Source organism: Paenarthrobacter sp. CAP02 (assembly GCF_040137855.1).
In the GTDB taxonomy this organism is placed as follows: Bacteria; Actinomycetota; Actinomycetes; order Actinomycetales; family Micrococcaceae; genus Arthrobacter.
In genome coordinates this window covers 395,050-438,680 of sequence record NZ_JBEEII010000004.1, presented here as the reverse complement: position 1 = coordinate 438,680, position 43,631 = coordinate 395,050, and the positions used below count along the sequence as shown (strand labels likewise).

Annotated in this window: 39 protein-coding genes and 1 riboswitch (1 of these 40 running past the window's edge); of the genes, 9 read left to right on the top strand and 30 right to left on the bottom strand. The window is 63.5% G+C overall.

What is annotated here, in order from left to right; all coding sequences use genetic code 11:
- The first annotated feature begins 354 nt into the window (after nt 1–354).
- The 5 genes from ABHM97_RS09945 (at nt 355) to ABHM97_RS09925 (ending at nt 5,404) form a co-directional block, all read left to right on the top strand.
- On the top strand, nt 355–1,599 hold the full coding sequence (locus ABHM97_RS09945) for a PucR family transcriptional regulator (RefSeq protein ID WP_211713534.1): 1,245 nt from the start codon (nt 355–357) through the stop codon (nt 1,597–1,599).
- An 88-nt stretch (nt 1,600–1,687) separates the two neighbouring features.
- Nucleotides 1,688–2,617 carry an ACP S-malonyltransferase gene (locus ABHM97_RS09940; RefSeq protein ID WP_235522077.1) on the top strand — a complete coding sequence of 310 codons (930 nt, stop codon included), beginning with the start codon at nt 1,688–1,690 and terminating at the stop codon, nt 2,615–2,617.
- Nucleotides 2,614–3,675, top strand: coding sequence for a beta-ketoacyl-ACP synthase III (locus tag ABHM97_RS09935; protein WP_349470530.1), 1,062 nt, complete (start codon nt 2,614–2,616; stop codon nt 3,673–3,675). Before ABHM97_RS09940 ends, ABHM97_RS09935 begins: the two co-directional genes overlap by 4 nt.
- 116 nt (nt 3,676–3,791) lie before the next feature.
- On the top strand, nt 3,792–4,037 hold the full coding sequence (locus ABHM97_RS09930) for an acyl carrier protein (protein WP_175320862.1): 246 nt from the start codon (nt 3,792–3,794) through the stop codon (nt 4,035–4,037).
- Nucleotides 4,038–4,168: 131 nt separating this feature from the next.
- The gene (locus tag ABHM97_RS09925) at nt 4,169–5,404 is read left to right on the top strand and encodes a beta-ketoacyl-[acyl-carrier-protein] synthase family protein (RefSeq protein WP_235522075.1); all 1,236 of its coding nucleotides are present in this window, start codon (nt 4,169–4,171) and stop codon (nt 5,402–5,404) included.
- Between the two features lie 93 nt (nt 5,405–5,497).
- Here ABHM97_RS09925 and ABHM97_RS09920 read toward each other — a convergent pair whose 3' ends face one another.
- The 17 genes from ABHM97_RS09920 to ABHM97_RS09840 all read right to left on the bottom strand — a co-directional run bounded on the left by ABHM97_RS09920 (nt 5,498) and on the right by ABHM97_RS09840 (nt 18,786).
- On the bottom strand, nt 5,498–6,001 hold the full coding sequence (locus tag ABHM97_RS09920) for a DUF3145 domain-containing protein (protein WP_018776197.1): 504 nt from the start codon (nt 5,999–6,001) through the stop codon (nt 5,498–5,500).
- 236 nt (nt 6,002–6,237) lie between these two features.
- Nucleotides 6,238–7,173, bottom strand: coding sequence for a tyrosine recombinase XerC (locus tag ABHM97_RS09915; RefSeq protein ID WP_502921277.1), 936 nt, complete (start codon nt 7,171–7,173; stop codon nt 6,238–6,240).
- A 54-nt stretch (nt 7,174–7,227) separates the two neighbouring features.
- A complete protein-coding gene (gene dprA, locus ABHM97_RS09910; RefSeq protein ID WP_502921276.1) occupies nt 7,228–8,457 on the bottom strand; it encodes a DNA-processing protein DprA in 1,230 nt (409 codons plus the stop codon).
- Nucleotides 8,454–9,995, bottom strand: a complete 1,542-nt coding sequence (locus tag ABHM97_RS09905) for a YifB family Mg chelatase-like AAA ATPase (protein WP_349470527.1) — start codon at nt 9,993–9,995, stop codon at nt 8,454–8,456. The genes dprA and ABHM97_RS09905 overlap by 4 nt, the downstream gene beginning before the upstream one ends.
- Nucleotides 9,996–10,361: a YraN family protein gene (locus ABHM97_RS09900; RefSeq protein WP_349470526.1), complete on the bottom strand. Its 366-nt coding sequence runs from the start codon at nt 10,359–10,361 to the stop codon at nt 9,996–9,998.
- Nucleotides 10,362–10,462: 101 nt separating this feature from the next.
- Nucleotides 10,463–10,798: a DUF2469 domain-containing protein gene (locus tag ABHM97_RS09895; RefSeq protein WP_235522071.1), complete on the bottom strand. Its 336-nt coding sequence runs from the start codon at nt 10,796–10,798 to the stop codon at nt 10,463–10,465.
- 79 nt (nt 10,799–10,877) lie between these two features.
- The gene (gene rnhB, locus ABHM97_RS09890; RefSeq protein WP_349470525.1) at nt 10,878–11,639 is read right to left on the bottom strand and encodes a ribonuclease HII; all 762 of its coding nucleotides are present in this window, start codon (nt 11,637–11,639) and stop codon (nt 10,878–10,880) included.
- Entirely contained in the window at nt 11,639–12,445 is an 807-nt protein-coding gene (gene lepB, locus ABHM97_RS09885; RefSeq protein ID WP_349470524.1) for a signal peptidase I, read from the bottom strand. The genes rnhB and lepB (ABHM97_RS09885) overlap by 1 nt, the downstream gene beginning before the upstream one ends.
- The gene (gene lepB, locus ABHM97_RS09880; protein WP_349470523.1) at nt 12,446–13,123 is read right to left on the bottom strand and encodes a signal peptidase I; all 678 of its coding nucleotides are present in this window, start codon (nt 13,121–13,123) and stop codon (nt 12,446–12,448) included. It abuts the gene before it with no gap.
- A 79-nt stretch (nt 13,124–13,202) separates the two neighbouring features.
- Nucleotides 13,203–13,556 (bottom strand): 50S ribosomal protein L19, encoded by a 354-nt coding sequence (gene rplS, locus ABHM97_RS09875; protein ID WP_014922079.1) that lies wholly within the window; start codon nt 13,554–13,556, stop codon nt 13,203–13,205.
- Nucleotides 13,557–13,822: 266 nt separating this feature from the next.
- A complete protein-coding gene (trmD, locus tag ABHM97_RS09870; RefSeq protein ID WP_235522067.1) occupies nt 13,823–14,623 on the bottom strand; it encodes a tRNA (guanosine(37)-N1)-methyltransferase TrmD in 801 nt (266 codons plus the stop codon).
- Nucleotides 14,624–15,178, bottom strand: coding sequence for a ribosome maturation factor RimM (gene rimM / locus ABHM97_RS09865; protein ID WP_235522114.1), 555 nt, complete (start codon nt 15,176–15,178; stop codon nt 14,624–14,626).
- 130 nt (nt 15,179–15,308) lie between these two features.
- Nucleotides 15,309–15,551 (bottom strand): RNA-binding protein, encoded by a 243-nt coding sequence (locus ABHM97_RS09860; protein ID WP_235522066.1) that lies wholly within the window; start codon nt 15,549–15,551, stop codon nt 15,309–15,311.
- Nucleotide 15,552: 1 nt separating this feature from the next.
- Nucleotides 15,553–15,975 (bottom strand): 30S ribosomal protein S16, encoded by a 423-nt coding sequence (rpsP, locus tag ABHM97_RS09855; protein WP_024817151.1) that lies wholly within the window; start codon nt 15,973–15,975, stop codon nt 15,553–15,555.
- A gap of 231 nt (nt 15,976–16,206) precedes the next feature.
- The gene (locus ABHM97_RS09850) at nt 16,207–16,644 is read right to left on the bottom strand and encodes a hypothetical protein (protein ID WP_349470522.1); all 438 of its coding nucleotides are present in this window, start codon (nt 16,642–16,644) and stop codon (nt 16,207–16,209) included.
- Nucleotides 16,645–16,750: 106 nt separating this feature from the next.
- The gene (locus ABHM97_RS09845; protein WP_257369051.1) at nt 16,751–17,623 is read right to left on the bottom strand and encodes a VOC family protein; all 873 of its coding nucleotides are present in this window, start codon (nt 17,621–17,623) and stop codon (nt 16,751–16,753) included.
- A gap of 80 nt (nt 17,624–17,703) precedes the next feature.
- Nucleotides 17,704–18,786, bottom strand: coding sequence for an amidohydrolase family protein (locus ABHM97_RS09840; protein ID WP_235522063.1), 1,083 nt, complete (start codon nt 18,784–18,786; stop codon nt 17,704–17,706).
- 84 nt (nt 18,787–18,870) lie between these two features.
- Nucleotides 18,871–18,978, top strand: a riboswitch (TPP riboswitch).
- On the opposite strand from ABHM97_RS09840, the gene thiC reads away from it, so the two are divergent.
- Nucleotides 18,974–20,821 carry a phosphomethylpyrimidine synthase ThiC gene (thiC, locus tag ABHM97_RS09835; protein ID WP_502921275.1) on the top strand — a complete coding sequence of 616 codons (1,848 nt, stop codon included), beginning with the start codon at nt 18,974–18,976 and terminating at the stop codon, nt 20,819–20,821. It overlaps the preceding riboswitch by 5 nt.
- Here the strand turns inward: thiC and ABHM97_RS09830 are convergent.
- On the bottom strand, nt 20,804–21,526 hold the full coding sequence (locus tag ABHM97_RS09830; protein WP_349470521.1) for an alpha/beta fold hydrolase: 723 nt from the start codon (nt 21,524–21,526) through the stop codon (nt 20,804–20,806). The genes thiC and ABHM97_RS09830 overlap by 18 nt on opposite strands.
- Nucleotides 21,527–21,585: 59 nt before the next feature.
- The gene (gene ffh / locus ABHM97_RS09825) at nt 21,586–23,163 is read right to left on the bottom strand and encodes a signal recognition particle protein (protein WP_235522061.1); all 1,578 of its coding nucleotides are present in this window, start codon (nt 23,161–23,163) and stop codon (nt 21,586–21,588) included.
- Nucleotides 23,164–23,328: 165 nt separating this feature from the next.
- Between ffh and ABHM97_RS09820 the strand changes: the two genes are divergently transcribed.
- Nucleotides 23,329–24,729, top strand: coding sequence for a glucose-6-phosphate dehydrogenase (locus ABHM97_RS09820; RefSeq protein WP_349470520.1), 1,401 nt, complete (start codon nt 23,329–23,331; stop codon nt 24,727–24,729).
- 97 nt (nt 24,730–24,826) lie between these two features.
- Here the strand turns inward: ABHM97_RS09820 and ABHM97_RS09815 are convergent, their stop codons facing one another.
- Entirely contained in the window at nt 24,827–25,165 is a 339-nt protein-coding gene (locus ABHM97_RS09815) for a P-II family nitrogen regulator (protein ID WP_017199639.1), read from the bottom strand.
- The gene (locus ABHM97_RS09810; RefSeq protein WP_235521501.1) at nt 25,162–26,484 is read right to left on the bottom strand and encodes an ammonium transporter; all 1,323 of its coding nucleotides are present in this window, start codon (nt 26,482–26,484) and stop codon (nt 25,162–25,164) included. The genes ABHM97_RS09815 and ABHM97_RS09810 overlap by 4 nt, the downstream gene beginning before the upstream one ends.
- Nucleotides 26,485–26,709: 225 nt before the next feature.
- On the opposite strand from ABHM97_RS09810, the gene ABHM97_RS09805 reads away from it, so the two are divergent.
- Nucleotides 26,710–27,930, top strand: a complete 1,221-nt coding sequence (locus tag ABHM97_RS09805; protein WP_349470519.1) for an MFS transporter — start codon at nt 26,710–26,712, stop codon at nt 27,928–27,930.
- A gap of 65 nt (nt 27,931–27,995) precedes the next feature.
- On the opposite strand, the gene ftsY is transcribed toward ABHM97_RS09805, so the two are convergent.
- Nucleotides 27,996–29,201 (bottom strand): signal recognition particle-docking protein FtsY, encoded by a 1,206-nt coding sequence (gene ftsY / locus ABHM97_RS09800; RefSeq protein WP_235521503.1) that lies wholly within the window; start codon nt 29,199–29,201, stop codon nt 27,996–27,998.
- Nucleotides 29,202–29,221: 20 nt separating this feature from the next.
- Entirely contained in the window at nt 29,222–32,800 is a 3,579-nt protein-coding gene (gene smc / locus ABHM97_RS09795) for a chromosome segregation protein SMC (protein ID WP_349470517.1), read from the bottom strand.
- Nucleotides 32,801–33,150: 350 nt separating this feature from the next.
- Between smc and ABHM97_RS09790 the strand changes: the two genes are divergently transcribed.
- A complete protein-coding gene (locus tag ABHM97_RS09790) occupies nt 33,151–38,046 on the top strand; it encodes a DUF4082 domain-containing protein (protein ID WP_349470516.1) in 4,896 nt (1,631 codons plus the stop codon).
- A gap of 36 nt (nt 38,047–38,082) precedes the next feature.
- Here the strand turns inward: ABHM97_RS09790 and ABHM97_RS09785 are convergent, their stop codons facing one another.
- The 7 genes from ABHM97_RS09785 to ABHM97_RS09755 all read right to left on the bottom strand — a co-directional run.
- Nucleotides 38,083–39,111, bottom strand: a complete 1,029-nt coding sequence (locus ABHM97_RS09785; protein WP_349470515.1) for a TolB family protein — start codon at nt 39,109–39,111, stop codon at nt 38,083–38,085.
- Nucleotides 39,108–40,400: an MFS transporter gene (locus tag ABHM97_RS09780; protein WP_349470513.1), complete on the bottom strand. Its 1,293-nt coding sequence runs from the start codon at nt 40,398–40,400 to the stop codon at nt 39,108–39,110. The genes ABHM97_RS09785 and ABHM97_RS09780 overlap by 4 nt, the downstream gene beginning before the upstream one ends.
- A gap of 8 nt (nt 40,401–40,408) precedes the next feature.
- Nucleotides 40,409–41,116 carry a hypothetical protein gene (locus ABHM97_RS09775; RefSeq protein ID WP_349470512.1) on the bottom strand — a complete coding sequence of 236 codons (708 nt, stop codon included), beginning with the start codon at nt 41,114–41,116 and terminating at the stop codon, nt 40,409–40,411.
- A gap of 102 nt (nt 41,117–41,218) precedes the next feature.
- Nucleotides 41,219–42,190 carry a bifunctional DNA-formamidopyrimidine glycosylase/DNA-(apurinic or apyrimidinic site) lyase gene (mutM, locus tag ABHM97_RS09770; protein WP_349470511.1) on the bottom strand — a complete coding sequence of 324 codons (972 nt, stop codon included), beginning with the start codon at nt 42,188–42,190 and terminating at the stop codon, nt 41,219–41,221.
- 3 nt (nt 42,191–42,193) lie between these two features.
- The gene (gene rnc, locus ABHM97_RS09765) at nt 42,194–42,904 is read right to left on the bottom strand and encodes a ribonuclease III (RefSeq protein WP_349470510.1); all 711 of its coding nucleotides are present in this window, start codon (nt 42,902–42,904) and stop codon (nt 42,194–42,196) included.
- A gap of 23 nt (nt 42,905–42,927) precedes the next feature.
- The gene (gene rpmF, locus ABHM97_RS09760; protein WP_011775139.1) at nt 42,928–43,131 is read right to left on the bottom strand and encodes a 50S ribosomal protein L32; all 204 of its coding nucleotides are present in this window, start codon (nt 43,129–43,131) and stop codon (nt 42,928–42,930) included.
- 33 nt (nt 43,132–43,164) lie between these two features.
- On the bottom strand, nt 43,165–43,631 hold the 3' portion of the coding sequence (locus ABHM97_RS09755) for a YceD family protein (protein ID WP_235521511.1). 61 nt of this gene lie beyond the right edge of the window; only the last 467 of its 528 coding nucleotides appear in the window; the start codon falls outside the window, past its right edge; it ends in the stop codon at nt 43,165–43,167.

The window sequence follows — 43,631 nt, the reverse complement described above, 5'->3', positions numbered from 1 at the left end:
CCGCACGCCGCTACTTCAAAAACGACACCCACTCCATCGTCGCCAAAACCCTGCAACTCCTCGCCGCCAAGGGCGAAGTTGCCGAGGACGCACTGGAGAAGGCCATCGAGAAGTATCGGCTCCTGGATGTCAACGCCGGCACCACCGGCGGAGCAGGCGGCGACGCCTAAATAGTTGCCGGGTACGTCCCGTAACAACAGCAGTGGCGCGACGGCGGCTTCCACCGAAAGGTGGGGGCCGCCGTCGGGCTTTAACCGGGCAGCCAGCGTGCCCGGCAGGACGTGACGGGCAGCAACGTCAGTTGTAGCCTTCTCACAAATGGAGCTTGCCCGGGATGGGCCGTATGCTCGTTCCATGGCAGAGCCCGTCAAAACAACTTCCAAGCGCAAGGCAGCAACCCCGGCATTGTCGCCCGAAAAGGCCGAAACCCTGCGGCAGCTGCGCGCCAACGTTGGGCAACTGTCCACCAGCACCATGCGAAAGCTTGAGAAGTCACTGCCCTGGTACAGCCGCCTGAGCTCGGACGAGCGTTCGGCGCTGGGGTTGGTGGCCCAGAATGGCATCGCCGCATTCGTGACGTGGTACGAGCGTCCGAGCTCGCCGTCGTGGATCCTCACCGATGTCTTTGGTAATGCCCCCACCGAACTGACGCGCTCCATCAGCCTGCAGAAGGCGCTGCAGCTGATCCGCATCGTCGTCGAAGTTGTCGAAGACCAGGTGCCCGTGATCGCTCCGGAGTCGGACCAGCCATCGCTGCGCGAAGCGGTCCTGCGATACTCGCGGGAGGTCGCGTTTGCGGCAGCGGACGTTTATGCACGTGCAGCTGAATCGCGGGGTTCCTGGGACACACGCCTTGAGGCGTTGATTGTGGATGCCATTCTTCGAGGCGAAAACACTGATGCTTTGCGGTCCCGGATCGCTGCCCTGGGCTGGAAAGCCCAGGAGCGGTTCACCGTCATGGTGGGCAATTCGCCGTCGGAACCCAGCGCCAGTTACGTCAGCGAACTGCGCCGGACCGCCGGACGTTTCGCCGAGGACGCACTGGTGGGAATCCAAGGCGATCGGTTGATCCTCATTCTGGGCGGGGTACAGGACCGGGACACGGCCTACGTCAAGCTCAGCGAATTGTTTGCCCCCGGCGCCGTCGTGTACGGACCCGAAGCCGGTTCGCTGGTCGAGGCGAGCAGTTCGGCACAAGCGGCTTTCGCGGGCCTCACGGCCGCCCGCGCCTGGCCCTCGGCTCCGCGCCCGGTGGCGGCCGATGACCTGCTCCCCGAACGTGTGGTCTCGGGCGATGACGCAGCCCGCAGATCGCTAATCAAAAATATCTACCGGCCCCTTCTCGCAGCCTCCAACGGCCTGGTGGAAACCCTTGGAACCTACCTTGAGCTGGGTCATTCCCTGGAGGCCACGGCCCGGGAACTGTTCGTGCATGCCAACACTGTGCGCTACCGTTTGAAGCGTGTCTGCGACGTCACAGGCTGGGATCCGCTCCTGCCCAGGGAGGCGTTTGTGCTGCAAACGGCCCTGGTTGTGGGCCGGCTTTCGGCCCAACCCAAAGCCGCCCCGGAACGTCACGCGTCGCGTTCACAGAACTGAACCGTTGTAGACTTCCTACAAACTGACCCAGTGAGCTTGGTGTACCAAAACACCAGTGGATCACGTGGCAATTTGGAAAGCTGGATACGTGCTTGCAATCGTCTGCCCTGGACAGGGCTCCCAGACCCCCGGATTTTTGGCCCCCTGGCTGGAACTCCCCTCCGTCGAAGGCCAGTTGGCCTCCCTGAGCGAGATCGCAGGCATTGACCTCAAGGCCCACGGCACCACGTCTGACGAAGAAACCATCAAGGACACCGCAGTAGCGCAGCCGCTGATTGTTGCAGCCGGCCTGATAGCTGCAAGTTCGCTCTTCGACGTCGAGCTCAGCAGCCTCCCGGTCATCCTGGCCGGCCACTCCGTCGGTGAGATCACGGCTTCCGCACTTGCCGGCGTCCTGACGGACGCCGAAGCCATGACTTTCGTCCGTGAACGCGCCAACAGCATGGCAGCGGCAGCCGCTGTGACTCCCACCGGCATGAGCGCCGTGGTGGGAGGCGACCCCGCCGAGGTCCTGGCAGCCATTGAAGCTTCCGGCGCCACTCCGGCCAACGTCAACGGCGCAGGCCAGACAGTCGCGGCCGGCACTTTCGACCAGCTGAAGGCTCTCGCAGACAACCCGCCCGCCAAGGCCCGGGTGATTCCCCTGAAGGTCGCCGGCGCATTCCACACCTCGCACATGGCCCCTGCGGTGAGCGCTTTGGAAGCCCTCAAGCCGTCGTTGTCGCCTCAGAGCCCGTCCGTCCCGTTGCTGTCGAACTACGATGGCCAGGAAGTTACCGATGGCAAGGCGGCCGTCGAGAGCCTCATTGCACAGGTCTCCCGGCCCGTTCGCTGGGACAAGTGCATGGAAACAATGGTCGAGCGCGGAGTCACGGGCGTCATCGAGCTTGCACCCGCCGGGACCCTTGCCGGCCTCGCCAAGCGCGGCATGCCCGGCGTGAAGACCGTTGCAGTAAAAACCCCGGATGACCTGTCCGCGGCTCTTGCACTTTTCGCTGAATTGGAAGGACAGGCATGAGCACCCCGGTACTGAACAAGACAGCGGTCAATGAGAACGCCCGCATCCTGGGCATCGGCGCCTACCGCCCCGACGTCATAGTCACAAACGAGGACGTTTGCCAGTGGATCGACTCTTCCGACGAGTGGATCCGCCAGCGCACCGGCATCATCACCCGTCACCGCGCCGCCGCGGATGTCAGCGTGATCGACATGGCCGAAGGTGCTGCGCGCGAAGCAATCCAGCAGGCCGGAATCGAACCGTCCCAGTTGGGCGCAGTCATTGTCTCGACCGTGACACACCCTTACGCCACGCCGTCGGCCGCCGCCGCCCTCACCGAACGTTTGGGCGCGACGCCGGCACCCGCCTTCGACATCTCGGCCGCCTGTGCCGGGTACTGCTACGGCGTGGCCCAGGCTGATGCCCTGGTGCGCTCCGGCGCAGCGCAGTACGTCCTGGTGGTCGGCGCCGAGAAACTCTCGGATGTCATCGACAACCACGAGCGCACCATCTCCTTCCTGCTCGGCGACGGCGCAGGTGCCGTGGTGGTGGGCCCGTCCGACACTCCCGGCATTGGCCCGTCCGTCTGGGGTTCCGATGGAAGCAAATGGGACGCCATCGGCATGACGCACTCGCTGGAAGACGTCAAGAAACTTGGTGAGTCCGCACGGCACTCCGACGAAATCGACGACCCCGCCATTCTTTCGGCCACCCAGGATGTCTGGCCCACACTGCGCCAAGATGGCCAGACCGTGTTCCGTTGGGCCGTGTGGGAGATGGCAAAGGTAGCCCAGCAAGCCCTGGACGCTGCAGGTATCGAGGCCGCAGACCTCGCGGCATTCGTTCCCCACCAAGCGAACATGCGCATCATCGACGAGATGGTCAAGAAGCTGAAGCTCCCCGAGTCCGTTGTCATCGGCCGCGACATCGCCCAGGCCGGCAACACATCAGCCGCTTCCATCCCGCTGGCCACACACCGCCTGCTCAAGGAAAACCCGGAGCTGAGCGGCGGCCTTGCCCTGCAAATCGGCTTCGGAGCGGGCCTGGTCTTCGGGGCGCAGGTAGTAGTCCTGCCGTAGAACCTGGAGTCCCGGTGGCCTCCAGCCAACTGAATACGACTTACAAACCCAAACCGTAACCGCGGTTTGCCCCCCTTTCCGGCAGTAGCCGGTACAAACAAGAAAAGGAGCCAACAATGGCTAGCAACGAAGAGATCCTGGCCGGCCTGGCTGAAATCGTCAACGAAGAAACCGGCCTTGCCCCCGAAGCCGTGGAACTGGACAAGTCCTTCACCGAGGACCTGGACATCGACTCCATCTCCATGATGACCATCGTTGTCAACGCTGAAGAGAAGTTCGGCGTTCGCATCCCCGACGAAGAGGTAAAGAACCTCAAGACCGTCGGCGACGCCGTCAGCTTCATCGCAAACGCACAGGCTTAGTCCTGACAACGCTGTGCCGGGCCGGGATTCCATCCTTGCGCCCGGCACAGCCGCAATAACGCCCAGAGTTTTTCTTGCCTCCCCCCGTGCATCCATCGGGAGGGCAGGCTGATCCGACAGAGAGTGATCGCATGGCACGCAAAGTAGTCATAACCGGTCTGGGGGCCACCACTCCCATCGGCGGCGACGTACCCACAATGTGGCAGAACGCGCTGAAAGGGGTCTCCGGCGCCCGTACGCTCGAAGATGAGTGGGTGGCCAAGTACGACCTCCCCGTCCACTTTGCTGCCCGGTGCTCGACGCCGGCCCTGGACGTCCTGAGCCGGGTGGAAGCCAAGCGCATGGACCCGTCCACGCAGTTTGGTGTCATTGCCGCCCGTGAGGCTTGGGCGGATTCCGGTATCGGCGAGATCGACCACGACCGCTTGGCAGTGGCCTTCGCTACTGGCATCGGCGGCGTCTGGACGCTCCTGGACGCTTGGGACACCCTCCGTGACAAGGGTCCCCGCCGGGTTCTTCCGATGACCGTCCCCATGTTGATGCCCAACGGCGTAGCCGCTGCCGTCAGCCTGGACCTCGGCGCCCGCGCTGGAGCACACACGCCTGTTTCGGCCTGCGCGTCCGGCACGGAAGCCCTCCACCTTGGCCTGGACCTGATCCGGTCCGGCAAGGCTGACGTGGTGGTCTGCGGTGGCGCTGAAGCAGCCATCCACCCGATGCCTTTGGCGGCGTTCTCCTCCATGCAGGCGCTCTCCCGCCGGAATGACGAGCCGGAGCGCGCATCGCGCCCCTACGACATCGACCGTGACGGCTTCGTCATGGGCGAAGGTGCCGGCGCTTTGGTCCTCGAGGCCGAGGAGCACGCCATCGCCCGCGGAGCACGGATCTACGCAGAGCTTGCCGGAACGTCGGTGACCGCGGACGCCTACCACATCACGGCACCGGACCCCGAGGGCCTCGGCGCTACAAGGGCCCTCAAGGCTGCCATGTTCGACGGCCGCATCCAGGCTGAAGACGTTGTCCACGTCAACGCCCATGCCACGTCGACACCGGTGGGCGACAAGCCTGAGTACACCGCACTCCGGGCCGCCCTTGGTACCCACGTGGACAATGTGGCGGTCTCTGCCACCAAATCCCAAATGGGTCACCTGCTGGGAGCTTCCGGAGCCGTTGAAGCCGTCCTGACGGTTTTGGCTGTCTACGAACGCAAGACACCGGTGACCATCAACCTCGAGAACCAGGACCCGGAGATCCCCCTCGATGTCGTGACCTCCGTTCGCGACCTGCCCGCGGGCGATATCGTCGCTCTGAGCAACTCCTTCGGCTTCGGCGGACACAACGCTGTCATCGCTGTCCGAAACGTCTAGAAGCACCGTCCAGGCCCCGGCCTGAAGACATGAAGAGGGCCCCACCATCCGGTGGGGCCCTCTTCATTGCTATGGGGTGGTGTTTGTCTTGAGTCAGCCGACCTGGTGCAACCAACGCACGGGTGCGCCTTCGGCTGCGTGCCGGAACGGCTCGAGTTCCTCGTCCCACGCTTCACCGAGCGCGAGGGACAGTTCATGGTAAACGGCTGAGGGGTCCCCCGCACCGGACTCGTAGGCATAGCGAATGCGATCTTCAGTGACCATGATGTTCCCGTGCACGTCTGTGACGGCATGGAAAATACCGAGCTCGGGTGTATGGGACCAACGGGCCCCGTCGACGCCCTGGCTCGGCTCTTCGGTAACCTCGTAGCGCAGATGGGCCCACCCTCTCAGGGCAGACGCCAACTGCGCCCCCGTGCCCGGCGCACCGGTCCACGACAGCTCAGCCCGGAACATCCCAGGCGCAGCAGGCTGAGGGGTCCACTCAAGATCGGTCCGCTTGTCCACGACCGATCCGATGGCCCACTCAACGTGCGGGCAAAGTGCCGTCGGGGCCGAGTGCACAAACAAGACACCGCGGGTTGTTGCAACAGACATTCCATCCTCCATAGCTGTAGGTACGTCTTCCCCAACGACCTCTGCCTGGATGTTTGTTGTTGCTGCCGGTGCCATGAAGTTCATGCATGCCCTGACAGGCTATTCATTTATGTGAAGTGCTACTGACGATATTGGCACAGATATAACCCTCAAGTGTGCATCGAAGGTTTCCCCGTGGTGCTTTCATTTTGCCGTACGCTGCCGGTTTCCGCCAGTGCGGGGTTTACTTCCGCGCGTCACGCACGTGGGTGCGCTTGCTGGTAGCTCTTCCGCAGCCGATCCACGGAAACGTGCGTGTAGATCTGTGTCGTCGCGAGGCTGCTGTGGCCAAGGATTTCCTGCACAGCCCTGAGGTCCGCACCCCCGTCGAGCAGGTGGGTGGCGGCACTGTGCCGCAGCGCGTGGGGGCCGGTGGCCGAAGTATCACCCAGATCCTGCAACACTTTGTTCACCACTGCGCGGATTTGTCGTGGATCCACCCTGCCGCCCCGTGCCCCAAGGAACAATGCGGGTCCGCTCAAGGCAGTCACGACGGCTGGCCGCCCTCGCCTCAACCAGTCGTCGACAGCGATCGCCGCCGGGACACCGAATGGCACCGTGCGTTCCTTGTTACCTTTGCCCAGCACCCGGAGTGTCCGTCGGTCAGGATCCAGGTCATCGATGTCCAAGCCCGCGAGTTCAGCTACGCGGACCCCGGTGGCATACAGCAGTTCCACCATGGCACGGTTCCGCACGGCCATTGGACCGCCCTCCTCGGCTGCCGTTGTCAGGTCATCCACCATCCTGGTCACCTGCTGTTGGTGGAGGACGCCCGGAAGGGACTTGTCCCGTTTGGGGGCCTGCAACCTGACGGCAGGATCAACGCCAATCAGCTCTTCCCGCAACGCCCACGAGGTGAACGATCGTGCGGTGGCTGCTCTGCGGGCCAATGTGGCCCTGGCCATGCCTGCTTCGCTCTGGGCACCGAGCCAGCGTCGAAGGGAACCGAGCTCCAAATCTTTGAGCTCTCCGACACCTTCCTGAACAGCAAAACCGAGAAGGCTCTCGACATCGGCAATGTAGGCACGAACGGTGTGCGAAGACCTGGCGCGCTCCCCCGCCAGATAGCGCCGGAATCCTTCAACTGCGCTTTGCAGCGGTACTGGTAATGATTGCCCATCCACGCTTCCCACTGTGCCAGTAGCGGGTATCAACAGGCAGCATCAACATACCCTTCCTCGGCCCGTCTAGGCATTCTTGGCTCTCTTCCACGTTCCACGGTCCGAAGTGGCGAGCCCCAGCACATTCAACCGCGCCAGCCCTGCACGGACTGCGTCCGGGCTGAGTCCGGCCACCACCGTCAGTTTCTCTACCGAACTGGCGGATCTTAGCGGGAGGGCGTCCAGGAGAATGAGGTCCTCCAGGCACAATCCGTCGTGTACCGCGGGAGGAGATTCATTCTCTCCACCGTCCACGTCCCCCATTGCGCCTGCCAGCTCGGCGATCTCGCCGGCATCGGTCACGCATACTGCTCCGCCGTCCCTGAGGAGGCGGTGGCAGCCGGCGGAATTGGCACTGTGCACCGACCCTGGGACGGCTGCCACAGCCCTGCCCAACGTCTCAGCGTGGTGGGCTGTGTTGAGTGCCCCCGAACGCCAGCGCGCTTCCACCACCACGGTGACCGAAGCGATTGCCGCAATGAGCCGGTTCCTTTGCAGGAACCTGTAGCGAGTGGGAGCCGATCCGGGCGGTACCTCCGCGATCACAGCTCCCTGCGTCGACACGGCCCTGAGCAATTCTTCATTGCCCGACGGGTAGAAACGATCAACCCCGCCTGCCATGACCGCAATGGTGGGCATGTCGGCACTCCCACCGCTCAAGGCCCCACGGTGCGCTTGGGCGTCAATCCCGTAAGCGCCACCTGAGACCACCGTGTATCCGCGTTGCGCAAGGGTGTAGGCGAAGTCTCCGGTCACTGATGCGCCATAGCTGGTGCTGTCCCTTGAACCAACGAGTGCCACGGCTTGTCGGGAAGTGGGAAACGGCTGCTCGTTGCCCCTCCACCACAGGCAAAGTGGCTCCTGCAGACCGAGGTCGGCCAGCTGCACCGGCCACAGCTCATCTCCTGGAACAATGACTCTCCCACCCAAGCGCCGCATTGTCTCCATGTCGCGCTCAGGGGCAAGGTCGGCGACGCGCGGTGCCCAACGCCGGAGGCTGGCGGCGAGGCCTGGCCACGTGGCAGGGCCTCCCTCGTCCATGAGGAGCTCGGAGATTTCCTGTTCCAGCGTGGGGCCGGTACCCAGTTCCCCCGTTGCCACTCCCACGGCATCGATGGCTCCGACAGCCCGCACCAGGGCCAGGCCCACAGAGTCTTGCGGCTCCATGAGCCGCGCCAGCGCCGCCCGGGCTATGCGTTCCTTTTCCTGACTGGTTGTTGGCACGTGGCTTGGTCCTTTCGTGTAATTGCGTCTCATGCTGCGGATGCAGCCTGGCGGAGTCCGAGGCCCTGTCCGATGTGGTTGATATCCGGCCTGTCCGTTTGGTCCAGGTCCGCCAGTGTCCATGCCAGCCGAAGGACGCGATCGTAACCGCGCGCTGTCAGTGCACCTCGTTCAAGGGCGATGTCCAGCACCCGAGTGGTGCCCGGAGGCAACTTCAGCTCTCCGCGCAGCACGCGACCGGGCACCTGCGAGTTGGCCTCGAGACCGAAAGGTACAAGGCGCTCCAGCTGCCGTGACCGCGCCGCCAGTACCCGGTCCGCGACCGTGGCGGTGTCTTCTTCTTGTGACGCACTGCCAAAGTCCGCCAGGGACACCCGCTCCACCTGCAGTTGGATGTCCACCCGATCCAGCAGTGGACCCGATATACGCCCGAAGTACCGGCGCCGCATCATCGCCGTACATGTGCAGTCCGTCCCTTTGCCGGTCGCCTTGCCGCACGGGCACGGATTCGCGGCCAGTACCAGCTGGAACCGGGCCGGATAGGCCGCAGTGCCCGCTGACCTGTGGATGACCAGTTCCCCGCTTTCCAGCGGCTGGCGGAGGGCATCGAGTACCCGGCGCTCGTATTCCGGTGCCTCATCCAGGAAAAGGACGCCCCGGTGTGCTCGCGACGCCGCACCTGGACGGGGAAGTCCCGAACCGCCACCGATGATGGCCGCTGCAGTGGCGCTATGGTGGGGGTTTTCAAAAGGGGGCCTGCGGATCAAGCGCGCCGCTGAAGACTGGATCGCGGCCAGGGAGTGGATTGCAGTGACCTCCATGGCAGCTGTATCCGCCAAGTCAGGCAGCAGTCCGGGCAACCGTTCGGCCAGCATGGTTTTGCCGGCCCCCGGCGGTCCGGTCAGGAGCATGTGGTGTCCGCCGGCTGCAGCGACTTCCAAGGCCCTGCGCGCCTCTCCCTGTCCCGAAACGTCACAGAGGTCAGGCTCCGGGAACCCGGTGGTGTCGTCATCCTCGGCAGTGCCAGTCTCCGATGGCTCGTAGTCCAGTACGAGGTCCTTGGGGTCTGCACCGAAATCGTAGGCGAGCCGCGCGAGCGTTTTGTACCCGTGAACCTTTGCCCCGGGCACCAGCGACGCCTCGGCGGCATTTGCCTCCGCCACGACGATGTCCGGGAAGCCTGCCTGCACGGCGGCCATAACCGCCGGGAGGATTCCCCGAACAGGACGCAGCCGTCCGTCCAGGCCAAGTTCTGCCATGAACACCGTCCTGCCAATGGAGCGGACATCGTTCGCTGCACAAAGGACAGCCATGGTGATGGCGAGGTCGAAGCCGGATCCCCGCTTGGGCAGTGAAGCCGGAATCAGATTGGCCGTGATCTTTCGCCGGCTCAGTGGGATACCGGAGTTCTGGGCGGCAGAACGGATCCGTTCCTTGGCCTCATTCAGTGCCGCGTCCGGCAGGCCCAGGATCACGAAACTTGGGAGCGTTTGTCCGATGTCCGCTTCGACCTCGACGATGTAGCCATTCAAGCCAACCAGGGCCACGCAGTAGCTGCGCCCCACCCCCATCTAGCCCACACCCCGCAGATGCTCCAGTACGGGTTGCCCGATGCCGTCGTCGACAACGCCAACGACGTCAACGCGCCGGCGCAAGGCCCTCACCTCGTGGGCACGGCACCACGACGACGCGAGCCGGTGCAGGCGGGCCAGCTTGGCTGGACCTACGGCTTCGAAGGGATGTCCGTAATCCAGGCTTCGGCGGGTCTTGACCTCGGCGACTACGAGGATGTCGCCCTCGAGGGCCACAATGTCTATTTCGCCGTCCGTGCAGCGCCAGTTGCGATCTACGATCCGCATTCCCTGGGTCTCCAGGAACTCCGCGGCCAATGCTTCACCATGTTGGCCAAGCAGGTCTTTTGCTCTCATGACCATCACCTCCGCTACCAGCTTTCAGGCTGGCGACGGCGGGCGGCAGGAGGTCATTGCGCTATGTGGGTAACTCCCCGGTAGTCACGCTTGTGGAGGGACACTTGGAACTAGTTGCCAAGGTCGCCGAGTCCGCCGTCCTTCGGTAGCGCCAGGTCTTCGCTCTTCGGAAGTTCTTCCACGTTGACGTCCTTGAAGGTGATGACCCTGACGTTCTTCACAAAGCGGGCCGAGCGGTACACGTCCCATACCCAGGCATCCTGCAACGTGAGGTCAAAGTAAACTTCCCCATCCGCGCTGCGGGCCTGGAGGTCAACATGGTTGGCAAGGTAGAACCGCCGCTCAGTTTCGACGACGTAACTGAACAGTCCGACGACGTCCCTGTATTCACGGTAGAGCTGCAGCTCCATGTCGGTTTCATAGTTCTCAAGGTCCTCGGCGCTCATGCTTCCATCTTGCACCATCTTCAGGACGGGACGCGCCACCCGGGCCCGGCCTGGGGCTTGGGAGCGTCCGTGGGGTGGATCAATCGGCTCCGGAGCTGGTCAGGTTCCAGCTTGTCCGGTGGTAGGCGCTGGGACCTTGCTGCCGGATCATCTCCCGGTGGGCGGAGGTGGCATAGCCCTTGTTGACGTCCCACCCGTAGGCGGGCAGCTCGGTGTGCAGGTCCACCATGATGCGGTCCCTGGCCACTTTGGCCAGGACACTGGCTGCCGCGACGCTGAGGCAGCTCATGTCGGCCTTGACCTTGGTGTGGACGGGAGCTTCGCAGGCGGGACCCGCCGGGGCGTCAAAGAGGGAAGCCTGGACCTCGGGGGAAAGCCAGTTGTGGCTGCCGTCCAGGAGCACCACATCCGGGGTAATGCCGGCGGCAAGGATATCGAACCACGCCCGCGTACCTGCCAGGCGCAGCGCGGCGATGATGCCGATCTCATCGATTTCCCGGGAACTCGCGTGACCCACGGCGCATGCCACAGCCCAGTCCCTGACCAAGGGCTCAAGCCGTTCGCGGTCCTCGGGCTTGAGCAGTTTGCTGTCCCGGACATCGGCCAGCAGGCCATGATCGGCGAGGTTCACCACGGCGATCCCCACGCTCACGGGACCGGCCAACGCGCCTCGGCCTACCTCGTCCACGCCCGCAAGCAGGCTCACACCGGGGGCCAGGAACGTGCGTTCGTGGTCAAGGGTGGGAAACCCAACGGCTTTCTTTGCCTTGGGCGCGGTTTTCTTGCCCTTGGCTTTCGCTGGGGACTTGCCCGTCGTGACGGCTGCCGTGGTGGTTGTCATTACTTGGTCGCTGTTGCCTTGGGGACATCCCGGAAGACGTCTGAGTGGTTGTCGAGTATTGTCCATCGACTCACGGGCCACGCGATGACGGTCGCTTTACCTTCAATGTCGTCGATGTTGATGAACCCGCCGTTGACTTCCTGGTGAGCCCGGGAATCGGCTGAGTGGTTGCGGTTGTCGCCCATGACCCAGACCTTCCCTTCCGGAACCACGACGTCGAATGTGCTTGGTTGGGGAATTTCCGCCGGGTTAATGTACGTCTCATTCAGCGGCACCCCGTTGACGCTGACGCGTCCCTGGGCGTCGCAGCAGGAGACATGGTCGCCGGGGAGGCCGATAACACGCTTAACGAGGTGCTGATCGGTGTTATCTGCCATCAGCCCCACGAATTCGAGGCTGTCGTTCAACCAGTCCATGGGCCCGGCGGGCTTTTGCGGTACGGGTTCGAGCCAGGCCTGGGTGTCCTTGAACACCACTACATCACCGCGGGACAGGTCGAACGGGCCCGGAACCAGGAGGTTGATGAAGATCCGGTCGTTGACATCCAAGGTGCTTTCCATGGATTCCGAGGGGATATAGAACGCCCTGAACAGGAAAGTCTTGAGGAGGAAGGACAGCACCAAGGCAATCGCCACAACGGTGACGATCTCTTTCACCCAAACGAGGACGGGATTCCTGTGCGTCTTCGCGGGAGCATCAGCGTCACCCGGGCTCGACTCCGCCAAGCCGGCAGTACTTGCCGTTCCGTCCGAGAGCCGTGCGTCGTCGTCGTACCTCTCAGGGTTCCCGGGAACTTTGTCCGGCATCTACTGTCCGTTCTTCAAAGGTGTTTCAGCCTGCGCGGAGCGAGGCATCTCTGCAAATCTATCAAGTGGCCAGACGATCTGGACCGGCCGGCCGATAACCCGTTCCACGGGCACCATACCGCCGCCCGGTGCACCCAGCAGTCCGCGGGAGTCCGCTGAACGGGAACGGTGGTCGCCCATCAGCCACAGACGACCCTCCGGCACCACGACGTCGAACTTCTGCTTGCTGGGTTCATCCCCTGGGTACACATAGGGTTCATCAACAGGCTGATCGTTGACTGTGAGTCTTCCGTCGGCCGAGCAGCACCGGACGTGGTCGCCGGCGACTCCAATAACCCGCTTGACGTACGTGGTGTCACTTCCCGTGAGTCCGAACCACTGGCTCGCCGCAGAAACCGCATCGACCAACGGGCCTTGGCCACTGCTGAGCGGAGCGAATGAACCGCGGCCATCGAAAACGACCACGTCACCCCGGCGGATTGGCTCCGACGCGTAGACCGTGCGGGAAACAAGGATCCGGTCCCCGGTTCCGAGGAGGGGTTCCATGGATTCGGAGGGAATGTAATAGACATCCAGCCACAACGAGCGCACCAAACCACTGATGGCGACAGCAAGGACCAGTGCGAGCAAAACAAAACGCCAGCCCTGTTTCCGGGGCTGGCGTTCTGTTGTGTCCATGATTCGTATCCCTGTTGCGTTGCGGATTGCTCCGGAACCCCGGGCACGAATCCTGGACCCGTTGAATAAGTCGGTGGACTTACTTGGCGAAGTCGCGCTTTTCCTTGATCTTCGCAGCCTTACCGCGCAGTGCACGCATGTAGTAAAGCTTGGCGCGGCGGACGTCACCCTTTGTGACGACCTCGATCTTGTCGATGATCGGGGAGTGTACCGGGAAGGTACGCTCTACGCCGACACCGAAGGAAACCTTGCGAACGGTGAAGGTTTCGCGAACGCCGTCACCCTGGCGGCCCAGGACGAAGCCCTGGAATACCTGGACACGGGAGTTCTTGCCTTCGATGATGTTGACGTGAACCTTGAGGGTGTCACCCGCGCGGAACTCAGGAACATCGTTACGCAGCGATGCTGCATCTACGCTATCGAGGATATGCATTAATCCACTCCTGGTGAACGCCACAGGTCATTCACTTTGGGTTACGGCGGACAAGCCCGGGGCACTTAAAGCCACCGGAAATTTCCGCCGAAGTTTCTTAGTGTCCGGTTCCGCCACTGATTGGCGTCACCGGGTTGTCCGACTGTTGGCTGAACTCCCCCTGTGGCAGGTGTCAGCCCAGCAGACACAAGGGTTAATTCTGCCACATGCGCTGCCGTCGGGCCAACTGCCAGATCCCTTGAACGTTCGACGGCGGGAGCGCGCCCTTAGTTTGCGGCGTCGCCACCGGGCCGCGGACGCAAACGGCCGTCGACGACGTCGTACCCGAGGTCCGCCAAAGCGTTGCGGTCAGCGCGACTCAAGGCACCGGCGTCGAACGTTTCCAGAAGGTCCGGACGGCGCTCGGCTGTCCGCCTGAATTGCTCATGGCGGCGCCATTGGGCGATCTTGCCGTGGTTGCCACTGAGCAGGATGGCGGGGACCTCATGGTCGCGCCACGCGGAGGGCTTCGTGTACACCGGGTATTCCAGCAAACCGTCGGAGTGGGATTCCTCAACCAAGGACTCAGGATTACCGACAACCCCCGGGAGGAGGCGCCCAATGGCTTCCACCATGGCCAGCACGGCTACTTCGCCGCCGTTGAGAACATAGTCTCCAAGGCTGACGGGACGAACCGTGAAGTGGTCCTGCGCCCAGTCGATGACGCGCTCGTCGATGCCTTCGTAGCGTCCGCAGGCAAAGACGAGTTGGTCCTCTTCGGCAAGTTCGTAGGCCAGCGCTTGGTTGAACCTCTCCCCTGCCGGCGAAGGAACGATCAGTACGGGCTTGGAACCTTCACGGGCCCCTGCAACGGATTCGAGGGCCTGGGCCCACGGCTCAGGCTTCATCACCATCCCAGCCCCACCGCCATACGGGGTGTCATCCACGGTGCGGTGCCTGTCCGTAGTGAAGGATCGGAGATCGTGGACGTTTAGTTCGAGCAATCCGTCCTGGCGGGCCTTGCCTATGAGCGAAAGCTCAAGCGGGGCAAGGTATTCGGGAAAAATGCTGACGACATCAATCCTCATTCAGGCATCATCCCCGGCGCCGTCCTTGGACTCCTCCGCGGTGGACTCGTTGATCTCAAAAAGGCCGGCAGGAGGGGTGACCAGGATGTAGCCGTCCTCGACGTTGACTTCAGGCACGATCTCGTCGACGAATGGAATAAGGATTTCCTTGCCGTCCGGGGTCTTGACCGTCAGCAGGTCCTGGACCGGGAGCGTGGTGAGTGCAGCTATGGTGCCCACAACCTGCGAGCCAACCCGCGCTTCAAGGCCAACGAGCTCGTGCTCGTACCAGCCTTCGTCATCGTCCTCGTCGTCCAGTTCCTCGGTTTCGATGAAGAGCTTGGCGCCGCGGATGACTTCGGCAGCGTTGCGATCGGCAACTTCCTCGAAGCCCAGCAGGAGGATGTCCTTGTTCCACCGGGCGCTGCGGATGGTCAGGGGGCCGGCAGAGGCCGGCTCCACGACAAACTCGGTTCCTGCGACAAAGCGCTCCGACGGGGCGTCGGTGAGTACCTGCACCGTGACCTCGCCGCGGATGCCGTGGGGTTTGCCGATCCGGGCCACCTGGAGCTGCATGGGTTCCTCTGAATTCTTGTTGTTCCCGCGCCGCCAGGCAGCCACGGTAATGAATGGTGGATAAAGCAATCCGGCCCCTCCACCATATTCGGTGAAGGGGCCGGACCTAAGACAAGATGTGCTGAGCGCGTTACCGGCGACGGTCGGTGTCGACGACGTCGACCCTGACCTGCTCGCCACCAGCCAAAGCCGCAACAACTGTGCGCAGTGCGCGTGCTGTGCGTCCTTGACGGCCGATTACCCGTCCGAGGTCCTCCTGGTGAACTCGCACCTCAAGGGATTCCCCGCGGCGGTTGTTCTTGGCACTGACCTTGACATCCTCAGGACTGTCAACGATCCCACGAACCAAGTGCTCGAGCGCTTCGGACAGCAACTTACTCAGCCTCGGTGGTCTCTGCTTCAGCTTCGGCCGGAGCCTCAGCAGCTTCGTCCTTCTTGGCCTTCTTGGTGATGGCTTCCGGGATGATGACGGAACCCTTCTCCGGTGCTACGAAGGCTTCCTTCGGAGCTTTGGTCTTCAGGGTGCCTTCCTGGCCCGGCAGGCCCTTGAACTTCTGCCAGTCACCGGTGATCTTGAGGATCGCAGCAACCTGCTCGGTCGGCTGGGCGCCAACGGACAGCCAGTACTGGGCGCGCTCGGAAGCGACCTCGATGTACGACGGCTCTTCGGTGGGGTGGTACTTGCCGATTTCTTCAATGGCACGGCCATCGCGCTTGGCGCGGGCATCCATGACGACGATGCGGTAGTACGGTGCGCGCATCTTACCGAAGCGCTTAAGGCGAATCTTTACGGCCACTTTTGTGGTCACTCCTGTTTCTGAAACGAGGTGAACCCGACGTTCTGCACCCGTGGGGCGGGCCATACTGGACGGTTCGAAGGACAAGATACGGGCACGGAGAGAGGGGCCGCACCGATCAAGTACCTGTCCATTGTGCCAGATGCCCGGTGCAATTACGACTTAGGCCGCAAAGGGTGGCGTGTTCTTGGTCACTCCGGACGGATCGTATCCGCGAAAACCGGGCAACTGTCAGGCGGACCAGACGTAGAGTCCGGAGCGGTCGGCTTTTTCCACATCCGTGGCGAGGGCGGCCAGTTGCTGGACGTACTGGCGCGATTGGGTGGCGTCAAAGGGCATGTCGTCCTGGGCGGCCCAGGCAGCAGCAACGTCGTCAAGGACGTTGCCATCGCCTTCGTTCTCGTAGGTGAGCAGTTCGGCAAGCGCGCGCACCATGGCCTCGGGAACTCCGAGGAGGGCATCACTCGTCACATCCACCAGGGCGAGCTCATAGTCTGCTCCCGCCGCATGGACGGCCTGTCCGGCGAGGTCGCCCAACTGCTCGACCTCAAAGTCGGTGATGCCTTCGATCCTGACGGCGGGGCCTGTGGCTTCGGCACCGCGATCCAGCGCGGCTGCCCGTTTGAGTGCTTCGTCGTGGGTGGCTACAAAAATTTCGGCAAAGCCCATGGAAAGTACTCTCAATCCTTCGTGCTGACGGGGCGGCGGCACGGGAACCGAAAGGTTCCGCGCCGTCAATGCCCAGCCTAGTGCAGCCATGGGCTGCCAGGACGATTCAGCGAACGGCGACGCGCAGCTTGTTCCGCCATGGGTCGTCGAACCGAAGCTCAGCGCCGGTGTGGTGATTCTGGACGCCCGCCACCTTCAGCCGGTCCGCCAGCATCGCGACGTCATCGGCCGTGGGGACCTCGATCAGGACTTCCCCCAGCCCCAGCGTGTCCTTTCGGGGTCCGGCGCCCCGACTGTTCCACACGTTCATGGCCATATGGTGGTGGTATCCCCCGGCGGAAACGAACAAGGCCTGGCCGTGCCAGCCCGCCGTCCGCTCGAACCCCAGGGTTTCCACATAGAACTTTTGCGCAGTTTCGACGTCCCCCACTTGGAGGTGCACGTGGCCGATCCCGGCGGCTGCCTCCCGCTGGCCGGTCACGGCAGCCTCACTCAGGTGCTGCTGCAGGAACCGCTGCGGCGGGAGTGCGACGTTGTCCATGACGACGTTCTTGCCGTCCCACTGCCACAGTTCGCGGGGCTTGTCATAGTAGAGCTCAATACCGTTGCCCTCGGGGTCGGTGAAATAGAACGCCTCGCTGACCAGGTGGTCGGCGCTTCCGGCAAAGGCGCGCGGCTCGTATTCTGCCGCCGTGGCAATGGTGGCCGCCAGAGAGGGCTGGTCTTCAAAGAGGATGGCGGTGTGGAAGAGACCCGCTTCCCCGCGGCCCGGAATCTGCAGGCCTGAGGCAGGCGCCAGGTGGACAACAGGCTTTCCGGTGCGGCCCAAGTACAGTCCGCCATCCTGCTCGGCCACGATGTCCAGGCCCAAGGCGCGCTGGTAGTAGTCGCTCATGACCTTCATGTCGCCAACCTTGAGCATGACGGTGCCCATGGTGAGTTCGGCAGGAAGAAGATCCTGGCTGTTTGCTGTAGTCATGTGAAGCTCCTGGGTCTGAGGCTGCCGCCCTTTCGGCACCCTTCTACTAGTACTAAATTACTTGAAGCTTCAATTTATTCCTAACGGATGATCCCGCCACGCAAAACGATGTGCTGGAGTTCGGCCACGGTGTCGAGGGCGACCCGCGGATCTTCACGGCAGAGAACGACGTCGGCACTCGCCCCTTCGCTGATGGCTTCGGCCCCCAGCCACGCCCTGGCGCCCCACGTTGCGGCCTCCAGGACAGCGGAAGGCGGCAGGCCGGCGTCGTGCAGTTCCTTCATCTCGTCCGCAATCCGGCCGTGCTTGATGACGCTGCCGGCATCGGTGCCCGTGTAGATGGTGACACCGGCTTCGAAGGCTTCCAGCACACGGTCGTGACGGCGTTCCCACAGCTTCGCCATGTGATCTGCGTAGACGGGGAACTTGGGCGCGGCCTGGGCGGAAATCTCCGGAAAAGTCGCAATGTTGACCAGCGTAGGGACAATCGGAACACCCTGCTCCACAAACCGCGGAAGGTGCCGGGGCAAGAGGCCCGTTGCGTGTTCGATGCAGTCGATATTGGCGTCCAGCATGTCGTCAATGGTGTCTTCGGCGAAGCAGTGGGCCGTCACCCTGGCACCCTCATCGTGCGCGGCCGAAATGGCGTCCTTGACCAGCTTTGCCGGGAAGGACGCGGCCAGGTCACCAATGCCGCGATCGATCCAGTCGCCCACGAGTTTTACCCAGCCATCGCCGTCACGGGCTTCTTTGCGGACGGTCTCCACGAGCTGTTCGGGCTCGATTTCATGGCCCAGCCCGCGGAGGTACCGCCGGTCCCTGGCTATATGCCGGCCAGCCCTGATAAGGCGCGGCAAATCCGCGCGCCCTTGAACCCAGCGCGTGTCACTGGGCGATCCTGCATCACGGATCAACAGCGTGCCGGCCGCCAGGTCTGCCCGTGCCTGGGCGAGGGTGGTCTGCTCATCAACCGCACCACCCGGCCCCAAACCGATGTGGCAGTGGGCGTCGACAAAGCCGGGCAGGACCCAGCCGTCGAGCACAACGTCCGGTGCCGCGACCGGCTGGATGAACGTCAGGCGACCGTCAACGGACCACATGCCCCTGCGCTCCTTGTCTGCTGCTACGAGCACCGTACCGCTGAATTCGATGATGTTGGCCATGGCAAAAAGCCTAGCCCCGTACCTGCCGGGCAAGCCTGCAACGCCATATGACTGTGCGGCCGCAGGCATCTGTGGTAACTTCGTCTACGACCACACGGGGGCCCCTGCAGGGGCTGAGATCGGACTGAGGCAGTCTGCGACCGTTGAACCTGTCCGGGTAATGCCGGCGAAGGAAGTGAGCAGTCCCTTGAGCACCACAGAAACTCAGCACAGCCCTGCCCAAAACGGGACCGTCGTTGAGACCGGGGCACCGGAAACCGTGACGCAGTCGCTGAAATCCCACTCGCTGGGGTGGCTTGAAGATCCCGAACATGGCATTCGCGTTCCTGTCACCGAGATCGCACTGGAACCCTCCCCCAATGGCCAAGCCAACCCGCCCCTGCAGGTCTATCGAACTGCCGGACCGGGCAGTGACCCGAGAGTCGGGCTGGAACCGTTCCGTGCACCCTGGATCGAAGGCCGGGGCGACACGGAGCCGTACTCGGGCCGGGAAAGGAACCTGCTCGACGACGGCAAGTCCGCGGTCCGGCGCGGTGCGGCATCGGCGGAGTGGAAGGGCGCACAACCGGTGCCCCGCCGCGCCGTCGAGCAGAAAACCGTGACGCAGATGCACTATGCCCGGAAGGGCATCGTGACGCAGGAGATGCAGTTCGTGGCCTTGCGCGAGAACTGCGATGTCGAACTGGTCCGCAGCGAAGTTGCCGCCGGACGCGCCATCATCCCCAGCAACATCAACCACCCGGAATCCGAACCGATGATTATCGGCAAGGCGTTCCTGGTCAAGATCAACGCCAATATTGGCAACTCCGCGGTCACCAGCTCCATCACCGAGGAAGTGGACAAACTTCAGTGGGCGGCGCAATGGGGTGCCGATACGGTCATGGACCTCTCCACCGGCGATGACATCCACACCACGCGGGAATGGATCATCCGCAACTCCCCTGTTCCAATCGGCACGGTTCCCATTTATCAGGCACTCGAAAAGGTCAACGGCGAGGCCAATAAGCTCACGTGGGAGATCTTCCGCGACACCGTGATTGAACAGTGCGAACAAGGGGTGGACTACATGACCGTCCATGCCGGGGTGCTGCTGCGCTACGTCCCGTTGACTGCCAATCGCGTCACCGGCATCGTTTCCCGCGGCGGCTCGATCATGGCCGGCTGGTGCCTGGCCCACCACCAGGAGAACTTCCTTTACACCCACTTCGACGAACTGTGCGAGATCTTCGCCAAGTACGATGTCGCCTTTTCGCTCGGCGACGGTCTGCGTCCCGGCTCCATCGCGGACGCCAATGATGCCGCGCAGTTCGCAGAGCTGGACACCCTTGCCGAGCTGACCCAGCGGGCGTGGGAGTTCGATGTCCAGGTCATGGTGGAAGGCCCGGGGCACATCCCCTTCCACTTGGTCCGTGAAAACGTCGAACGCCAGCAGGAACTGTGCAAGGGTGCCCCGTTCTACACACTGGGTCCCTTGGTCACGGATGTGGCGCCCGGCTACGACCACATCACCTCAGCCATCGGCGCGACCGAAATCGCCCGCTACGGCACGGCAATGCTCTGCTACGTGACGCCCAAGGAACACCTTGGCCTGCCGAACAAGGACGACGTCAAAACCGGTGTGATCACCTACAAGATCGCCGCCCACGCCGCTGACCTCGCCAAGGGGCACCCTGGCGCGAACGAGCGCGACGATGCACTGTCCAAAGCCCGCTTCGAGTTCCGTTGGCGCGACCAGTTCGCCCTGTCCCTCGATCCTGTGACAGCCGAGGCGTTCCACGACGAAACCCTGCCCGCCGAGCCGGCCAAGACCGCGCACTTCTGCTCGATGTGCGGGCCGAAATTCTGCTCCATGCGGATCAGCCAGGATATCCGCGATGAGTACGGCTCAGCTGAAGCGCAGGCCGCAATCGCCGGCATGTACAGCGGCATGAGGGAAAAGAGCCAGGAGTTCCTGGCCTCCGGCGGGAAGGTCTACCTGCCGGAACTGCAGGTACCCGGCACTGCGGGCAATGGCAGTTCAGGACGCCTGAACTGACATGGCCCGTCCCACGTCCGCGACAAACGAGCGGATGATGTGATCGCCATCCACTGAATCCTGGGGCCGGTGCCCGCCCGCTGCCACCCGGCGGAGGGCGCCGGTCTCCTGGAGGTATCCCGCAATTTCCTCGTAGAGCGGCTCCCAACCACCCGTAAGGACCAAGGTGGGAACGCCCGGCACGATATGAAGTGGCGCTTCCCACGGGGGCGCCTGGAGCCTGAGCCTGCGCGCCGCCCTCTGTGCCTCCGGCGTGTCCAGTCCCCCGGTTTCGGCCGAAAAGGCCCTGCGGAAGTATTCCCGCTGGTAGTCGGCGTCGTTCAGTTGTGCCCGGACGTCGAACAACGGCTCCATCAGCGCACGGTGGGAGGCCGTGGCCGGCAGTTCGGCTGTCAGCGACAAGCACGCCGGCTCCACCAACGACAGCGAATGCACCAGATCCGGGCGCTCGATGGCTGCGAGCATGGCGGAAATGGCGCCCTGTTCGTGCGCCACGACGTGGCCTCCACCGGCATCGGCCAACGCATTGATCACGATGGCGACATCTGCTGCCACATTGGACGGCGCCGGTTCCTCGACGGCCGAAAAGCCGTGCCGCCTCAGGAACAAGGCGTCATAGGCCAGCGCCATGCCGTGTTGCTTCGGCCATGCTGCGGCGCCGAAACTCCCCAGGCCGTGAACGAAGACTACGCGCTGCTTGTGCATTGGTTCAGCCTATTCCACGGCTCTGACATCCCAACTGACCGGCAGCTGGGACGCACTGTCTACTTACCGAGGAACTTGTCGAAGCCCTTGGGAAGGTTCAGCGACGACGGGTCGAAGTCCGCCGCGCCTTGCCCAAAAGCCGCGCCCGTGGGGGCCGCTGAAGCAGCGTTTGCCCGCTTGGCCTCTGCATCGCGAAGTTCCTGGGCTGCCTTGGCCGGGTTGCCGGACCGTGCCTTCTTCTTGGGAGTGTTCTTCCCGTTCTTGCGTCCGCCAGGGCCACCGAGGCCGGGCATTCCAGGCATACCCGGCATGCCTCCGCCCTGGGCCAGCTTCTTCATCATCTTCTGAGCCTGGGCGAAGCGTTCCAGCAGGCCGTTGACCTCGGAGACATGCACGCCGGAACCCTTGGCGATACGCGCGCGGCGGGAGCCGTTGATGATCTTGGGAGCAACACGCTCGTGCGGTGTCATGGAACGGACGATCGCCTCGACGCGGTCGATCTCTTTTTCGTCGAAGTTCTCCAGCTGCTGACGGATGTTTTGAGCACCCGGCATCATCATGAGCATCTTCTTCATGGAGCCCATGTTGCGGATCTGCTGCATCTGGGCGAGGAAGTCGTCCAGGGTGAAGTCTTCCTGGTCGGCGAACTTCTTCGCCATCCGGGCGGCTTCATCCTTGTCCCATGCCTTCTCAGCCTGCTCGATCAGGGTGAGGACGTCACCCATGTCGAGGATGCGGGACGCCATGCGGTCCGGGTGGAAGAGCTCAAAGTCGTCCAGGCCTTCGCCGGTGGAGGCAAACATGACGGGCTTGCCGGTCACGGACGCCACGGAAAGTGCGGCACCACCGCGGGCGTCGCCGTCGAGCTTTGACAGGACGATGCCCGTGAAGTTGACGCCCTCGTCGAAGGCCATCGCCGTGTTGACGGCGTCCTGGCCGATCATGGAGTCGATCACGAACAGGACTTCGTTGGGGATGATCGCCTGGCGGATCCGGCGTGCCTGATCCATCATTTCGGCGTCGACGCCGAGGCGACCGGCGGTATCAACGATCACGACGTCGTGAAGCTTCTGGCGCGCTTCCTCGACGCCGGCCTTGGCGACGGCGACCGGGTCACCGGCAGGGTGTTCAAGTTCCGAGGTAGCGCCGGGGTGCGGAGCGAAAACCGGGACACCGGCACGCTGGCCAACAACCTGGAGCTGCGTCACTGCATTGGGACGCTGAAGGTCGCAGGCAACCAGCATAGGGCTGTGGCCCTGGGCCTTGAGCCACTTGGACAGCTTGCCGGCGAGGGTGGTCTTACCGGCACCCTGGAGGCCGGCGAGCATGATGATGGTGGGGCCGTTCTTGGCCAGGCGGATCCGGCGGGTCTCGCCACCGAGGATTTCCTTCAGTTCCTCGTTGACGATCTTCACGATCTGCTGGCTGGGATTCAGTGCACCCGAAACTTCGGCACCGAGCGCGCGTTCACGGATGCGTCCAGTGAATTCGCGGACCACCGACACGGCGACGTCCGCATCCAACAGGGCGCGGCGGATCTCCCGGACCGTGGCATCGACGTCAGCCTCGGTGAGGCGGCCCTTGCCACGGAGGTTCTTGAAGGTTGCTGTCAACCGGTCAGAGAGTGAATTGAACACGCGCCGTGCACTTCTTTCGATGGTCTACGAATGGCGGCCAATGCGGCACGCCAGAGTCTTGACGATTCTTGCCCCGGCACGATGACTCAACTACGGGATGACTCAACTGCGGGACTCGACTATCTAGGGTACCAAGTCGCACCTCCAAGATGGCATGCTGGCACGGTGACCAGTAAAACAACTGTAAAAACATTGCTCATCCTCGGCGCATCCGGAGACTTGACGGGCAGGCTGCTGCTCCCGGGCCTTGCTGGACTGTTGGCCGCGGGTGGCGCTCCGGGCCTGCGTTTGGTGGGAGCCGGTTCTGATCCCTGGTCTCCGGACCAGTGGAGGGAACGGGTCGACGGCGCTTTCGCCGCAGCGTCGAAGGAAGCCGACGCCCAGGGCAAGGCGGCTTTGGCTGCGGTGGCCGGGAGCACCGAATACCACCAGCTGGACGTGACGGCGGACGGACCGCTGGCAGAGTTGCTGTCGCAGCTGGAGGGTCCGGTCGCGATCTACTTCGCGTTGCCGCCGCACGTCAGCCAGAAGGCCTGCGAGGTCCTGCACCCCGAACAGTTGCCTGCCGGAACCCGCCTGGTCATGGAGAAACCGTTTGGATCAGGCACCGAATCGGCGCGCGAATTGAACAAGACGCTGGCTGCGCTGGTGCCGGAGGACCACATCCATCGGGTGGACCATTTCCTGGGCAAGGCAACAGTGCTGAACATCCTTGGCCTCCGCTTCGCCAACAGGTTTCTGGAACCGGTGTGGAACCGGGACAACATCGAAAAAGTGGAGGTCATCTTCGACGAAGACCTCGCCCTTGAGGGCCGTGCCCGGTACTACGACACCGCCGGCGCGCTCCGGGACATGATCCAAAGCCATCTCCTGCACATCATGGCGTTCCTGGCCATCGACGCGCCGGCCACCATTGGGGAACGCGACCTGCGGGACGCCGTCGCCACCGTATTGCGTGCCAGCAGCATCAAGGCCCCCTACAACCTGTCGACGCGTCGTGCGCGGTACACGGCAGGAACCCTGGGCGAACGTACCGTGCCCGACTACGCCGCGGAGGAAGGCGTGGATCCCGCCAGGAACACCGAAACCCTGGCTGAGGTCCGCGTGGAGATCGACAACTGGCGCTGGCAGGGCGTCCCGTTCATCCTCCGCTCGGGCAAGGCCATGGGACAACGCCGCAAGGAAGCAGTCATCACGTTCCGCCCGGTCCCTCACCTCCCCAAGGGCTTCTCCGGCGTGGACTCCCCCAATCAGTTGCGGATCGGTTTCGGGCCTGACGTTTTGGAGCTCGACGTCGATGTCAACGGTCCCGGTGACATCTTCAGCCTTGACCGCGCAAGCCTGGTGGCCGAACTCAACGCGGCCGGGATGCTGCCCTATGGCGAAGTGCTCGAAGGCATCCTGACCGGAGACCCGCTCTTGTCCGTCCGGGGCGACACCGCTGAGGATTGCTGGCGGATCATCGAACCCGTCCTCAAAGCGTGGGCGAACGGCGAGGTGCCCCTGGAAGAATACGCCGCCGGCAGCGCCGGGCCCGCGAACTGGCCCACCGCCGTCGAGGACTAAACGTCGAAGACTAAACAAGGCAACACAAAGCGGGCCGGGTACCTTGACAGGTACCCGGCCCGCTGCCGGTGTTTAAGTACGAGTGGTAGCCGGTTGCCTAGATGGCCGCCGCGCCCCGTTCACCCGTCCGGACCCGGACTGCTTCATAGACATCCACGGTCCATACCTTGCCGTCGCCGGCCCTGCCGGTATTCGAGCTGGCGATGAGGACATCCAGGATGTCGTCCGCCTGTTCGTCCGTGGCCAGGACCTCGATCCGGATCTTTGGCAGCAGGTCCACGTTGTACTCGGCTCCGCGATACACCTCGGTGTAACCCCGCTGCCGGCCGTAGCCGCTGGCTGCACTGACCGTCAGGCCCTGGACCCCGTATGCTTCGAGGCCTTCCCGGACTGCTTCGAGCTTTTCGGGACGGACGATCGCTGTGATGAGCTTCATGCCTGGACACTCTCCTTGCCTTCTGCGGGAGCCTTCTCTTCGGACTTTCCGATCATGGCCTCGTGGAGCGGCTGGAAGCTGCCCCCGTGGCCGTTGACGCCGAACTCGTACGCCGTCTCAGCGTGCAGGCTGAGGTCGACGCCCACGTTCTCCTGCTCCGTGGAGACCCGGAAGCCCATGGTCTTGTGGATGGCGAGGGCGATGATTGCCGTCATGATGGCCGAGAAGACGATTGCGATGCCGGCCGCTGCGAGCTGTGCCCACAGTTGGGTCAGGCCGCCGCCGTAGAAGAGGCCGCCGGCGGTGACGCCTTCGCTCGGAACTGCAATGAAGCCCAGAGCCACCGTGCCGATGATGCCGGATACGAGGTGGACACCCACGACGTCCAGGGAGTCGTCAAAGCCCCAACGGAACTTCAGTCCAACCGCCAGGGCGGAAGCGACACCGGCCACAACGCCCAGTCCCAGTGCACCGACCGGGCTGACGTTGGCACAGGCGGGAGTGATGGCCACCAGGCCGGCAACCACACCGGATGCTGCACCCAGGGAGGTGGGGTGTCCGTCGCGGATGCGTTCGGTGATGAGCCAGCCGATCATTGCCGCTGCGGGAGCTGCGAGGGTGTTGACCCAAATCAAGCCACCCTGCTCAGCAGTGGTCGCTGCGCCGCCGTTGAAACCGAACCAGCCAAACCACAGGATGGCCGCACCGAGCATGACGAACGGGATGTTGTGGGGGCGGTGGTTCGGGTCTTTACCGAAACCGCGACGGTTACCGATGATCAGGACCAGGACAAGTGCTGCCACACCGGCATTGATGTGCACCACGGTGCCGCCGGCGAAGTCGATTGCCGGGCCGAGGGCCTTTCCGATTGCACCCTCCGGGCCGAACAGGCCGCCACCCCACACCATGTAGGCCAGGGGGCAGTAGACCAGCGTGACCCAGACCGGGACGAAGATGGTCCACGCGCCGAACTTGGCGCGGTCTGCGATCGCGCCACTGATGAGCGCAACAGTAATGATGGCGAAGGTGGCTGCGTAACCGACCTTGATCAGGCCATCAGGGGTGGAAATGCCCTCGAGGCCGAAAGTGGCGAACGGGTTGCCCACGATTTCAAGGAAGCCTTCGCCTGAGCTCATCGATGCGCCCCACAGCACCCAGACAACTCCGACGATGCCGATGGAGATGAAGCTCATCATCATCATGTTCAAGGCAGCCTTGGCGCGTGTCATGCCGCCGTAGAAAAATGCCAGACCAGGTGTCATGAACAGCACGAGTGCCGCCGCCACCATGACCCATACGTGACCTGCGGTAAGTTCCATGGTGCACGTTCCTCTCTTGCTTTGGTTCTGCGGTTCTACCGCTGTCCTGACGCCTTTTGCGTCCTGCTTAAGAGTTTTGTGCCGCTGTGTTTCACCTGCGCAGGTTTTATATTGCGGGCCGGTTACAACAACCTCCCCAACGTAAATGGTGCATATCCCCGCTGTTACGGATATGTTTCAGGCGTCAGACTTCACCCGAAAACCAACCCGAAGGACCCCAACCGCATGACCCAGCCGCCCCGATCCGTCAAAGCACCAAGGATCCGGCCTGAGAAGACTCCCCTGCCACGCGATATCAAGGTGATGTTGGCCGCGGCGTTCCTGATTGCGTTGGGCTTCGGCCTGGTGGCACCCGTACTGCCGCAGTTCGCCACCACTTTTGACGTTGGTGCAACTGCAGCCGCCGTGATCGTGAGCATCTTCGCTTTCATGCGCTTGGTCTTCGCCCCGGCCGGCGGTGCTTTGATCGGCAGGTTCGGTGAGCGAAACGCCTACGTTTCAGGTCTTCTGATTGTTGCCGTGTCCACAGCGGCATGCGCCTTCGCCCAGGACTATTGGCAACTGCTGATCTTCCGTGGGCTCGGTGGTGCGGGCTCTGTGATGTTCACCGTCGCAGCCATGGGCCTGCTGATCCGGCTGGCTCCGCCCGAACGCCGCGGGCGGGTATCGGGGGCGTATGCCTCGGCATTCCTGATCGGCAGCGTGTTGGGTCCGGTGGTGGGCGGCCTGCTTGCCGGCTTCGGACTCCGCGTTCCATTCCTTGCCTACGCAGTAGCGCTGCTCGTGGCCGCTGCGGTGGTCCGCACCATGCTGAGCGGCGAGGGACAGGCCGCGACGAACGCAAACCCTGCTCCTGCCATGACTCTGAAGGAAGCACTTGCAGACTCGGCCTACCGCGCCGCAGTGTTCTCCAGTTTCGGCAACGGCTGGGTGACTTTCGGCGTTCGTATGGCCACCATCCCGCTGTTTGCGGTGGCGGTGCTGCAGTCGAAGCCGGAGACGGCTGCCTGGGCACTGGCCATCTTCGCGGTGGGCAATGCCAGCGCGCTGACATTCTCCGGGCGGCTGGCGGATGCCTGGGGACGGAAACCCCTGGTGGTGCCAGGACTCGTCATCACAGGGTTGGCTACCGCCGTGATCGGCTTGACCACGGATTTGCCGGCATTTCTTGCCGCTTCGGCTGTGGCGGGGTTCGGCTCAGGTTTGCTGGGGCCGGCGCAACAGGCCGCCGTCGCCGATGTCATTGGCCGGGGACGTTCCGGCGGCAAGGTCCTCGCGGTGTTCCAGATGGCGGCGGACACCGGCGCCATTATCGGCCCCATCGTCGCCGGGCTTTTGGCCGATGTTCTGGGCTACGGCTGGGCATTCGGCATTACGGGTGCGGTGCTGCTGGTGACCGCCATCGCGTGGCTCCCCGCGCGTGAACCCCTGGGAAACAAAAACTGACCGACAGCAAGAGGTGCGGAGCACCCCTGCTGCCGGCCAGTTAACCGTGTTGTGTGGCTGGGCTGCTAGTTGAGCAGCGCGTCCACGAAGCTTTCCGCATCGAACGGTGCGAGGTCATCCGGGCCTTCGCCCAAGCCAATGAGCTTCACCGGAACACCGAGGGACTTCTGGATGGCCACCACAATGCCGCCCTTTGCGGTACCGTCCAGCTTGGTCAGCACGATGCCGGAGATGTTGACCACCTCAGCGAATACGCGGGCCTGGTTGAGGCCGTTCTGGCCCGTTGTGGCGTCCAGGACCAGCAGGACCTCGTCGACGTCGGCGAGCTTCTCGATGACCCGCTTGACCTTGCCCAGTTCGTCCATGAGGCCGGTCTTGTTCTGGAGTCGTCCGGCGGTGTCCACCATGACGACGTCGACTTCCTGGTCGATGCCGGCCTTGACGGCCTCATAGGCAACCGAGGCAGGGTCCGCGCCGTCAATGTCCGACTTCACGGTGGGCACGCCCACGCGCTGCCCCCAGGTTGCGAGCTGCTCAGCTGCGGCTGCACGGAACGTGTCAGCGGCGCCGAGCAGAACGTCCTTGTCCTCAGCCACCAGCACACGTGCAAGCTTTCCGACCGTGGTGGTCTTGCCCACGCCGTTGACACCGACAACAAGCACGACGGCGGGTCGGTCGCCCTTGCGTTCGACGTTCAGGGAACGGTCCATGCCGGGGTCCACCAGCTTGACGAGCTCTTCGCGCAGCATGGCCTTGACCTCTTCCGGGCTGCGGGTACCCAGAACCTTGACACGTTCACGAAGCGCGTCAACCAACTGCATGGTGGGTTCGGTGCCGAGGTCGGCGAGCAGGAGGGTCTCTTCAACCTCGTCCCACACGTTTTCGTCGATTTTGTCCCCGGACAGAAGCGCCAGGAGGCCTTTACCCAGGATGTTGTTGGATTTGACCAGGCGGGCACGGAGCCGGTTCAGGCGGCCCTCGACGGGGTCCGGTGTATCAATGGCGATGGTTTCGAGCCCGGCGGCGTCGTCGGGAACATCGGTGCCGGCAACCGTTCCGTCAAAGGTGGGTGCCGGTGCTTTGACGGCGTCCGGGTGGTCCTCCACCAGAGTTCCGCCGCCTGCTGCCGAGGACTGGACGGGGTCGTTGGCGTCCCGCGGCCCAGGGTATTTGGCCCCGGATTTCCGGGCCTTCAGCAGTACCGGCACGAGTCCGCCGACCACTACGAGCGCAGCGACAATGGACAGAATTATGGGAAGGAAATCGTTCACTCCCCTACCTTCTCATATTGCTAAGCCCCGGCACCGAGCCTCTGGCTGATGACCGTAGACACCCCGTCACCGCGCATGGTCACTCCGTAAAGGGCGTCCGCCACTTCCATGGTGCGCTTTTGGTGGGTGATCACGATCAGCTGGCTGGACTCACGCAGTTCCTCGAAAATGGTGATCAGCCGGCCCAGGTTGGTGTCGTCCAATGCGGCTTCAACCTCATCCATGACGTAGAAGGGCGAGGGCCGCGCCTTGAAGATTGCCACCAGCAGCGCAACGGCCGTCAGGGAACGCTCGCCGCCGGAAAGCAGCGACAACCTTTTGATCTTCTTACCGGCAGGCCGTGCTTCCACTTCAATTCCCGTGGTGAGCATGTCGTCGGGATCGGTCAGGACAAGCTTGCCTTCGCCCCCTGGGAACAGGCGCGCGAAGACGTGGTCGAACTGGGCGGACGTGTCAGCAAAAGCCTCGGTGAAGACCTGCTGGACGCGGTTGTCCACTTCCTTGATGATGTCCAGCAGATCCTTGCGGCTGGACTTAAGGTCCTCCAGCTGGGAGCTGAGGAATTGGTGGCGTTCTTCCAGTGCGGCAAATTCCTCAAGCGCCAGGGGGTTCACTTTTCCCAGGGATGCGAGGTCGCGCTCAGCCTTCCTGAGACGTTTCTCCTGCTCCGCGCGGACGAACGGGACTCCTTGAACCACTGGTTCGCCATTCTCATCCACCGGTGCCCGCAGCTCGGCCCACTTGTCGTTGCTAGTTCCGGCGGGCAGGGGCACGGGCTGGTCCGGACCGTAATCAGCAATCAACTGTTCGGCAGATAGCCCCAGCTCTTCGATGGAGCGCGTTTCCACGGCTTCGATCCGCAACCGCTGCTGGGTGCGCGCCATTTCGTCCCGGTGCACGGAGTCGGTCAGCTCAGCGAGTTCCTTGGCCAGGGCATCGTTTGCAGAACGGACCCCTGCCAGTTCCCGCTCCAACTGCTCCCGGGTTTGCTCCGCAAGATCCCGCTCACGCCCGGCAAGGTCAACTGATATGTCCACGAAGCGCAGGGTCTGCTCCACAGCCGACGCGACGGCGGCCGCTCGTTGAGCCTGGGCACGTCGACGCTGTGCCCTGCGCGCGGCCTCTTCACGGGCGCGTCGCTCGGTAGCGGCAGCACGCTCCAGGGATGCCGCCCTGTTACTGAGGGCGCCGAGTTGTTCTTCCGCAGTCCGGAGGGCCAGCCGGGCTTCGGTCTCCAGCGCACGGGCAGTCCTGGCCTGCGCTGCGAGCTCGTCACGCTGGTCCGTGGACGGCTCTTCCTCGGGAGCTTCCTGGGCCGCTGCAAGGCGTTCCGCGGCGACTTCAAGGTCCAGTTGGGCCTCGGCGATGTTGGCCTCGGCCTTTGCCATGGACGCGGCAAGGCGGTCGCTTTCGCCAACGGCGCTGCGCAGGATGGAGTTCAGGTGCCCCAACCTCTCCGCGACGGCGGCCAGGCGGGCATCCGATTCGTGCAGCCGTTCCAGCGCGGCGTCGGCGCGGTCCTGCGCTTCGGCGCGCCGGGCCTGGGCGCCGGCCAGGGCAAAGCGTCCACGCTCCAAACGGGCAGTAACCTCCTGGAGGCGGGCCCCGGCGTCGTCCACCGCGGCCTGGACTTCCAACAGCGACGGTGCATTGGTTGAGCCGCCCACCACGGTGAGGGTAGTCAGGACATCCCCCTCCAAGGTGACGGCCGTAAGGTCCGGCCGTTCCGCGACCAGCGAAGCTGCCGCCTGGACGTCATCGACGACGACGGTCCCGGCCAGGAGCGCCAACGTACCTTGGGCAGCGGGATCGCCGATTTTCACGACGTCGGCAACCCAGCGACAACCGGCCGGAAGCGCGTCGCCGCTCTGAAGGGCCTGAACGTCGGTTCCACCGTCGGCCAAGAGCAGCGTCGCACGTCCGGCGTCGTCCTGCTTCAACAACCCGATGGCGGCAACAGCGTCGGCGGCACCGCCAACCACTACCGCATCGGAAGCGCTTCCCAAGGCGGCGGCAACGGCGGCCTCATATCCTGGCTCGACACTGATCATGGCTGGCAGCGGACCAAGGATCCCCTCCGCTGTGAGGAGCCGGCCGGAGCCGTCCTTGCGCCTGAGTCCCAACTGCAGCGCGTCACGACGGGCCGTCAACGAATCACGCTCGCGAACAGCGTCCCGCTCGGCGGCTTTGAGCTCTTCGATTTCCGCGAGGACTGCGTCAAGGACCCCGGTGGCTTCCTCATACTCTGCGTCGAGGCTCTCTTCCCCATCCTCGACACCGGCCACCTGGGTTTCCAGTGCCGTGAACTCGCTTTGGGCCTTCCGGCGCCGCTCGTCGCCCGATGCAAGGGACTCCCTGAGGCGGCCGCGCTCAGCTTCGGCAGCTTCTGCACGGGAACGTGCCGCGGCAACCTGGCCAGCCAACCTGGCCAGGCCCTCCCTGCGGTCTGCGGCGGCCCTCAGCATTGCCGTAAGCCGCTTGTCCTCCGCGGCCGCGAGCGCTTCCGCCCCGTCCTTGGCGACGGTGGCTTCGAGGAGCGCCGCTTGCTTGGCGAGAATGTCATGTTCCAGGGCCGCTTGTTCCTCACGGACGCGAGCCGCTTGCCGTTCAAGCTGGTCCGGATCGCGCCCGGAGTCCACGGCCGCTTCGGAAGAACCGAGGAGCCGACGGCGTTCGGTGGCCAGCGAGCCAAGGGATCGAAGCCGCTCCCGCCCGGCGGAGAGCTGATACCAATGGTCGCGGGCCGCGTTGAGGCGCGGGGTCGCCTCTGCGGCCTGCTGCTCCAGGGTAGCCTGACGTTGACGACCCACCAGCAGGCCGGCCTCGACAACCTGGCGCCGTTCTTTGAGTGCAGCTTCGTCGGCGACGTCCTGTTCGAGGGAGGTTGTCAGTTGCACGAGGTCGTCCGCGAGGAGCCGGGCGCGGGCGTCCCGGACGTCGAACTGGACCGTCTGTGCCCGTCGTGCGATCTCCGCCTGCTTGCCCAACGGTGTGAGCTGCCGTCGGATTTCCGCAGTCAGGTCGCCAAGCCGGGCCAGGTTGGCCTGCATGGCCTCGAGCTTCCGGACCGTCTTTTCCTTCCGGCGGCGGTGCTTGAGGATCCCGGCTGCTTCCTCGATGAAGCCCCGACGGTCTTCAGGGGTGGCATGCAGGACACGGTCCAACTGCCCTTGCCCGACGATGACATGCATTTCCCGGCCGAGGCCTGAGTCGGACAGCAGCTCCTGAATGTCCAGGAGCCGGCATGGCGCACCATTGATGGCGTATTCGGACCCACCCGTGCGGAAAAGGGTGCGGGAGATCGTGACTTCGCTGTACTCGATAGGGAGGGCGTTGTCGGCGTTATCAATGGTGAGGGACACATGGGCCCGCCCCAATGGAGGGCGGCCTGACGTTCCGGCGAAGATAACGTCTTCCATCTTGCCGCCACGCAGTGTTTTTGCGCCCTGCTCGCCCATGACCCAGGCCAACGCGTCCACCACGTTGGATTTGCCCGAGCCGTTGGGACCGACGACGGCGGTGACGCCGGGTTCGAAGTCGAACGTCGTGGCCGACGCAAAGGACTTGAATCCGCGGACAGTCAAACTTTTCAAATGCAAGGCGCTTCGGTTCTCCTGGATGGACCGGTGGTTGTATCCCCAAATCTACTGCCGATAGGGCGAAATACAGGGATCTGATGCCGGAATGCCTTGCGGGCGGCCAGCCGCACCCCTACACTCCTGCCAAGGGTTACATGGACTTTTCGTTCCGGTGATCCGGCCCAGGCTCGAACTGTTGTTGGCCTGCCCCGGATCCGGTCCCGTTTTTCGGAACGACGCGCCCATGTGGCGAACCCGTGTTCCACAACTGAAGATCTAGGTTTGACCCTGGCTGGGGAGTGACAAGCCGGGACCTGCGCATTACCCCGCGGGCCCGTCTTAGCTATCGGCGTACCACTCCAGGAGTTCTGATGCCCGGTCCTTCAGCTTCCCGACCACAGCGAATCTTCAAGGGTCTCCTTTTACCCGTGGTGATCGCCCTGGTGGGGGCACTTTTGCCCCTCAGCGCAACGACGGCGATGGCTGTGGGACCCTGCGACCCCGTGGTGAACGCGGTGGCCTGCGAAAATTCGAAGCCCGGCAGCCCGCCCTCGGAGTGGGACATCAATGGCGCGGGCGATGACACCATCCAGGGCTTCGCCACGGACATCAGCGTCAATGCCGGCCAGCCCATCCGGTTCAAGGTCGACACCAAGGCGCCCACCTACACCATCGCGATTTACCGGACCGGCTGGTATGGGGGCAACGGGGCCCGCAAGATCGCCGATGTGACACCGTCCGTATTGCGGCAGACCCAGCCGGCCTGCCGCAGCGATGTCACCACCGAGCTTTACGATTGCGGTACCTGGGCCGTTTCGGCAACGTGGCAGGTTCCGGCGACAGCTGTGTCCGGTGTCTACATCGCGCTCCTCACACGCCCTGATACCGGCGCAAAGAGCCACATCACGTTCATTGTCCGCAATGACGGCAACCGTTCCGCCGTCGTCTTCCAAACCGCGGACGAGACCTGGCAGGCCTACAACACGTACGGCGGCTCGGACTTCTATCAAGGTGCCGCGAACGGCCGGGCCTACAAGGTCAGCTACAACCGTCCGATGGCAACCCGTGATGGTCCGAACGGACGGGACTTTTACTTCGCCAACGAATACCCCATGGTCCGTTTCCTTGAACAGAACGGCTACGACGTCAGCTACATCAGCGGCCTGGACGCGGACCGCAGCGGCGCGGAGCTGCTGAACCACAAGGTGTTCCTTTCGGTGGGGCACGATGAGTACTGGTCCGGTCCGCAACGGGCCAACGTCACCGCCGCCAGGGACGCCGGCGTGAATCTTCAGTTCCTTTCGGGGAATGAGATGTATTGGCGGACCCGGTTCGAACCCTCAATAGTGGACGGCACAGCGAACCGCACCCTGACCTGCTACAAGGAAACCTGGGGAAATGGCAAGATCGACCCCAGCACCCAGTGGACAGGCACCTGGCGCGACCCCCGTTTCGCCTCGCAAGCCAACGGTGGTGGCCTGCCCGAGAACGCGGTGACCGGGACCATGTACATGTCCAACCACTCCGACTTGCCTATTACCGTGAGTTCGGACGAAGGCAAGACAAGGCTTTGGCGGAATACGTCCCTGGCATCGATGCCTGCAGGTTCTTCCACGGCGCTGGCAGCCCACACGGTGGGTTACGAATCCGACGAGGACCTGGACAACGGCTTCCGGCCAGCCGGCCTGGTCCGGTTGTCAACCACCGTGGGAAGTGTTCCCGAGTACCTCCAGGACTTCGGTAATACCGTCAAGCCAGGCAATACCACCCATAACGTGACCCTCTACCGGGCAGCAAGTGGCGCCCTGGTCTTCTCAGCCGGCAGCGTCCAGTGGACGTGGGGGCTGGACCAGGAGCACGACGGCGCCGGCGCACCTGCCGATGCCAGGATGCGCCAGGCGCAGGTCAACCTGCTTGCCGACATGGGCGCACAACCCGCCACCCGGGCGGCCGGTCTTGTTGCCGCTGTTGCCAGCACTGACACCACCAAACCCACCGCAACCATCTCTGCTCCGGCCAACGGTGCCACGGTGGCACAAGGCAGCAGCGTCACCGTTACGGGAACTGCCAGCGATGTTGGAGGCGTCGTGGCCGGCGTCGAAGTCTCCACCGACGGGGGCACAACCTGGCACCCGGCCCAGGGCAAGACGAGTTGGAGTTACACCTACGTACAGAAGGGCCTTGCCACGGCAACCGTCCAGGCACGGGCCATCGACGACAGCGCCAACGTGGGCGCTGCCGTGAGCCGCAACCTCACCCTCAACGGCCCCTACAGTGTCTTCGGCCAAACAGTTCCCGCTGTCCAGGACTCCGGTGACGGAGGGGCTTATGAAATGGGCTTGCGCTTCACGCCCTCTGTGGATGGCTTCATCACTGGCGTCCGTTTCTACAAGAGCACCGCCAACACCGGAACCCACACAGGCTCCTTGTGGAGCTCCACCGGCGAGCGCCTGGCCACGGCCACATTCACCAATGAGACCGCTTCGGGGTGGCAATCAGTCCTGTTCGCCCAAGCAGTCCCCGTGGGGGCGGGCCAGAAGTACACAGCCTCGTTCTGGGCACCCAACGGACACTACGCCACCAAGGACTATCAGTGGGCCAGCTTTGGCTTCACTGACGCCCCGTTGAAGGTAGCGGGAGGATTCGGGGCGGAGCCGGCCGGCGTTTACAGCACATCGCAAAGTTTCCCGACCACCAGCTACAACGGTGGCAACTACTTCGCAGACGCCATCTTCAGCACTGTAGATACCTCCCCCATGACAGTTTCGGGCCAGACACCTATCCCGTCGTCGTCGAGCGTACCGGTCGACACCAAGGTGAGCGCGGTATTTTCCAAGCCGGTCACCCCGGCCAGCGTCCAACTGACGTTGCAGTCGCCGTCCGGGCCAGTGGCGGGCACTACCGCCTATGACGCCGCCACGCGGCGGGCTACTTTTACGCCGTCGAGCGCATTGGCGTTCAGTACCCAGTTCACGGCGACCTTGGCCGGCACTGACTCAACCGGTGGTCCAGTGACGGCGGGTGGGACCTGGTCCTTCACGACGGCGGCGACCCTCCCGGTTCCCGGTGCGTGCCCCTGCAGCCTTTTCGATGACTCTGTCACACCAGGGATAGCGGAACTGCGGGAAGGCGTACCCGTAACCCTTGGTGTGAGGTTCTCGAGTGTTTCGGCAGGCCAGGTGCTTGGTGTCCGCTTCTACAAGTCCGCCGGCAACACGGGCACCCACAACGGCGCCCTGTACACGGCAACCGGCCAGCAGCTGGCCACGGTCGCGTTCACCAACGAAAGCAGTTCCGGATGGCAGACGGCCATGTTCAGCCAACCCATCCAGATGGCTGCGAATACGGACTACATCGTGTCCTACAAGTCCCTGACCGGGACGTATTCGGCCACGACCAACGGATTCGGTTCGGGTATGAGCGTAGGACCACTGCGGGCAGCTTCTGACGCTGGCGCTTACACGTACAGCGGAGATTTTGCTTCCTCCAGGTCCACAACCAGCTACTTGGTGGACGTCGTGGTCACAGTGCCGAACACTCCATTCACTGTGGGTTCCCAATCGCCGTTGCCCAACGCGTCCAGTGTCCCCCTGAACACCACGGTCAGCGCCGTGCTCTCCGAGGCCGCCGTAGCGTCGAGCGTGAGCACGACGTTGAAAGTAACCGGGGGAGCCGCCGTAGCCGGGACGTCCAGCTACGATCCAGCAACGCGTAAAGCCACGTTCACTCCCACAGCCGCCCTCGCAGCAGGGACGGGTTATACGGCCACGGTGACAGCTACGGCGCAGTCCGGACAGCCGATGTCGGGCGGCGGGACCTGGACCTTCACCACGGTTCCGGCACCGAGGACCCCTGGTGTGTGCCCATGCACTCTGTACCAGGACACGGTGACGCCAACGACGCCGGATGCCAACGACGGCGTGCCATTGTCCCTGGGCGTCAGGTTCGCGAGCGACACAGCCGGGCAAGTCACCGGCGTGCGCTTCTACAAGGCGGCCGGCAACACCGGCACGCACACCGGTTCGCTCTACACCGTCAGCGGACAACTGCTCGCTACCGTCACATTCACCAATGAATCCAGCAGCGGATGGCAGACAGCCGTGTTCAGTCAACCGGTGAACATCGAGGCCAACACGGAATACGTGGCAGCGTACAAGTCCCCCACCGGCAGTTACTCCTACTCTGCGGGCGGATTCGGTCCGGGCTTCACCAGTGGACCGCTGCGCACGGACACAGATTCTGGAGAATATGCCTACAACAGCGACTTCCCCAATGCGTCCACCACTGCCAGTTACCTGGTGGACCTGGTCTTCGCTACGCCAACAGCACCCCTCACTGTAACGGAGCAGGTTCCGGCACCGGGCGCCACGGACATCCCCACCGACGTGAAACCGTCCATCACCTTCTCCTCCGGGATCAACGCCGGTTCGTCCTTTACCCTGACGGCGAACGGCTCATCCATTGCAGGGACGGCGGCTCTCTCCTCCGATAGCCGGACGGTCACGTTCACGCCGGCCGGACCCCTTCCCAACAGCACGGTCATCTCAGCCAGCGTGGCCAACGTGGTCTCCCAACAGGGGCAGGCTTACCCCACCACCAACTGGCAGTTCACAACTGCAGCCCCGACCGTCCAGGTGTCCACCATCTTCGGTTCACTGACCCCCCAGACAGCGTCCGCCTCGGATGCCCTGTCTGTGGAGTTGGGCACGGCCTTCACCGTTTCCCAGGCGGGCAACGTCACCGGCATCCGTTTCTACAAGGGGACCGGAAACACAGGAACCCACGTCGGCTCGCTCTGGAACTCGGCGGGCACGCGGCTGGCACAGGTGACCTTCACCAATGAGACGTCAACAGGATGGCAGACCGCCACACTGGCCACGCCCGTGGCGTTGTCGACCGGCCAGACCTACGTGGTTTCCTACCGTGCCCCCGTCGGCCGGTACTCCTATACGCAAGGCTTCTTCAACCAGACCTGGACGAGCGGTGTGTTTACCGCTTCCGGACCCAATAACGGGCTGTACAGGTACGGCTCAGGAGGCGTCATGCCGGCCAGCTCGTTCGGGGCGACGAACTACTTCGTGGACGTTGTCTACTCAAGTGCCGCACCCGCCCAGCAAGCGGCGGCGGCACCGTCCCCGTCGCCTACCGCCACAGCCACAGCCACGCCTACGCCTACGCCTACCCCGACAGCTACGGCAACGCCTACTGCGACACCGAGCCCGACGCAGTCCGGTGGTTTGCTCTGCGGGCTGTTGCCGCTCTGCTGACCACACAGCAGAGGACCTAGTTAATGGGTGGCTTGCTCAACGGATGACGCTGGGCGACCACGCGTGGGCAATGAACATAGCCGGTTGCGAACCGGGATTGGTGCCCAGCTGCCAGATGTTGCTGTCCCCTTCCACGGCCTCATCCGCCAACCCGTAAAGGAGGTTCTGGTTGTCCAGCCATTCAATCTGGTCATCGACGCTTCGCTTCTCGGATAGGACCGTCTCCTGCCCGGTGGCGAGGTCAAGCACAGCCACCTTCCAATGCGCAGCCAAAGCACCGCCGTCGTTCTTCTTGAAGGCAATCCTGGTCCCGTCGGGCGAAATCGATGGGCACTCCACATTGTCGTGCACAGCGGTCAGCGTCTTTGCTGAGATACTTCCGCGGACCAACCATATACGCCCCGACGACGCCGCCGTGGCGTAGAAGGCATCCTTTTGTCCCGGCACGAACGTCACTCCCCAGATGTTCCTGTCCGTGGCCACCAGCCGTTGTCCGTTGACCAGGAGGGCGTAGTCCTCCAGGTTTTCCGGCGTTCCTCCCGACTGTGTGATCTCCGTGGCCGTCGAGAACCCGGCGGTCGCATACGAGTGGCCCGTAACAAACACGGTGGTGGCGATCATTGAGCCATCAGGACTGATCCGGGTCCTGCTGGGTATGCCCTTGATGGGCCACGAGCTTTGGGGTTCCCAGTCCCGGTTCAAGAGCGAAGCTTCGAACGCGGTCACCAGCCCGCGGTTGGTCTTCAGGCAGACGGAAGACTCCTTTGTTCCATAAACACGGTCGCATTCCCGTTCGCTGACGGACCTGGTTCCCGCCGGAGCCGAGAGGGGAACGGTTGCTGCGTGGCCGTATCCCTGCCCGGAAGCTGTGTTCCGGAAGAGGACAAAGGGAACACTTGGCAGCGGTTGCGCTGCCGTGACACCCACCGTCGAGGCCGCAGAGCGGCTCTCCTCAAACCGCTGGTAGGCCCCCACCGCGTAGATTCCCGCCCCTGCCAGGACCAAGGCAGTCACGGCCAGCAGAAGGCCCCATCTCACCTTTCCCAGGCCCAGCGCTTCACTCATGCGTCGGCGTCAACGACATTGGCTGGCGAAGTGCCCCGCAGGACGAAAATGACGGCCACAACCACGCACCCCAGCAACGCGCCCGCAATCAGCATGGCTGCCGATGCACCCACCGCGTACCAGAGCACACCGAACCCGGCTGAAGCGATCATCCTGGTGAGCGCCACAACTGTCTGGGCCGAAGCGATACCCGTGGCCAGTTTCCCGGGCGGGGTCAGTTGGCTGGCCAGTGCGGCCAATACGCCGTCGGTTGCCGCGTAAAACGCACCCAGCAGAACCAGGCAACCCACTGTGGTACCAAGTCCACCGATGGGCGAAGCCGCAAGGAGATAGGTGGCCAGGAGCGCCACGTGGCCACCAACAAATACCGGGATCTTGCCAACCCGGTCAGCCAATCGTCCCAGGGGAACCGCAAACGCCAGGAAGACCACGTTGGTGCCCACGAACAACAGCGGGAACCACTGGACAGCAAAAGAGTCCCTGGCCTGCAGGACCAGGTAGATAAAGCCGTCGCCAATGGTCACCAGGCCCAGGAGCCCTGCAGCGATCAGCACCTTTCCCAGGCCCGGCTCCTTCAGGTGGCTCCACGAAAAAGCGAACAGCCGGCGCCCCTCGCGTTCCGCTGCGTCCGGCAGCCCATCCGCCCGGACGTCCGGCACAATCAGCCCCAGGACGGCAACGCCAATCACAGCGAAAGCAAGCGAGACGACAAAAACCGTGCTGAAACCATTGGGAATCATCAGCAGTACAAAAAACGCGATCAACGGTCCGGCTGCTGCCCCGATATTGTCAAGCATCCGGTGCACCCCGAAGGACCTGGCAAGATGCTCAGGCTGCGCGGACACTGAAATGAGCGCATCCCTGGGGGCAGTGCGTATACCTTTGCCGATCCTGTCCCCCGTGACAATCGCGGCAATCGCCCAGAATCCCCCGGCGAACAGGAAACCTATCCTTGCAACCATGGACAGGCCATACCCGGCCAACGCAATTCGTTTTGGATGGCCGCTCCGGTCCGCTGCCCAGCCCGCGGCAATTCTGACGATCGCGCTGGCGCCTTGATTGATCCCGTCAATGAAACCAAATGCGATCGTGGACAACCCCAGGAAGCCGGTCACGTACAACGGGAGAATGGCTGTGACCGACTCCGAGGAGACATCCGTGACCATGCTGACGATGCCCAGCCAGATGATCACCGGTGACAACCGGAACGGCACTCCACTCGGCAGTGCCGTTTCCATACCTTGCGGCTTGGCCCGTTTGCCGCCCCGGTCTGAAAGCGAAATGTACATGGCCGCCCCTAGCCCGCCGTCGTATGCAGGGTGCCCAGCAGTTGGAACCGCGAAGCGCCGGTACCCGTCGTCGTCACGGAAACTGTCACGGTATCGCTGCCACGAACGAACCGCGTGGCCACAGCACCGTCAGCGGCGGGAGCTTGCTCAGACCAGAACCCACGGGACACCAGGGACTGGCTGAAGGAGCCCAGCACTTCGCTTTGGGGTTTGGCCACGATCCCATCCGCTGCCACTTGAAGGGCATTGCCCGAGGTCGACACTGAGGTGGAACCTATGGTTGTTTCGGCAGGCAGGGTGAGAATGTCAGCCGGCCACCCGTCCACCACCTTGCCGGCAGCCGTACCCGGCGCAGGCAAGGCACCCGAGATCAAGGGGGCGGGCGCGGATGGTTCGGGCAAGCCGGAAGGGGTCGCGGTCACCGGTGGAAGGACTTCCAGGGGTTTGGCGGTGGACTGGCCGTCGCCGCCGGTCCCCTCCGGGCCGGCGCCGGCCTGGTTCGACGACGGGCTGCCGGACACCGGGGTGCCCTCGCCCGGGCTTGCGCCGGCCGGAGCACCCTGGGTGCCGCTGGAGCTGGGGGCTGGGCGTGAAGTGGAGGAATCCTGCGCAGTGGTGGAGCCGGTCCTTCCAGCCATCTGATCGAAAATGACTGCCACGGCGGCGACCAGCAGGGCAAGGCAAATGCCTGCGATGACCAGCCGCCGCGCCATCATGGTTTGGCCGGGCTGGGTACGCCGCAGAGCGGCTGATTCGGGGCCACGCGTTTCATGGGGACAGTCTGCCATCGCGACCCGGATTCCGGAACAGTTTTGGCGCTACCAACGCCCATTCCGCGGGCGCGGTTGGCACACAGGGCAGGTGTAGGAGGAGCGGTTCATGAACTGCTCCCGTTTGATGACACTCCTGAGCCCGGTTGCTTCGCAGCGCGGGCACAGCTCACCAGCCCGCCCATAGGCGTTAAGGGAACGGGAAAAGTACCCCGAATCACCGTTCACATTCACGTAGAGGGAATCAAAACTCGTCCCTCCTGCAGCCAACGCAGCGTTCATGACCTCTTGCGCGGCCACTACAAGGCGCTCGGCATCGGAACGGCGAAGGGTGTCCGTGGCCCGGGCGTAGTGGAGGCGGGCGCGCCACAGTGCTTCATCGGCGTAGATATTGCCAATTCCCGAGATGACACCCTGGTCCAGGAGCGCCCTCTTGAGGCCCGTCTTGCGGTTCTTGATCTTTCGGTAGAACGCATCGAAGGAAAAGTGCGGGTCGAGCGGGTCCCGGGCGATGTGCGATGCTTCTTCTGCGATCTCGGGCAGGGGCGTTTCGCCAAGGCCGCCAGGGCCGCCGTCGACGGTTGGGATCAACGACGTGACGAAGAGTCCACCGAAAATGCGTTGGTCGACAAACCGCAGCTGCTCCGGCATGCCGTCCACCGGGCTGAGCTTGATCCGGACCTTGAGGTGCTTCTCATCCGGCACCGCCGGATCCTGCATCAACAGTTGGCCGCTCATTCCCAGATGGGCCATCAGCGCCACGCGCGGCATCTCCAAAGCGGGGGCCGCGGGCGTGGTGCCAGCAGGGTTCTCCATGGCCAAGGGCATCCACAGGAACTTCCCGCGTCGAACGACATCCAGGACGGTTGCATGTTCGAGGTTCCCCACGAAATCCTCGGTACCCAAGGCATGCCGCCGGATGGAGCGGGGATCAATGACGTCCACGCCGGTGATGGTCCGGCCACGCACCCAGCGGGCCAGACCTCGGCGTACTACCTCTACTTCGGGGAGTTCCGGCATCCGTCAGGCTTGGGCCGGACCGGCAGCTGATGCGTCCATGGCGGTGAGTGCACGCCAGGCATCGGCAGCAGCTTCCTGCTCCGCCTCTTTCTTGGAATGGCCAGAGCCGCGACCATAGGGGGTCCCACCGATGTTCAGGACGGCTTCGAAAGTCCTGGCGTGATCGGGACCGGAGCCCTCCACGGCGTAGTGGATGGCCCCAAGCTGGCGGCTGGCCGTCAGCTCCTGGATGCTCGTTTTCCAGTCCGTGCCGGCACCAAGGGCGCCTGCGTCCTTCAGGAGCGGACCTACCAGGCGCATGACCAGTTGGCGGGCGGTTTCGATATCGTTCGAAAGGTACGTGGCACCGATCAGGGCTTCCATGGTGTCAGCCAGGATGGACGCCTTGTTCTTGCCGTCGGTCAGCTTCTCGCCTTGCCCGAGGTAAATGAACTCGCCGACGCCGATGGAGCGCCCAATGCCGGCCAAAGCCCGCGTACTGACGACGGCGGAACGCCGCTTGGCTAGTTCGCCTTCAGGCAGCGAGGGGTTCTCACGGTACAAGGAATCGGTGACCGAGAAGCCCAGGATGGAGTCGCCGAGGAATTCGAGGCGCTCGTTGGTGGGGATCCCGCCGTTCTCATACGCGTATGAGCGATGTGTGAGAGCAAGACGAAGCGTCTCGGTGTCAATGGAGACACCGAGACGCTTCAGAAGCTCTTCAGTTGAAGACATCCTTAGTCAGCCTGTACGGCAGATTAGGCGTCTGCGACCTTGCGGCCCTTGTATTCAAGGAACAGCGCGGTGCCGGCAGAGTCAGTGACGACCTTTGCCTGGTGCGGCAGGCTGTAGGTAACCTGACCGTTTTCGATGGTCTTGACCAAGTTGGGGGCAGTTGCCTTCCACTGGGCACGGCGGGCGCGTGTATTTGCGCGAGACATTTTCCGCTTGGGAACAGCCACGGCTATCTCATTTCTCTCTTAGACGAACACTTACTAATCGGTTTGCCGGTCAGTCTTAGCCAGATCAGCTAGGGCAGCCCAGCGAGGGTCAATGACCTCGTGGTGGTGCCCCGGCTCGTCTTCCAGGCGCGCTCCACATTCGGAGCACAGACCCTGGCAGTCTTCCCGGCACACCGGCTGGAACGGCAGCATAGTGACAACTGCGTCCCGCAACACCGGCTCAAGATCGATCAGATCGTACTCGACTCGACGTTGCTCTTCATCGTCTTCCTCGTCGGAAAGCTCAGCGCCTTCGTAGAAGAAAAGTTCTTGCACATTGACCTCAAGGTCATACGCAAGGGGATCCAGGCATCGCCCGCACTCGCCGGTTACTTCGACGACGGCGGAGCCAGATACCAGAATTCCTTCGTGTACGGCCTCCAAGCGAAGATCCAGCTCGATATCCGAGCCTTCCTTCACGCCAATGAGCGCCACACCAAGGTCACTTGGCGCAGGTACAT

Bases quoted from the DNA above. Each gene is read 5' to 3' on its own strand.
- ABHM97_RS09935 (WP_349470530.1), top strand. From the start codon at position 2,614: ATGAGCACCCCGGTACTGAACAAGACAGCGGTCAATGAGAACGCCCGC.
- ABHM97_RS09945 (WP_211713534.1), top strand. From the start codon at position 355: ATGGCAGAGCCCGTCAAAACAACTTCCAAGCGCAAGGCAGCAACCCCG.
- trmD (WP_235522067.1), bottom strand. From the start codon at position 14,623: ATGAGGATTGATGTCGTCAGCATTTTTCCCGAATACCTTGCCCCGCTT.
- ABHM97_RS09840 (WP_235522063.1), bottom strand. From the start codon at position 18,786: ATGGCCAACATCATCGAATTCAGCGGTACGGTGCTCGTAGCAGCAGAC.
- ABHM97_RS09815 (WP_017199639.1), bottom strand. From the start codon at position 25,165: ATGAAGCTCATCACAGCGATCGTCCGTCCCGAAAAGCTCGAAGCAGTC.
- mutM (WP_349470511.1), bottom strand. From the start codon at position 42,190: ATGCCGGAACTCCCCGAAGTAGAGGTAGTACGCCGAGGTCTGGCCCGC.
- ABHM97_RS09785 (WP_349470515.1), bottom strand. From the start codon at position 39,111: ATGAGTGAAGCGCTGGGCCTGGGAAAGGTGAGATGGGGCCTTCTGCTG.
- rnc (WP_349470510.1), bottom strand. From the start codon at position 42,904: ATGTCTTCAACTGAAGAGCTTCTGAAGCGTCTCGGTGTCTCCATTGAC.
- rimM (WP_235522114.1), bottom strand. From the start codon at position 15,178: ATGCAGCTCCAGGTGGCCCGGATCGGCAAACCCCACGGCATCCGCGGC.
- ABHM97_RS09805 (WP_349470519.1), top strand. From the start codon at position 26,710: ATGACCCAGCCGCCCCGATCCGTCAAAGCACCAAGGATCCGGCCTGAG.
- lepB (WP_349470524.1), bottom strand. From the start codon at position 12,445: ATGCCGGACAAAGTTCCCGGGAACCCTGAGAGGTACGACGACGACGCA.
- ABHM97_RS09830 (WP_349470521.1), bottom strand. From the start codon at position 21,526: ATGCACAAGCAGCGCGTAGTCTTCGTTCACGGCCTGGGGAGTTTCGGC.
- rnhB (WP_349470525.1), bottom strand. From the start codon at position 11,639: ATGACAACCACCACGGCAGCCGTCACGACGGGCAAGTCCCCAGCGAAA.
- ABHM97_RS09780 (WP_349470513.1), bottom strand. From the start codon at position 40,400: ATGTACATTTCGCTTTCAGACCGGGGCGGCAAACGGGCCAAGCCGCAA.
- ABHM97_RS09790 (WP_349470516.1), top strand. From the start codon at position 33,151: ATGCCCGGTCCTTCAGCTTCCCGACCACAGCGAATCTTCAAGGGTCTC.
- ABHM97_RS09930 (WP_175320862.1), top strand. From the start codon at position 3,792: ATGGCTAGCAACGAAGAGATCCTGGCCGGCCTGGCTGAAATCGTCAAC.
- rplS (WP_014922079.1), bottom strand. From the start codon at position 13,556: ATGCATATCCTCGATAGCGTAGATGCAGCATCGCTGCGTAACGATGTT.
- ABHM97_RS09775 (WP_349470512.1), bottom strand. From the start codon at position 41,116: ATGATGGCGCGGCGGCTGGTCATCGCAGGCATTTGCCTTGCCCTGCTG.
- ABHM97_RS09895 (WP_235522071.1), bottom strand. From the start codon at position 10,798: ATGAGCGCCGAGGACCTTGAGAACTATGAAACCGACATGGAGCTGCAG.
- ABHM97_RS09810 (WP_235521501.1), bottom strand. From the start codon at position 26,484: ATGGAACTTACCGCAGGTCACGTATGGGTCATGGTGGCGGCGGCACTC.
- ABHM97_RS09905 (WP_349470527.1), bottom strand. From the start codon at position 9,995: ATGGGGGTGGGGCGCAGCTACTGCGTGGCCCTGGTTGGCTTGAATGGC.
- ABHM97_RS09845 (WP_257369051.1), bottom strand. From the start codon at position 17,623: ATGACTACAGCAAACAGCCAGGATCTTCTTCCTGCCGAACTCACCATG.
- dprA (WP_502921276.1), bottom strand. From the start codon at position 8,457: ATGAGACGCAATTACACGAAAGGACCAAGCCACGTGCCAACAACCAGT.
- ABHM97_RS09850 (WP_349470522.1), bottom strand. From the start codon at position 16,644: ATGGGCTTTGCCGAAATTTTTGTAGCCACCCACGACGAAGCACTCAAA.
- ABHM97_RS09920 (WP_018776197.1), bottom strand. From the start codon at position 6,001: ATGTCTGTTGCAACAACCCGCGGTGTCTTGTTTGTGCACTCGGCCCCG.
- ABHM97_RS09925 (WP_235522075.1), top strand. From the start codon at position 4,169: ATGGCACGCAAAGTAGTCATAACCGGTCTGGGGGCCACCACTCCCATC.
- lepB (WP_349470523.1), bottom strand. From the start codon at position 13,123: ATGGACACAACAGAACGCCAGCCCCGGAAACAGGGCTGGCGTTTTGTT.